This window comes from Colwellia sp. C2M11, assembly GCF_018860915.1.
GTDB lineage: Bacteria > Pseudomonadota > Gammaproteobacteria > Enterobacterales > Alteromonadaceae > Colwellia.
Genome location: NZ_JAHKQD010000043.1, coordinates 1 through 57,671 on the forward strand (window position 1 = coordinate 1; position 57,671 = coordinate 57,671).

At 36.5% G+C, this 57,671-nt stretch carries 44 protein-coding genes and 1 pseudogene; 25 read left to right on the forward strand and 20 right to left on the reverse strand.

All coding sequences use genetic code 11. The annotated features are described in order from the left end of the window. Window positions 1-240 precede the first annotated feature (240 nt). Both KO509_RS11460 and KO509_RS11465 read left to right on the forward strand, forming a co-directional pair. Window positions 241-582: a hypothetical protein gene (locus KO509_RS11460; protein WP_025256661.1), complete on the forward strand. Its 342-nt coding sequence runs from the start codon at window positions 241-243 to the stop codon at window positions 580-582. A gap of 111 nt (window positions 583-693) precedes the next feature. Then, a pseudogene (locus KO509_RS11465) lies at window positions 694-1,131 on the forward strand (GNAT family N-acetyltransferase). A gap of 182 nt (window positions 1,132-1,313) precedes the next feature. Here the strand turns inward: KO509_RS11465 and KO509_RS11470 are convergent. Together KO509_RS11470 and rpsT are read right to left on the reverse strand one after the other, a co-directional pair. Then, a complete protein-coding gene (locus KO509_RS11470; RefSeq protein ID WP_215973414.1) occupies window positions 1,314-3,011 on the reverse strand; it encodes a Zn-dependent hydrolase in 1,698 nt (565 codons plus the stop codon). A gap of 247 nt (window positions 3,012-3,258) precedes the next feature. After that, window positions 3,259-3,519, reverse strand: a complete 261-nt coding sequence (gene rpsT, locus KO509_RS11475; RefSeq protein WP_215973415.1) for a 30S ribosomal protein S20 — start codon at window positions 3,517-3,519, stop codon at window positions 3,259-3,261. Window positions 3,520-3,882: 363 nt separating this feature from the next. Between rpsT and murJ the strand changes: the two genes are divergently transcribed. From murJ to KO509_RS11535, 12 genes are all read left to right on the forward strand, one after another. Further along, on the forward strand, window positions 3,883-5,505 hold the full coding sequence (gene murJ, locus KO509_RS11480; protein ID WP_215973416.1) for a murein biosynthesis integral membrane protein MurJ: 1,623 nt from the start codon (window positions 3,883-3,885) through the stop codon (window positions 5,503-5,505). 260 nt (window positions 5,506-5,765) lie between these two features. Further along, window positions 5,766-6,689, forward strand: coding sequence for a bifunctional riboflavin kinase/FAD synthetase (ribF, locus tag KO509_RS11485; RefSeq protein ID WP_215973417.1), 924 nt, complete (start codon window positions 5,766-5,768; stop codon window positions 6,687-6,689). Window positions 6,690-6,752: 63 nt separating this feature from the next. Continuing rightward, window positions 6,753-9,611 carry an isoleucine--tRNA ligase gene (ileS, locus tag KO509_RS11490; protein WP_215973418.1) on the forward strand — a complete coding sequence of 953 codons (2,859 nt, stop codon included), beginning with the start codon at window positions 6,753-6,755 and terminating at the stop codon, window positions 9,609-9,611. Between the two features lies 1 nt (window position 9,612). After that, a complete protein-coding gene (gene lspA, locus KO509_RS11495) occupies window positions 9,613-10,107 on the forward strand; it encodes a signal peptidase II (protein ID WP_215973479.1) in 495 nt (164 codons plus the stop codon). A 41-nt stretch (window positions 10,108-10,148) separates the two neighbouring features. Continuing rightward, on the forward strand, window positions 10,149-10,586 hold the full coding sequence (fkpB, locus tag KO509_RS11500) for an FKBP-type peptidyl-prolyl cis-trans isomerase (RefSeq protein ID WP_215973419.1): 438 nt from the start codon (window positions 10,149-10,151) through the stop codon (window positions 10,584-10,586). A gap of 31 nt (window positions 10,587-10,617) precedes the next feature. Next, window positions 10,618-11,547: a 4-hydroxy-3-methylbut-2-enyl diphosphate reductase gene (gene ispH, locus KO509_RS11505; RefSeq protein WP_215973420.1), complete on the forward strand. Its 930-nt coding sequence runs from the start codon at window positions 10,618-10,620 to the stop codon at window positions 11,545-11,547. 458 nt (window positions 11,548-12,005) lie between these two features. Beyond that, window positions 12,006-12,578 (forward strand): type IV pilus modification protein PilV, encoded by a 573-nt coding sequence (pilV, locus tag KO509_RS11510; protein WP_215973421.1) that lies wholly within the window; start codon window positions 12,006-12,008, stop codon window positions 12,576-12,578. Between the two features lie 53 nt (window positions 12,579-12,631). Next, on the forward strand, window positions 12,632-13,663 hold the full coding sequence (locus KO509_RS11515) for a PilW family protein (protein ID WP_252727523.1): 1,032 nt from the start codon (window positions 12,632-12,634) through the stop codon (window positions 13,661-13,663). A gap of 59 nt (window positions 13,664-13,722) precedes the next feature. Next, window positions 13,723-14,259, forward strand: a complete 537-nt coding sequence (locus tag KO509_RS11520; protein ID WP_215973422.1) for a PilX N-terminal domain-containing pilus assembly protein — start codon at window positions 13,723-13,725, stop codon at window positions 14,257-14,259. 52 nt (window positions 14,260-14,311) lie between these two features. Continuing rightward, complete coding sequence (locus tag KO509_RS11525) at window positions 14,312-17,800, forward strand: PilC/PilY family type IV pilus protein (protein ID WP_215973423.1); 3,489 nt, start codon at window positions 14,312-14,314, stop codon at window positions 17,798-17,800. A 38-nt stretch (window positions 17,801-17,838) separates the two neighbouring features. Further along, the gene (locus tag KO509_RS11530; RefSeq protein ID WP_215973424.1) at window positions 17,839-18,237 is read left to right on the forward strand and encodes a type IV pilin protein; all 399 of its coding nucleotides are present in this window, start codon (window positions 17,839-17,841) and stop codon (window positions 18,235-18,237) included. 4 nt (window positions 18,238-18,241) lie between these two features. After that, entirely contained in the window at window positions 18,242-18,586 is a 345-nt protein-coding gene (locus tag KO509_RS11535; RefSeq protein WP_215973425.1) for a hypothetical protein, read from the forward strand. 106 nt (window positions 18,587-18,692) lie between these two features. Here KO509_RS11535 and KO509_RS11540 read toward each other — a convergent pair whose 3' ends face one another. From KO509_RS11540 to nadE, 3 genes are all read right to left on the reverse strand, one after another. Beyond that, complete coding sequence (locus tag KO509_RS11540) at window positions 18,693-19,289, reverse strand: GspH/FimT family pseudopilin (RefSeq protein WP_215973426.1); 597 nt, start codon at window positions 19,287-19,289, stop codon at window positions 18,693-18,695. A gap of 90 nt (window positions 19,290-19,379) precedes the next feature. Continuing rightward, window positions 19,380-19,964 (reverse strand): GspH/FimT family pseudopilin, encoded by a 585-nt coding sequence (locus KO509_RS11545; RefSeq protein ID WP_215973427.1) that lies wholly within the window; start codon window positions 19,962-19,964, stop codon window positions 19,380-19,382. Window positions 19,965-20,040: 76 nt separating this feature from the next. Continuing rightward, complete coding sequence (gene nadE / locus KO509_RS11550) at window positions 20,041-20,883, reverse strand: ammonia-dependent NAD(+) synthetase (protein ID WP_215973428.1); 843 nt, start codon at window positions 20,881-20,883, stop codon at window positions 20,041-20,043. Between the two features lie 193 nt (window positions 20,884-21,076). Here nadE and glnB point away from each other — a divergent pair, with 193 nt between their 5' ends. Further along, window positions 21,077-21,415 (forward strand): nitrogen regulatory protein P-II, encoded by a 339-nt coding sequence (gene glnB / locus KO509_RS11555; protein ID WP_215973429.1) that lies wholly within the window; start codon window positions 21,077-21,079, stop codon window positions 21,413-21,415. A gap of 126 nt (window positions 21,416-21,541) precedes the next feature. Here the strand turns inward: glnB and KO509_RS11560 are convergent, their stop codons facing one another. After that, window positions 21,542-22,306, reverse strand: coding sequence for an outer membrane protein assembly factor BamD (locus KO509_RS11560; RefSeq protein WP_215973430.1), 765 nt, complete (start codon window positions 22,304-22,306; stop codon window positions 21,542-21,544). A gap of 179 nt (window positions 22,307-22,485) precedes the next feature. Between KO509_RS11560 and rluD the strand changes: the two genes are divergently transcribed. The 3 genes from rluD (at window position 22,486) to clpB (ending at window position 27,048) form a co-directional block, all read left to right on the forward strand. Next, the gene (rluD, locus tag KO509_RS11565) at window positions 22,486-23,463 is read left to right on the forward strand and encodes a 23S rRNA pseudouridine(1911/1915/1917) synthase RluD (protein ID WP_215973431.1); all 978 of its coding nucleotides are present in this window, start codon (window positions 22,486-22,488) and stop codon (window positions 23,461-23,463) included. After that, window positions 23,441-24,271: a peptidoglycan editing factor PgeF gene (gene pgeF / locus KO509_RS11570; RefSeq protein WP_215973432.1), complete on the forward strand. Its 831-nt coding sequence runs from the start codon at window positions 23,441-23,443 to the stop codon at window positions 24,269-24,271. Before rluD ends, pgeF begins: the two co-directional genes overlap by 23 nt. A 206-nt stretch (window positions 24,272-24,477) precedes the next feature. Further along, the gene (gene clpB / locus KO509_RS11575; protein ID WP_215973433.1) at window positions 24,478-27,048 is read left to right on the forward strand and encodes an ATP-dependent chaperone ClpB; all 2,571 of its coding nucleotides are present in this window, start codon (window positions 24,478-24,480) and stop codon (window positions 27,046-27,048) included. Between the two features lie 183 nt (window positions 27,049-27,231). On the opposite strand, the gene KO509_RS11580 is transcribed toward clpB, so the two are convergent. Further along, window positions 27,232-27,702 carry a DUF4124 domain-containing protein gene (locus KO509_RS11580; protein ID WP_215973434.1) on the reverse strand — a complete coding sequence of 157 codons (471 nt, stop codon included), beginning with the start codon at window positions 27,700-27,702 and terminating at the stop codon, window positions 27,232-27,234. 154 nt (window positions 27,703-27,856) lie between these two features. On the opposite strand from KO509_RS11580, the gene KO509_RS11585 reads away from it, so the two are divergent. Further along, window positions 27,857-28,612: a transporter substrate-binding domain-containing protein gene (locus tag KO509_RS11585; protein WP_215973435.1), complete on the forward strand. Its 756-nt coding sequence runs from the start codon at window positions 27,857-27,859 to the stop codon at window positions 28,610-28,612. Window positions 28,613-28,620: 8 nt separating this feature from the next. Continuing rightward, the gene (locus tag KO509_RS11590) at window positions 28,621-29,097 is read left to right on the forward strand and encodes an ion channel (RefSeq protein WP_215973436.1); all 477 of its coding nucleotides are present in this window, start codon (window positions 28,621-28,623) and stop codon (window positions 29,095-29,097) included. 97 nt (window positions 29,098-29,194) lie between these two features. Here KO509_RS11590 and KO509_RS11595 read toward each other — a convergent pair whose 3' ends face one another. Next, window positions 29,195-30,223, reverse strand: coding sequence for a rhodanese-related sulfurtransferase (locus KO509_RS11595; RefSeq protein ID WP_252727525.1), 1,029 nt, complete (start codon window positions 30,221-30,223; stop codon window positions 29,195-29,197). 300 nt (window positions 30,224-30,523) lie between these two features. Beyond that, window positions 30,524-33,115 carry a bifunctional aconitate hydratase 2/2-methylisocitrate dehydratase gene (gene acnB, locus KO509_RS11600; protein ID WP_215973437.1) on the reverse strand — a complete coding sequence of 864 codons (2,592 nt, stop codon included), beginning with the start codon at window positions 33,113-33,115 and terminating at the stop codon, window positions 30,524-30,526. Window positions 33,116-33,727: 612 nt separating this feature from the next. On the opposite strand from acnB, the gene KO509_RS11605 reads away from it, so the two are divergent. Further along, window positions 33,728-36,541 (forward strand): bifunctional aconitate hydratase 2/2-methylisocitrate dehydratase, encoded by a 2,814-nt coding sequence (locus tag KO509_RS11605; protein ID WP_215973438.1) that lies wholly within the window; start codon window positions 33,728-33,730, stop codon window positions 36,539-36,541. Window positions 36,542-36,915: 374 nt separating this feature from the next. Here KO509_RS11605 and KO509_RS11610 read toward each other — a convergent pair whose 3' ends face one another. The 10 genes from KO509_RS11610 to ampD all read right to left on the reverse strand — a co-directional run bounded on the left by KO509_RS11610 (window position 36,916) and on the right by ampD (window position 51,240). Next, window positions 36,916-37,278 (reverse strand): hypothetical protein, encoded by a 363-nt coding sequence (locus tag KO509_RS11610; protein WP_215973439.1) that lies wholly within the window; start codon window positions 37,276-37,278, stop codon window positions 36,916-36,918. 127 nt (window positions 37,279-37,405) lie between these two features. Further along, the gene (gene pepN / locus KO509_RS11615) at window positions 37,406-40,120 is read right to left on the reverse strand and encodes an aminopeptidase N (RefSeq protein ID WP_252727527.1); all 2,715 of its coding nucleotides are present in this window, start codon (window positions 40,118-40,120) and stop codon (window positions 37,406-37,408) included. A gap of 295 nt (window positions 40,121-40,415) precedes the next feature. Beyond that, window positions 40,416-40,895, reverse strand: coding sequence for a YHS domain-containing (seleno)protein (locus tag KO509_RS11620; protein ID WP_354668416.1), 480 nt, complete (start codon window positions 40,893-40,895; stop codon window positions 40,416-40,418). A gap of 145 nt (window positions 40,896-41,040) precedes the next feature. Beyond that, the gene (locus KO509_RS11625) at window positions 41,041-41,544 is read right to left on the reverse strand and encodes a YHS domain-containing (seleno)protein (RefSeq protein WP_215973441.1); all 504 of its coding nucleotides are present in this window, start codon (window positions 41,542-41,544) and stop codon (window positions 41,041-41,043) included. Window positions 41,545-42,395: 851 nt separating this feature from the next. Then, the gene (gene lpdA / locus KO509_RS11630; RefSeq protein ID WP_215973442.1) at window positions 42,396-43,826 is read right to left on the reverse strand and encodes a dihydrolipoyl dehydrogenase; all 1,431 of its coding nucleotides are present in this window, start codon (window positions 43,824-43,826) and stop codon (window positions 42,396-42,398) included. Between the two features lie 131 nt (window positions 43,827-43,957). Beyond that, window positions 43,958-45,634: a dihydrolipoyllysine-residue acetyltransferase gene (gene aceF, locus KO509_RS11635; protein ID WP_252727529.1), complete on the reverse strand. Its 1,677-nt coding sequence runs from the start codon at window positions 45,632-45,634 to the stop codon at window positions 43,958-43,960. Window positions 45,635-45,658: 24 nt separating this feature from the next. Next, window positions 45,659-48,340, reverse strand: a complete 2,682-nt coding sequence (aceE, locus tag KO509_RS11640; protein ID WP_215973443.1) for a pyruvate dehydrogenase (acetyl-transferring), homodimeric type — start codon at window positions 48,338-48,340, stop codon at window positions 45,659-45,661. 99 nt (window positions 48,341-48,439) lie between these two features. Further along, window positions 48,440-49,186 carry a pyruvate dehydrogenase complex transcriptional repressor PdhR gene (gene pdhR / locus KO509_RS11645; RefSeq protein WP_215973444.1) on the reverse strand — a complete coding sequence of 249 codons (747 nt, stop codon included), beginning with the start codon at window positions 49,184-49,186 and terminating at the stop codon, window positions 48,440-48,442. A gap of 339 nt (window positions 49,187-49,525) precedes the next feature. After that, window positions 49,526-50,473 (reverse strand): beta-lactamase regulator AmpE, encoded by a 948-nt coding sequence (ampE, locus tag KO509_RS11650; protein WP_215973445.1) that lies wholly within the window; start codon window positions 50,471-50,473, stop codon window positions 49,526-49,528. A 152-nt stretch (window positions 50,474-50,625) separates the two neighbouring features. Further along, window positions 50,626-51,240 carry a 1,6-anhydro-N-acetylmuramyl-L-alanine amidase AmpD gene (gene ampD, locus KO509_RS11655; RefSeq protein ID WP_215973446.1) on the reverse strand — a complete coding sequence of 205 codons (615 nt, stop codon included), beginning with the start codon at window positions 51,238-51,240 and terminating at the stop codon, window positions 50,626-50,628. A gap of 43 nt (window positions 51,241-51,283) precedes the next feature. On the opposite strand from ampD, the gene KO509_RS11660 reads away from it, so the two are divergent. Then, the gene (locus KO509_RS11660) at window positions 51,284-51,805 is read left to right on the forward strand and encodes a TIGR02281 family clan AA aspartic protease (protein ID WP_215973447.1); all 522 of its coding nucleotides are present in this window, start codon (window positions 51,284-51,286) and stop codon (window positions 51,803-51,805) included. A gap of 12 nt (window positions 51,806-51,817) precedes the next feature. Next, complete coding sequence (gene nadC, locus KO509_RS11665; protein WP_215973448.1) at window positions 51,818-52,735, forward strand: carboxylating nicotinate-nucleotide diphosphorylase; 918 nt, start codon at window positions 51,818-51,820, stop codon at window positions 52,733-52,735. A 338-nt stretch (window positions 52,736-53,073) separates the two neighbouring features. On the opposite strand, the gene msrA is transcribed toward nadC, so the two are convergent. Continuing rightward, complete coding sequence (gene msrA / locus KO509_RS11670) at window positions 53,074-53,643, reverse strand: peptide-methionine (S)-S-oxide reductase MsrA (protein WP_215973484.1); 570 nt, start codon at window positions 53,641-53,643, stop codon at window positions 53,074-53,076. 277 nt (window positions 53,644-53,920) lie between these two features. On the opposite strand from msrA, the gene KO509_RS11675 reads away from it, so the two are divergent. Next, the gene (locus tag KO509_RS11675; RefSeq protein WP_215973449.1) at window positions 53,921-55,543 is read left to right on the forward strand and encodes a methyl-accepting chemotaxis protein; all 1,623 of its coding nucleotides are present in this window, start codon (window positions 53,921-53,923) and stop codon (window positions 55,541-55,543) included. A gap of 85 nt (window positions 55,544-55,628) precedes the next feature. Beyond that, entirely contained in the window at window positions 55,629-57,404 is a 1,776-nt protein-coding gene (locus KO509_RS11680) for a GGDEF domain-containing protein (RefSeq protein WP_215973450.1), read from the forward strand. Window positions 57,405-57,671 lie beyond the last annotated feature (267 nt).

Consider the following 57,671-nt stretch of genomic DNA (forward strand, 5'->3'; position numbering starts at 1 on the left):
AACAACCTGCATTAAGGGTTAAAAGCCCAACTCCACATCATACAAATCGTTATAACACTGAATTATCAGACGTTAATCCACTATTTCGTTAAGTTAACGATGTAAAAATAAAATCGTCAAAAACGTAAACGTTTTTGATTGTTAAAAGAAAACAATCCGGTTAGAGTATTTTGATTAATAAATAATATAAAAACGAGTTATTCTACAGGCTCGTTATACGATTCACGGAAGGACACATTTGTGCGCGCATTCTTACTCTTTATTGGTTGGTCTTCAGTTATTGGAAGCTTCGGAGATGGCGGGCTAGGTATATACGCTTTATGGCTGGCTATGTCCTCAGACCTCGTCTCTATTGGTATATCTTTAGATGAATTTCTAAAAAGCTATGTAGAGGTTATATATTGGGTAAAAAGCGTCGCATTCGTGGTTATGCCTAAAGACTTTGCATCTTGGTTGTTTTCTGTGCCTGCTTTAGCATACTTCCCTACGAGGATTGTAATGAGTGCAGTCATAGGTTGGTGGGCATTAAAAAAAGCTTCAGAAATAAAGGCACGCGACAGAAATCGTATAACAATCGCATAAACTCGCTCGCAGGCTCGCTGGGACAATAACACGTAGGCTCAGTCGCTTCGCTCCAATTTTAGCCTACGTGTTATTGCCCGTTATGCGGGTGTTATATTTTAAGGAAACACTGTGGAAGTATCACTTCGCCAAGTAACAAAAGAAAATTATGAAGAGGTTTGTGAACTCGATGTCACAAAAGAACAAGAAGACTTTATAGCTTGTAATATGTGGTAAATAGTTGAATCAAAGTACAATGAAGGGTATGAAACCAGAGTTATTTATATGAAAGAAGAGCCTGTAGGCTTTTTTATGTGGGTAAAAGAATCTGAGATTAAAGTTTCTATTTGGCGATTTATGGTTGATAAAAATCATCAACAAAAATCAATAGGACGTGCTGCGCTTAACCTAGCTTTAGCGGAAATAAAAAAAGTATCGGGTTTAAAAGAAATCGAAATTTGTTATAACCCTAAAAACCCTGTTGCTAAAGAGTTTTATTCTAGTTTTGGCTTTTCTGAAGTCGGTATGGATGAAGACAATGAAGATATGTTGGCTGTTATTAAACTTTAAAATATAAGCTGTTCAAGCGGGACAAAGAAGAGAGAATTGGACTCCCTCACTCCCTAAAGAGTGAGGTAATCCAATTTATGTATTCATATATTGGATATCTATAAATTATTGAATGGTGCTGGCCTAATATTTTTAGATGTTAATATTAGGCTAGCATTTATACAGTTAACTAAAGAAAAGTACTATAAACCCAATACTTTTTTACCTTGTTTAAAGACAATGTCAACTGGGATTTTAGCGCTTTCTAAGCGAGCTAAATCTGCCGCTAACGTTTCACTAATAACACCTTTAGTCGCAACTAACTGCTCAACACCTTGATAATCGCCAGTGCCTTGCAAAGTTAAAATAAGCTTAGATAAAGAGTTGATCGCATCGCTCATTTTATCTATGTTCACGCTATACAAACCTTGTTCATTACGGCTGAAAGCGCCTTGCTCTTGGAAGTAGTTAAAGCGAACCATATTTGCCTTGCCGTGTGCTGAACTTGCGCCAAAGCGCACTGAGCGAAATATGCCAGCCATAAAGGTTGTGTAGTACTCTTCAAGCTTACCTTCAGTAATAACGCCTTTATCTAACAGTTGGCGTATCATGTATAAGCCTAAAATATCTGCTTTACCTTCTTCTAATGCACTAGCATGTTCTTTTAATGATTGGCGTACAGTACCTTTGTCGTTTATGGTGTTTTTGATACCTAAACCATGAGCAACTTCATGAAACATGGTGTTAGCAAAGAAGCCTGTGAAAGTAACGTTTTTACGTTGTTCAGGTACAATTAAGGTGTCAGCGATAGGGAGCATGATAGTATCAAACTTAGCACGCATTGCATTTTTAAGCTGTAAGCGGCGTGTGCCTTTCTTTAATTGAACTTCCTCATCATTAGGTAAGTTAATTGCGATGGTTTTGCTGCCTGCGTTTGAATGGCCAGCATAATATATTACATCGTAAGCATTTAAATCAGCATCAGAGCCAGGTACTTCGGCTTTAAACTCATTTGATACGGGTAACTCTTTTTGTAGTTCAGGTAAATATTGTGCATATTTAGCGAGCTTTTCGCTCCATGTTAAATCTTTAATTAATACATATGATTCAAATGCCGCACGGTAACCGTATAATTGGTCTTCGTAAGTTTCGATTGGCCCAATAACAACATCTATCGGATTATTTTTCATATCCATCCAAGCAAAGTCTGAAGCCTGATATTCATCAGTTCTTAGTGCCTCAGCTCGCATCGTCAGATAATTTGCAAATTCTTTATCATCAGCTAAAGTCGCCGCTTTTTCTAAAATGGCTGCTGCGCGACTAATCTCATCGCTATACATTTCAGAGTAGGCTATGGTTGTCAGTTTCCCTTCATTATCGCGATCAATAATGGAATATAAACCATCTTTTTTAGCTAAGGTTGTTTTTTCAAATTCAGCTTTGGTCATACTTTTTGGGTAAAACTCTGCGCCTTCAGCTTTAGTATCGTTTTGTGTTAAAAAAACTTTATCTCCATCTAATCGGTCCCAAGGACCGTAATTTATTTCCGCGAAACGGCGAACTTTTTCATTCTTAATAGAAGCAAGGAAGGTACTTTTATCTTGTGAAAAAGCTTGTTGCCAGAATAGGTCATCCATAATTTTAGAGGCATCAATCAATAAAGCTAACATTTTTCTTTGGTTATCAGATAAGTGACTTAAATCAGCAGAAAGAGTGACTTCTTTGTAAATATCTAAACGATCTTCAAATTCAGGTAATAATTGAGGAGCTCTTTCATTTACAATCGTGTTTGATGTATTCGATTCACTATTACAAGCGCTTAGTGATGTAAGAGTCACTATCACTATCGCAGCAATTTTGGTGAATTTTGTTGTTAAGTGTGATTTTTTTAGCAAAGTCATTATCGTTCTCAATGGTGAGTTAGCATCTTAGTTGGCAAAGAGACTAAAAAAAATAAACTCAAAGTGCAAGAGAACAGCGAAATTAAATACATTTAGCGTGTAAAGTTAGGGAATACATGAATTTTAGGCATAAAAAAACCGACAAAAAGTCGGTTTTTTACGTTTACCTTATAAATGATCTATTAAATCAATTCTAAGGTAATAATTTTTTCATAAAATAATGCGCATTACTTATAAAATAAAAATATTATAAAGCTTTAACAGCAGCATTTAAACGGCTCTTACTACGAGCTGCTTTGTTTTTATGAATAAGACCTTTAGATGCATAACGATCTAAAATTGGTGTTGCAGCAGCTAGTTCTTTCGTTGCTACTTCTTTGTCACCAGATTCAATAGCTGTGTTTACTTTTTTAAGTAAAGTACGCATCATTGAACGACGACTTGCATTATTTTGACGGCGCTTTTCAGATTGTACTGCGCGCTTCTTAGCTTGCTTTGAGTTAGCCAAGGTGACTCCTAAAGTATGTAATATATAAGCTTAAATTTAAGGCGACGAAATATGCCTGTTTTTTAGCTGATTGTCAAATGTTTAATTGCCTACTTAATAAAATAATCAATTATTTTTTTAAAAAATAGTAAAAGTGCAATTACAAAGAATATTGTTGGTTTTGTTACCCGTTAAAAATTAAACAAGCAGTTAACCAAATATGTTGTGAACAATGCTAAGTATACATTGTTTAAATGGGTAAAATCATCACATAATAGCAATTATTTTTAGTTACTTATTTTGTTGTTTAGGTTGCACGTTATTTTTACTGCTTAACCGAACAATAAAAGTGGGCGTTTGTTATGTATTATAAGGGTTTTGTTTTTGAGTAAAAAGTTAATTAAATCAGGGGCTATTGTCAGTTTTATGACCTTGGTTTCACGTGTTCTAGGTCTAGTTCGAGATGTTGTTATTGCTAACTTAATGGGAGCAGGAGCGATGGCGGATGTTTTTTTATTCGCCAATAAAATACCTAACTTTTTTAGGCGCCTTTTTGCAGAAGGTGCTTTTGCACAAGCTTTTGTTCCTGTCTTAAGTGAATATCACTCTCAAGATGAAAAAAATTCACTGCGACAGAATAGCAATAACACGCTGATGAATGCTGAGGTTTCTCTTGATGAAACACGACGCTTAATAGCACAAGTTTCGGGTACTTTAGGCGTGATAATTACCTTAGTGACCTTGTTCGGTATGTTAGCTTCTCCTTTATTTGTTGTTTTATTTGGTGGCGGTTGGTTTATTGAATGGTTAAATAGTGGACCAGAGAGTGTCGGCGGTGAGAAATTTGAATTAGCAGCCAGTTTATTAAAAGTAACATTCCCTTATTTATGGTTTATTAGTTTTACTGCACTTGCTGGCGCTGTTTTAAATACTATGGGTAAGTTTGCTGTTGCAGCATTTACACCGGTTTTACTCAATATTGTTATTATTTTAATGGCAATATATGGTGCTGAATATACAGACAGTCCCGCTTATGCACTAGCTTGGGGAGTATTTATTGGAGGCTTAATTCAATTTTTATTTCAAATTCCTTTTTTGTATAAAGCAGGCGTTTTAGTAAAGCCTTGTTGGTCATGGCATAGCAAAGGTGTTACTAAAATTAGAAAGCTGATTGTTCCGGCATTATTTGGCGTTTCTGTTACGCAAATTAATTTATTACTTGATACGTTAATTGCTAGTTTTTTGATAACCGGCTCTATTAGTTGGTTATATTATGCTGATAGATTATTAGAATTTCCATTAGGTTTGTTTGGCATTGGTATTGCCACGGTTGTATTGCCAAGCTTATCAAAACTTCATAGCAATAATGACCCTAAGCAGTTTAGTGCTACGTTAGACTGGGGGATTAAGGTAATAAGCTTTTTTGGCTGGCCTGCTTTGGCTGGTTTAATGGTATTGGCACAACCGATAATTATGGTGCTTTTCATGCGAGGCGAATTTAGTCAAGCAGATGTTTTACAAGTTTCTATGGCTTTATTTGCCTACCTTTCTGGTTTATTGAGTTTTATGTTTATTAAAGTATTAGCGCCAGGATATTATGCTAGGCAAGATACTAAAACACCGGTAAAAATAGGAATAAAAGCGATGGTAGCCAATATGGCTTTTAACCTGATGCTAGCGCCATTTTTTGGTTTTGTTGGTTTGGCTATCGCAACAACCTTGTCTGCAACACTCAATGCTTGGATGTTGTACCGAGGTTTGAAGCAAGCTAAAATTTATCATTTAGCAAAAAGCACTAAAATATTTATGGGGAAATTAATTTTCGCAGCAAGTGTTATGACGTTAGTTGTTCATCAGTTATCAAATGATTTTGAGGTGTGGCTTAATATGACCTTTTTTGAACAAGTTACACAACTAGTGCTTTGTATCAGTGTTGGTTGTTTAAGCTACTTTATTATGATTTTTGTGTTAGGGGTTCGTTTTAAAGACTTTAAAGTAGAAAGTTAAGTTGAAGTTAAATTATACGTAACATAAAAGTGTAAAAATAAAGCAGGCTAGCTACTGATTATTATCACACTTTAATATATAATTCGGCGATTTATTTTTATAAACAGTCGATATAAAGGTTTTTATTTAAGACTTCAGGCCTGTTATTACATTCTATGTTTTATCATGCCTATAACGGAGCATTGCTTTGTGTTTTAATCTTTATATAGGTATTAATTGGTACTGTTTTTTTTTGTTCCTTAAAGGTGAAGTCAAGAATAATGCAGTTAGTTCGCGGTATACATAATATTCAACCAAGTGATCATGGTTGTGTATTAACTATAGGTAATTTTGATGGTGTTCATAAAGGTCACCAACGCGTTATTTCAGCATTAGTTGCTAGAGCTAAAGCCCTTAACTGTGTTGCGGCTGTTTTGGTATTTGAACCACAGCCTCAAGAAGTGTTTGCTCAAGATAAAGCGCCAGCAAGGTTGTGCCGATTAAGAGATAAATATTCATTATTATCAAAATTAGGTGTACAACGCCTTATTTGTGTTAACTTTACTATGAAATTTGCTAACCAAAGTGCAGAGCAGTTTATTGAGCATTTATTGGTTGAAAAATTAGGCATAAAGCATTTAATTGTCGGTGATGACTTCCACTTTGGTAAAGATCGTATTGGCGACTTTACTATGTTGACACAGGCGGGGGAAAAATTTGGTTTTGAAGTCACAGATACCGCTAGTTGTAAAATGGAAAACTGTCGAGTTAGCAGTACAGCGATTAGAGCTGCATTAGATAAAGATGATCTTGCTAACGTTGAAAATATGCTGGGGAGACCATATTCAATTATAGGTAAAGTCTTTCACGGGGATAAACGTGGCAGACAATTAGGTTTTCCTACCGCAAATGTTTTACTGAAAAGGCATAATTCGCCTTTAAGCGGTGTTTTTGCGGTAAAGATCAAAACTCTTGGTGGTCTTTTTAATGGCGTCGCTAATATTGGTGCTAGACCGACTGTTAATGGTATTCGAGAACAGTTAGAAGTACATATTTTTGATTTTAGTGATGACATTTATGGTCAGTGTATTGAAGTAATAATTATAAAAAAACTTCGTCAAGTGATGAAGTTTGAAAACTTAGCAGCGTTAACAGCGCAAATTAAGTTAGATAGTGAACAAGCGAAAGATGTGTTTGAAAAATAAATAATGTAGGTTAGACATATGTGTCTGACAATTTAAAAAATTAATAATCGGATAATGATTTAAATGAGTGATTACAAACAAACCTTGAATTTGCCTGCAACGACTTTTGCAATGAAAGGCAATATGGCAAACCGTGAACCTAATATGCTCAAAGAGTGGGCTGAGAAAGACTTGTACGGAAAAATTCGTGCAGCAAAAAAAGGTAAGAAATCATTCATTTTGCATGATGGCCCTCCGTATGCCAATGGTGATATTCATATTGGTCACTCCGTAAACAAAATTCTTAAAGATATTATTGTTAAATCAAAAACATTATCTGATTTCAATGCACCCTATGTGCCTGGTTGGGATTGTCATGGTTTACCAATTGAACTGATGGTTGAGAAAAAAGTAGGTAAACCTGGTCATAAAGTTTCTGCTAGTGTCTTTCGTGAAAAATGTCGTGAATATGCAGCCAAACAAGTGAGTGCTCAACGTGAAGACTTTAAACGCTTAGGTGTGTTTGCTGATTGGGATAACCCTTATCGTACAATGGACTTTGATACCGAAGCGAATATCATTCGTTCATTAGGAAAAATTGCCGAAAATGGCCATTTGCATCAAGGCTTTAAACCTGTACATTGGTGCACGGATTGTGGATCATCTCTGGCTGAAGCTGAAGTAGAATACAAAGATAAGCAATCTCCAGCAATTGATGTGAAATTTACCGCGGTAGATAAAAGTATCGCTGATAAATTCACTCCTGCGGATTCTTCGCAAGAAAAAAGCGCAAGTGAAGGACCTATTTCTGCTGTAATTTGGACAACAACGCCTTGGACACTTCCTGCTAACCGAGCGGTTGCCGTTCATGCCGAAGTTGAATACACGTTAGTACAATGTGAAACAGAGCAGGGGAAAGAGTGTTTCATTTTAGCTTCTGATTTAGTGACATCATGTATGAGCCGATATGGTATAGATAAATACCAAATATTAGGTTTTTGTAAAGGTGCTGAACTAGAGTTAGTGCAACTTAAACACCCGTTTTATGACTTTGCTGTACCTGTGGTTTTAGGTGAACATGTTACTACTGATTCTGGTACTGGTTGTGTACATACAGCGCCAGGCCATGGTGTAGAAGATTTTGTGGTTGGTAAGTTATATAATTTAGAAGTAGCAAATCCTGTAGGTGCAAATGGTGTTTATCTTGAAGATACGCCTTTATTTGCTGGTCAACATGTATTTAAAGCCAATGCGAATGTTGTTGAAACGTTAAAAGAACATGGCAGCTTAGTTCATCATCAACCATTAGAGCATTCTTACCCACATTGCTGGCGTCATAAAACACCATTGATTTTCCGTGCAACACCGCAATGGTTTATCAGTATGGATAAGAAAGGCTTGCGCCAAGATTCATTAAAAGAAATTGAAAAAACACAGTGGATCCCTGATTGGGGTCAACGTCGTATTGAATCAATGGTTGAAGGTCGTCCTGATTGGTGTATTTCACGTCAACGTACGTGGGGCGTGCCAATGGCATTATTTATTCATCAAGATACCGGCGCGTTACACCCTCGTAGCATCGAATTAATTGAGTCAGTAGCAAAACGTGTTGAAGAGAAAGGTATTCAAGCATGGTTTGACTTAGAAGCTGAAGAGCTGATTGGTGATGATGCTAAAGAATATATTAAAGTACCTGATACCTTAGATGTGTGGTTTGATTCAGGCACTACTCATTTCTCTGTCGTTAATGCTCGTGAAGAGTTTGACGGTATTGCTGATTTATACCTTGAAGGCTCTGACCAACATCGTGGTTGGTTTATGTCATCAATGATTTCTTCAGTAGCAATGAATGGAAAGGCTCCGTATAAACAAGTACTTACACACGGGTTTGTAGTTGATGCTAACGGTCATAAAATGTCTAAGTCGTTAGGAAATGTCATTACACCAAAAGAGATTACTAATACATTAGGTGCAGATATTTTACGTTTATGGACAGCATCAGTAAATTACACGCAAGAAATTACTGCGGGCGATGAAATATTCAAACGTCAAGCGGACGCATATCGTCGTATTCGTAATACATCACGTTTTCTATTGTCTAACTTAAATGGTTTTGAACCAGCACAGCATTCTGTGGCTTTTGAAGATATGGTTGCTTTAGATCGCTGGGTTGTAGATAAAGCTGCTCATTTACAGACAGAAATTATTAATGCATACAATGAATATGAATTTCATATAGTTGCGCACAAAATTATGAACTTTTGTACTAATGAGTTGGGCGGGTTCTACTTAGACATCATCAAAGATAGACAATATACAGCTAAAGCTGATTCAAATGCACGTCGCTCATGTCAAACAGCAATGTATTTAATTGCTGAAGCTATGACAGCTTGGATGGCACCTATTTTATCGTTTACCGCACAAGAAATTTGGCAAGCACTACCAACGCCAGTTAGTGGTAAACGTGATGAATTCGTTTTTACAGGTGTTTGGTTTGACGGTTTAGAAACTATGCCAACAGATATGGCGTTAGGAAACGATTTTTGGAGTGAATTATTACTTGTTCGTTCAGAAGTTAATCGCGCATTAGAGCTGGCCCGTAAAGAGAAAATTGTAGGTAAAGCATTAGAAGCACAAGTAACGTTATATGCGACGGCTGATTTAGCTGAAAAGCTTACTAAGCTTGGTGAAGAGTTACGTTTTGTGTTAATTACCTCAAAAGTTAATGTTGATGTCGTCACCGATGCTAGTCAGGTACCTGAAGGCGCTAATTCAACTGACGTTGAAGGTTTATGGTTATCGGTAGCAGCAGCTGAAGGCAGTAAATGTGATCGTTGTTGGCATGTTACTGAAGATGTTGGTGTAAATGATGCTCATCCTGAACTTTGTCAGCGTTGTGTGACTAATGTTGATGGCGCAGGTGAAGTTAGAAAATATGCATAATATTATTTCCGCTTTCAACAATTCAGGTTTGCGTTGGCTTTGGCTAACGCTACTTTGTTTAGTATTAGATCAAGTGTCTAAACAATTAGTAGTAGGCTCATTTAATCTTTATGAATCAGTAAATATATTACCATTTTTCAACCTGACCTATGTTCACAACCCTGGTGCAGCTTTTAGCTTTTTGGCAAATCAGGGCGGTTGGCAACGGTGGTTTTTTACGGTTATTGCCGCTATTGCTAGTTTAGTATTTATAATCTGGCTTGCTAAAACGCCTAAATCACACACTATTTTAAGTATTGCTTTCGCGTTAATGTTAAGTGGTGCTGTAGGAAACCTTATCGATAGAGCTCTGTTTGGTTATGTTATCGACTTTTTAGATTTTCATTGGTCAGGGTATCATTTTCCCGCTTTTAACTTTGCCGATTCTATGATATTTATTGGCGCAGCGTTAATGATTCTTGACTCATTTTTTACAAAAAATGAAGATTCAGCATAGCTTGAAATATTCTCCGACAAAGACTTAATAGAAGATAAATAATGACAATTGAAAAAATAATTCAAGCTGACTCTAGTATTTTAGTACATATCACTATGAAATTGAGTGATGGTTCAGCTGCTGATAGCACAAAAGTAAACAATAAGCCGGCTAAAATTATTATGGGAGACCAGAGTATTTCTGCGGCTTTTGAAGCACAATTATTAGGCATGTCAGTAGGCAGTAGTAAAGAATTTACGCTTGAAGCTGTTGATGCTTTTGGTGAAACGAATCCTGATAATATTCATTATATGGATATTGATAAGTTTTCTGCTGAAGTACCTGCGAAAGTTGGTAATATCATTACTTTTTCTCAGCCCGGTGGTGAATTACCAGGCATGATTAAAGAAGTTAATGGCAGCTCAGTTACTATTGATTTTAATCATCCATTAGCTGGTCAGCCAGTCACCTTTGTTATTGATTTGGTTGAAATACTATAATAAGTTGGTATTCCAACGGACAGAGAATTGTATGAAAATTATTTTAGCAAATCCCCGTGGCTTTTGTGCCGGCGTAGACCGTGCTATTAGCATTGTTGATCGAGCGTTAGATTTATTTGGTGCACCTATTTATGTTCGCCACGAGGTTGTACATAATAAATTTGTCGTTGATGGTCTTAAAAATCGAGGGGCTATTTTTATTGATGAAATTCATGAAGTCCCTGATGATAACACTGTTATTTTTAGTGCTCACGGTGTTTCAAAGGCTGTTCGTAAAGAGGCTAAATCACGTGACTTAAAAGTGTTTGATGCCACTTGTCCATTAGTCACTAAAGTGCATATGGAAGTATCACGTGTAAGTAGAAAAAATATTGAGTGTGTACTGATTGGTCATCAAGGTCACCCTGAAGTTGAGGGGACTATGGGACAATATGATAGCGAAACTGCAGGCATATACCTTGTTGAATCGACAGAAGATGTATTAAAACTCGAAGTAAAAAATCCTGAAAAGTTATACTACTGTAGCCAAACCACTTTATCAGTAGATGATACTTCAGCTGTAATTGATGCATTAAGAGAAAGATTTCCACTGATTGAAGGGCCGCGTAAGGATGATATTTGTTATGCAACACAAAACCGCCAAGATGCGGTGCGTGCTATTGCAGATCAAGTTGACTTATTATTAGTCGTGGGTGCTAAAAACAGCTCTAACTCCAATCGTTTAAGAGAAGTTTCTGAGAAAATGGGAACGACGTCTTATTTAATCGATACTGCGGATGATATTGCAACATCATGGCTCGATGGCGTTAATTCTATCGGTGTTACTGCCGGCGCTTCTGCACCAGCTATACTCGTTACACAAGTTATTGATGCACTAAAAAGCTTGGGTGGTCATGAAGTTAAAGAATTTCCTGGGCGTAAAGAGAATATTGTATTTGCAGTACCTGTAGAATTACGTTAATCTTGGTTTGATTATAATTTAACCATTGTAATGCGGTTGCTATATTTAAGTTAATTTGAATATAGCAACCACTATAATATACAAGATATATTATTTATGTATTGTTAATAAACTTATATAAATAATAAAAGTATAAGGGTTAGTGTTGTTCATAGTAAAAATTTTTTAACAAAATTGAATATCTAAATCCCCTTTAGCTATTAAAAACTAAGATTAACTGTTTTTATCTTAAAAAATTGTATAACCTTAGAGTTAAGTACTGTCTTTTAAAAGTAATTACTTTAATAATACTTCTATAAAATAGAAGGTTAACAAAGTTAAAAATATATTTTACTAAAAGAACTTTTTCACATCCCCCCAACTGAAAAGCACTTTTTTCAAATCTGTTTTATTACAGTTTTGCTGTCATATACTTTTTATACCCGACAATATGAAGCTAACATATAAAGAGAAAGTCGATGCCACAACGAATCAATGATAAATATCATTATAGTAAAAAAAGTAAGAATAAAGGTATGACTTTTATCGAAGTTTTAGTTGCCTTAGTTATTATGGTTACCGGTATTCTCGGGGCCGTTGCTATGCAAGCGACAGCTAAGAAATCAAGCTTTGATGCTATGCAGCGTTCATTAGCCTCTAGCTTAGCACAAGATATTATTGAAAGAATTAGAGGCAATAATAGTAGTGCTTTATCGTTATATGCCGCCAATAGCCCTTACGGCTCTGGTAAAATCACCTCTCCACCAACGTGTAATTCGCCTGCCTCGTTATGCAGTCCAGCGGAAATGGTTACTCATGATCTTTTTGGTTGGGAGCAAGCATTAATGGGGGCTAATGCGCTCAAGGCTACGAATAAGGTTGGTGGATTAGTTGGAGGAATTGGTTGCATCACTGTGGTAGGAAACTCCGTTAAAGTTGTGATCACATGGCAAGGTAAAATTGAAACTATAGATTCTGCCAATGCTGAAGCGTGTGGTAGTGCAAATGATAGTGCTCGTCGTCAAGTCGTGGTAGATGCTTTTATCATATAGCTAGCTATAATAATTGTTAATAACAAATAAGTTTAAAGTTGAGACACTAGTAAATGAAAATCAAAAAAAACAAACAAGGTCTTAGCGTAAATCAAATGGCTAAACTAGGAAGGAAATATCAGTCTGGTTTTAGTTTGGTTGAAGTGTTTGTTGCTTTAATTATTGGTTTAGTTATTTTTGCGGGCGTTTTAAGTGTATTTGTTGGAATGAGAACCACAACGAGTGAAACATCAAGTTATGGTGAGTTACAAGAAAATGGCCGCTTTGCAATTAGTGTGTTAACTGATGATTTATTGAGGCAAGATTTTTGGGGGGATTATATCGGCTCTGTTGATCTTTCTCGTATTAGCTCTACGTTAGCGGCTCCCGTAGGAGAGTGTGTAGGAGGAGGTATAAATAATGGTACATTTCCTTTAGCTGTCGGGCACTTTAGAACGCTTTGGGGAGAAACGGCAACGAGTGCAAAAATATTATCGGGATGCCGAGAGGATGCCAAAATAGGCTCTGATATATTACAGCTTAAACGTGTTGTATCGACACCATTAGCGTTAACTGCTGGGGATGTAGCACCTGCTGGTAATTATTATTTTGTAAGTAATATGAATACTGGTGTTATCTTTTCGGCTGGTATTGTTCCTAATATAGAAGGCTCTCAAGTTTGGGAATATCAACATCATATTTATTATGTTAGAGAAGAAACCCACGGTAGTAATACTGTACCTGTGTTAATGCAAGGGAGATTAGCAAATACTCTGTCTTTTGCTCCTATTATTGATGGTATTGAACTAGTTCGCTTTGAATATGGAGTCGATATGGAAACCGATCCGACAGATCCAGGATATGGTATTGTTAATGCTTACATTCCAGCAACGAGTATGACGGACGAACTATGGAATAATGCCACAAGTCGCATAATATCAGTTAAAGTATATGTTTTGGCACGTAGTATTCTAGAAGATAAAAAATATACTAATACAAATACTTATAAATTAGGTAACCTTACTTATACCGTTAATGATAATTATCGTCGCTTGCTTTTTAGCTCAACAGTAACTTTGTATAACGCTGGTATGGATATATGGTAATTTTCCACAACTGAATTAACCTATAGTGACAACAAAAATAATTTAAGTAGGTCATTTATATGCATAATATAGATAGAATAAATAAATATGGTAACGCGAGAAAGCAACAAGGTGTGGTGTTAATTGTCTCTTTAGTTTTTCTTGTTGCATTAACAGCAGTCGCTGCTGCCTTAATGCAAAATACGACAACTGATATGAAAATGTCAGGAGCTAGTGAAGAAAAAGTTGTTGCTGTTCAGGAAGCAATCAGCGCGATAGATGAAATTATTTTTAATCAAGTATCGCCGGGGTCAACAAATGAATTTGCCGCGTCTCTTGCTACCTTTAAAGATGAAGATGACAATGTACAAAAAGTAAAACAGATAGAAGCAGAAATGCCAACATTATGGGATTCAGAAAAGTTTGATCCTCCAGAGCTTGATATTACCAATAACAAATATATGCTTGAAGCTGATTGTCCTAACTCTAAATTAGCTTCTTCAACGCAAGTGTTTACTTGTAACATGCTAAAGGTTCAAGTAAATAGGAAATATGGCCGTAATAATACTAGTGTAGTTAACGTTAACTCAGGCATAGCGCAACAGCTTTTAAGATAGATGCAGTTACCGTTTTAAAGATGGTGTATTTCTTATTGCTTAAGGAAGAAAGATGAAAAAATTTATAGTGGCAGTACTCTTACTTTTAATTACTAATTTTTCTTTTAGTGAAGATATAGAGCTTTATATAAGTGATAGCGTCAAAGAAACGAAAAAACGACCTCAAGTTCTAATTATTTTTGATAATTCAGGCAGTATGAGCACGCGTGAATTGGTAAAAAACTCGTACGATCCGAATATAAATTACCCTGCTGTTAGTGGTTATACAAAAATAACAGGTAGTTACATTTACTATAGTAAAGGTCAAACTGATATTGACGATATGCCAATAGCAGATGATAGTAATGAAAAACGAAAATTTCCTCTGAGCATTAGTAATTGTAAAGTGGCGCAAGATATTATTGATGAATATGGTTATTATACTGGCCACGTTAGAGAGTATCAGTTTCAAGGGAACTCAGGTCGTTGGAGTGAGCTAAATGAGACTGATGGTACTGGCATTGTTATTACTGATTGTGAAGATGATGTAGAAGCGATAAATAATAACAATAAGAATTACTTAAGAGGTAGTGCGACAACAGCATTACCGTCAGGTTTTCCTATTGATGGTGAAGGTGATTCAACTAATCCTATTTTTTATACAGCAAATGTTGGTGATAGCAATATTGAATGGTCTGGCTCGCTAGTAACCTTGTATAGCGATAATTATTTACGCTGGTACCATAGTGATGAGATAGCAACAAGTAGAAAAGAGCGTATTGCAATAGCGCAAGAAAGTGTTACCAACTTGATTAACTCTTCTCCGAATGTTGATTTTGGCTTACAAGTTTTTAATCATAATGCAACAAGAGAAAACTCCCGAGATGGTGGACGTATAGTTTTCGGCATCCAAACTTCTACTGTTTCAAGTCGAACAACTTTACTCGATATCATCAACAATCAACTTGACCCAGAAAATAATACGCCTTTGTGTGAGACTTTATATGAAGCATCACGTTATTTTGGCGGTAAAAGTGTTTATTATGGTGATAACGATAGTAATCGTTCTTCTTATACTGCGAACACCCCCCCTCGGGATACTACTATAGAAACAAGCAGTAAAATTTATAAATCTCCTTTTACTTCTTGTAGTGATAAAGCCTACGTTATTCTTATTACCGATGGAGCACCAACACTTGATACTGCAGCAAATGATGAAGTGAAAGCACTAGGTACTGCTTATAGTTATCCCATGTCGGACTTTGATGGTAATTATCTAGCTGCTCTTGCAGGTTGGATGAATAATAATGATGTCAATGCAACTGTTGATGGTAAACAAACTGTAACCACATACACCATAGGTTTTAGCCAAGGCGCGGAAGCGGCTGAACCTCTTTTAAGAGAAACAGCCAATCTCGGTGGGGGAAAATATTTTCCGGCACAGGATACTGCGAGTTTAACTGCTGCATTAACTAATGTATTAGCTAATTTAGAGCCGAGCAATAACAGCTTAACATCAGCTTCAGTTGCCGCGAATAACTTTGATCGTACCGAAACACTAGACTCCGTTTATTATGCGATGTTTCAACCTGATAGAGGGCCAAGATGGCAAGGAAATCTGAAAAAATATAAGGTTGAAGGGGGAATACAAGTAGGTAAAAGTGGCAATGTAGCTATTGACGACTCGACAGGGCACTTTTCTTCTAACGTGACAAGTTATTGGTCAGACAGTAGAGATGGAGCTCAAGTAGATGAGGGGGGCGTAGCAGAGATGTTACGTAATAAAACTGATCGATTAGTCTATAGTGATATTGGTGTTTCCAATGCGCTAGTGGAACTAACCGCTACCAATAAGTTAAGCCATTTTGGCACAGAGCAGGATTATGCAGATTTTCTTGGTGTTGATGTTTTAGAGTCTGATGATTATTTCAATTGGAATTTAGGTATCGATGTTGATGATGAGGACAAAGATGGCGATAAAACCGATATGCGTAGTGATGTTTTTGGTGATCCGCTTCATTCGAATCCTTTAGTTATCAACTACGGTAACAAAATACATATACTTATTGGGACTAACTCAGGTGCTTTGCACATGTTTGAGGATACTGGCGATAACGTCGATGAAACATGGGCCTTTATGCCCAAAGAGTTTTTTCCTAATATTAAAACCTTGCGCAATAATTCAACTAGTGATGATAAAGTTTACGGTGTCGATGGGAAGATTACTTCCTATATTGACGATAAAGACGGTGATGGGATTATTGAATCGGGAGATAGAGTATGGATCTTCTTTGGCTTACGCCGAGGAGGTTCTTCTTATTACGCTATTGATATAAGTAATCCTAGTTCACCTCGGTTAATGTGGCGTATCGAAGGTGGCACAACCGGTTTTACAGAGTTAGGGCAAACATGGTCGCAAGCTAAGTTAGGCTACTCTAAGTTAAACCTTAGTGGTGATACCGCTAAACCAGTGCTGTTTTTTGGTGGTGGCTATGACCCATCAAAAGATAATAGCGGGGTGGGCAGCGAAGATAATGTTGGGCGTGCAGTTTATATGGTAGATGCTGAAACAGGTAACTTGAAATGGAGCATGGCTGAAGATAATGCAACCACAGAATTTACTGGTGAAGATAGCATTCCTTCCAGTATTGCTACGTTAGATAGTGATGGTGATGGTTTGGTTGATAGATTGTATGTAGGTGATACCGGAGGCAGTGTTTGGCGAGTTGATATGCCAAGTAATAGCGTAACTGATATTTCGGTGTTTGAATTAGCCACCTTAGGTGGTGATACTAACTCAACGGATAGGCGATTTTTTAATGAACCAGCCATAGTTCGTACTTTCATTACTGAAACAATAGAATCAGAGGTTAAAGCTGAAGATCAAAGTACTTCTACCGTTACTGTTCATCAAGAAATACCTTACGATGCTATTTTACTTGGTAGCGGTGACAAATCTAATCCATTAGGAACTGATACCAGTGATGTTTTCTTTATGATTAAAGATAAAAACATTATCACTCAGAACTTTGGTGATAGTGGGACATCAATACCTGATGTAATAGCCATAGATGACCTTTATGACTTTACTGATAACCCTTTTGAGACTGTTAGTGATACTGGTAGACAAGCATTATCGGTAGCCGTAAGTAATAAGTCAGGTTGGTACTTTGATTTAGAACTCTCTGGTGAAAAAAGTACAGCAAGTGCAATTGTAATCAATAATACCGTTTATTTTACAACGTTCTCTCCACCTAATTTAGCCGATGAACAAATAGATTGTGAGCTTCCTAGTGGTCAAGGTTGGTTGTATGGGGTAGATCTTGCTTTGGGGATTTCAAAGTTCAAGTGGGCTGAGAAAGATTCTAAAAATAGAGAAGATAGAATAAGTTTTATTAGTGAACAGTTTTTGGGGGCTCCGACATTAATTGTAATTCCTAATGACCCTGATGATGCAACCGCGGGAACAACAGGAAATTTAATTGTTGGAAGACGAATTGTTGATATAGGTTTCAATTTACAAACAATGCGAACTTATCTTTATATTACAGAGGATCAATAAACATGGTACAGCCAAGCCTAAAGAATATGCAGAAAAAAATGAGTACTAAGACATTAGGCTTTACCTTAATTGAGCTACTGATTACCGTGGCTATTATTGGAATCCTAGCGAGTGTTGCTTACCCTTCTTATACTGATTTTGTGCTTCGCTCTAATCGGTCTGAAGGGCAACGTGAGCTAATGCGCTTAGCCAATTTACAAGAACAAGTCTTTGTTGATACTAGATCTTATGCCAGCAATATGAAAGGTTTAGGAATGAGTACTGATGAATATACAACGGAGTCGGGCAACTATTTAATTAGTGTTGTTGCTGGCGCAACAGCGACTACTTTCACCTTACAGGCTGTTGCAAAAAAGAGCCAAGTAAAAGATACCGATTGTACAACATTGAAAGTTGACTATTTAGGTGCCAAAACGCCTAAAGAGTGTTGGGAGTAACAAGATGAAAGCTTCAAAGTTAATCGTCTTCGTTTTGGTCAGTGGCATTGTTAGTTTAGTTAATGTGATGAGTGCACAAGCTGAAGAGCAAGAAGCCACTGCTATGCGGGTAGAAGTGAAATGTTATGTAGAGCTTGCTGGGGGCTCTGAAACGATTAGCCTTTGGAAAATAGAACCATCATCATTAGCTGCTCTACCGGACGTTATTATTGGTCATAAAGCTAATATTATCGGTGGTCAGTCGAGTAAGAAAAAAGGAACTATTTACAGAGTTAAACAGTGTATTTTAGCGAAAGATGAGTTTAGTAGTCCAATTGCTAGAGCAATGGATAACAATATGCTTAGATGAATGTGAATAGTATAAATATATTCTTTCAATACTGACATTGATTGACTAGGATTCAGTGTTAGCTATAGGCATTAGCTTTGAGACATTAGTGCTGCGTCCTTAGAGGCTAAGTACAAACAATATCATTACCTGAGCTGTCTTCATCTTTGCCGTCGTTGTCAGTATCTGAACTTTTATAGCTTCGACCTGACAATGAGACACTAATCCCTCTAGATAGATCTGCTTTATCTTTTGGGCAATATTTAAAATTAGTTGAGCTTGTTAATAATCGGCCATCAGGTGTATAAATAATACTATTTTCAGTATATTGAAGTTTATCACCAGCCTTAATTTCGCTTTTAACTTTTATTAGTTCATCAGGCGCAGCAAAGTTATTATTTGTTGCTAAACTGTTATCATCATTTGTGAAAATACTGATTTCACTCCCCCAGTTATTAGTACAAGCACCAGAGGTTAGGGGGCATATTGTGGTATTTTTTCCTGTATTTATTGCCATATTTCTAGCAGTGAGTAATAGTCGTTGTACTTCACTTATTTCATTGTCAACACGCATTTTTACCAAAAAGTCACCCATACTAGGTAAAGCTACCGTTGATAATATTGCAACAATCGCAATCGAAATCATTAGTTCAATTAAGGTGAACCCTTTTTTATGGCGGCGGGTAGAAGTGGGAATTGATAAGGTGCTTTTAATGTTATGCATGGTATTTCACTAACGACTATTTGAGCTTGATAACATTTATACCATTTTATTACTTAACTCGCTAGTAAACGCCTTTTAGGGAATAAAGAGTTATTCACAGCTAATTTCTGTGTTGCCTCTATTCTCATCAACACCATCATTATCAAGATCGCTTGATTGATAAACTCTACCTGAACGAGCTACAATAATACCTCTTGAATGTTCTTTATAATCCTTAGGACAATATCGAAACGTACCATTTGCAAGACCACTAAGTTGCCCCGTTGATTTAAATGTGATCATTGTTCTACCTATGCCATAAACAAGCTGATCTCCTACTGTAATCCCTTCTTTTATTTGTAGTATTTTTTCATCAGGATCAAATGTTTTATTATTATTGCTGTCAATAAAAATGCTGAGCTCATTACCCCAGAGTTCGCTACATTGAGAAGTTGTATTTAATGGGCAAAGTATTGTATTTTGTCCACTGTTAATCGCTGTATTTCTTGCCATAATCAGCATGCGATGGAGTTTAGAAATTTCATTGTCAACACGCATTTTAACAATGAAATCATTGAAGTTTGGAATAACTATGATCGCCAGAATTGCCGTAATAGACACGGAGATGATTAATTCTAGTAGCGTAACTCCTTTCATATATAAATTGAGGTTAATAAAAGGCTTATGATTGAGCATAAAAAAAATCCATTTTTAATAACTTCCCTATAATATAGGTATAGTTATAAAAAATGGATTTTTCCAGTGACAAGTACTAGCTATAAATGGTTGGGATAGGTTGGCGCTTATGTTGTGTTTTTTTATAAATATTAATAATGTGTTCTTGTATATCTGATGATACATTCTTGCCCTCAAGAAAGTCATCAAGTTCATCATAGCTGATACCTAAAGCATCTTCATCGGTTTTTCCTGGATCTAAATCTTCTAAATCTGCTGTCGGAGCCTTTTCAACTAAAATATCAGGTGCACCTAAATGCTTGGCTATTATTCTTACTTGGCGTTTTGAAAGGCCAAATAAAGGAGCTAAATCGCAAGCACCATCGCCCCACTTAGTAAAAAATCCCGTAATATTTTCGGCACTATGGTCGGTGCCTAATACTAATGCACCTAAAATTCCAGCGATATGGTATTGAGATACCATGCGGATTCGTGCCTTTACATTACCTTTTGAGAAGTCTACCTGATTTTCTGACGCAGTTAATAGCTGTGCATTATTCAGAGCAGAAACAACTTCTTGATGTATTCCATTAACACCATCAAATACATTGGTGGTTAAGCAATGACTAGGTTGGATAAAGTTCAATGCTGTTTGTGCATCATCTTCATCTGCTTGTACATTATAAGGGAGTCTTACAGCAATAAATTGAAACTGATCAGCGATATCTTTATTCTGTTCTGCGTTTAATTCAGAAACGGCAAGTTGCGCCAAACGACCACAGGTAGAAGAGTCTACTCCGCCACTAATACCCAGTACTAATGTTTTTAAACCTGAATTTTTTAAGGTAGATTTTATAAAATCAATACGTCGACGAACTTCAAAGTGAGCGTCTATTTTAGGTAAAACTTTCATTTCATCTATTATGGTTTGCTGATCCATGGACTATCCTGCTTTAAGTAAGAGTATTAGCTTGATTATACTAATTCTATTTAATTTATTATCCTTGATTGATGAATAACTTAGTAGAGTTAGTGTTAAATAACAGTTTAGCAAAATAAAAGCGTGATTTGCTAATAAACGCGTTGTAATATTACAGAAAGTCATATGGAAATCCATTATACAGAGAGAAATAATGAAAAAAATTGAAGCAATCATTAAGCCATTCAAGTTAGACGATGTAAGAGAAGCGCTAGGTGAGATAGGTATTACCGGTATGACAGTCTCTGAAGTGAAAGGTTTTGGTAGGCAAAAAGGGCATACGGAGCTTTATCGCGGTGCAGAGTATATGGTTGATTTTTTACCTAAAGTAAAATTAGAAATAGTGATTGCAAAAGAAGATCTTGAACGCTGCGTAAATGTTATTTTAGAAACAGCGCAAACAGGAAAAATTGGTGATGGTAAAATATTCATTACCGATGTAACGCGTGTTATCCGTATTAGAACGGGTGAAGAAAACCAAGAAGCTATTTAGTTATTAGCCTTGTAATCGTTAATTCTAATAGTTTTATTTAATTGTTTACTAGTTACGAGTATCGAACTCATCAGCTTTAGTGCCGATAGTGTTTGATACTCGTATTTTTTTGATAATTAGTAGCGTTTATCTAATCATTGAGTTATTAGGATAATTAGCGGCTAATACTTGTAATGCATTAGTTTTCAAATCATCTAGACCTAACTTATCGTAACATTCAATCATTATCTCTAATGCAGGCTCTAACTCAGGACTTGGTGAAAAGTACTCAACAATATAGCGACCTCTGTTTGCTGCTGAAGCATAAGCTTCTCGTTCTAAGTAAAATCTAGCAATCGCAAGTTCATATTTAGCTAACCTTGATTTAATTTCAATCATTCTTTTTTGAGAATCAGCGGCATATTTACTATCAGGATAATGAGTAATTATACGTTTGAAGTCGTCAAAAGCTTCACGAGCTGCTGTCGGATCTCTATCTGAACGATCTATGCCTGCCAAATCTTGAAACAAATTATCTTCTGTTGATAAGTTTATTAATGCACGCATGTAATAAACATAATCTGTATTCGGGTTGTCTGGATTTAGGCGTAAAAATCGATCAGTAAGTGCAATACCTTGAGCAGCGTCGCCTACTTTATAGTAAGCATAAATTAAATCTAATTGAACTTGATGTGATATTGGTCCAAAAGGAAAGCGAGAGTCAATTGCACTAAGGATTTGGATTGATTTTTGATACAAACCATTATCCAGTGCTGTTCGAGCATCGACAAATAAAGCTTGCGCTGATTTGTCTGGCACTTTATCAATGTCATTTTCGATACCAGAAGATGAGCAACCTGCTAAAGCGAGTGCTAGCGTGATAAATACTATTTTTTTGGTCAATTTTTCCATGGAATTTGCAATTACGCCTTTGTTTAAAATTAAATAAGTATGAAACCTTTGACAGCCATGTAGCATGGTTATCATAAAAAGGGTAAAATGAAACTATTATACCTAGTGCATACTTGCGTATTAACATTCTAACCTAGCAATCATAAGTTGCACAACGTTAAAAATTTAAAGAGAGTTTAATGTCTGAAATAATTCAACATCAAGATACCGTTCCTGATTCGTGTTTAGGTAAACGATTAGACCAAACTTTGGCCATAATGTTTCCTGATTATTCACGTTCAAGGCTAAAAGATTGGATTTTAGCCGGTAAAGTGATGGTTAATGGTGAAGTATTACCCCGAGCGCGAGAAAAAATGTATGGTGGCGAGAGTATTGCTATCAATGCAGAAGTAGAAGCTGAGCAACGTTTCGCTGCACAAAAAATTGATCTTGATATTGTTTATGAAGATGACGACATTTTAGTGATTAATAAACCTGCAGGTTTAGTGGTTCATCCAGGTGCTGGTAATCCTGATGGCACTGTCTTAAATGCTTTGTTACATCATTTTCCAGCTATTGAAGTTGTACCACGTGCTGGTATTGTTCATCGTTTGGATAAAGATACCACTGGTTTGATGGTGGTTGCGAAAACAATAGCGGCACAAACGAACCTAGTTGAAGCATTACAATTACGAGAAATTACACGTGAATATGAAGCTGTTGCTAATGGTTTAATGACTGCTGGCGGCCTTGTTGATGAGCCAATAGGCCGTCATGCAACTAAACGCACGCATATGGCCGTTACATTTTCTGGCCGTCCGTCAGTTACGCATTATCGTGTAATGGAAAAATATCGTTTGCATACACGCTTACGTTTACGTCTTGAAACAGGGCGAACGCATCAAATTCGTGTTCATATGTCACATATAACGCATCCATTGGTTGGTGATCCAACCTACGGAGGTCGACCGCGTCCACCTAAAAATGCAACACCTGAATTATTAGCAAAGTTACGTACTTTTAAACGTCAAGCATTACATGCAGCTATGCTTTCATTATATCATCCTATAACGGGTGAATTAATGACTTGGCATGCTGATTTACCTGACGATTTTGTTGAGTTAGTTGAATTACTACAAGAAGACACTAAACTTAATGCCGTCGACGATTACTTATAAAGCAAATAATATTAGAACAAGTTCAGCTATTGAGCTTGTTCAATGGCCAATACCCTCATCGAACGATGAAAGTATTGGCCAAGCAGCTTTAATTGATAACGTTTTTTCAGTACAGACAACACGGCTTTTACCTAGTAATACGCTTAAAGGTTCATCACTGCCTTATCAAGCTTTTAATCTTGGTTTACATGTTGGAGATTGTCCTGAACGGGTAAAAGATAATCGTCGTTACCTACAATCTTTGTTACCTGTAAACACTCAAATTCAATGGCTTAATCAAGTTCATGGTAATGAGGTTGTCGAAATATCGACAATATCTGCAGAGTCACTTACCGCTGATGCTGCTATTACTCAAGAAAAGAATGTTTGTTTAGCAATTATGACTGCAGATTGCCTTCCTATTTTATTAGCATCTAAGTCAGGCAATGAAATTGCCGCCATTCATGGTGGTTGGCGTCCTTTGTCTGCGAATATCATTCAAAACACAATTACCAAAATGAACACACCAACCGAAGATATTTATGCATGGCTTGGGCCTTGTATTTCGAAAAATGCTTTTGAAGTGGGTAGTGAAGTAAAAGCTCAATTTGTTGAGCAATGTGATTCTTTTAACTGTGCCTTTATTGCAACCTCAACAGGTAAATATTTAGCAGATTTACATAAAATTGCCGAAATACAATTAAATGCCCTAGGTATTAACGCCATAAGTACACTACCAGAATGTACTTATACAAATACGGATAAATATTACTCTTATCGTAAAGATAGCGTAACTGGAAGAATGGCAACATTGATTTGCCTATTATAAATACCTCGCTTCACTACTCATGGTGTTTATACTATTAGTCGTTAATGCCAAGCCGTTTTATTTAGATTATGTCTGAGCAATTATTTGTTCTAGATCAAACTAATGCTTATCCTCTATTGAAAAAGACCACACTAGACCTAATGTTATAAGTAATTACATCAGGTTTAATTAATTCATAAGTCCAGTAATATGGCAGGAGAATATTTATGCGTTTAGATCGTTTTACACAATCATTCCAAGAATCTATTGCGGATGCACAGTCGCTTGCATTAGGTCGAGATCATCAATTCATTGAACCCATTCATTTAATGATGGCGTTGTTAAATCAAAATGGTAACTCTGTTATTCCGCTATTAAAAAGTGCGGGAATAGATGTTCATACGCTAAGAAATAAAATAGAACAAGCACTGCAATCTTTAGCACAAATAGAAGGCTCTGATGGCGATGTTCAGCTTTCTTCTGCATCAGGTAAGGTGTTAAATTTATGCGATAAATATGCGCAGAAAATGTCAGATAAATATATATCTTCTGAAATGTTTTTACTTGCAGCACTTGAAGATAAAAGCACATTAGGTTCTATTTTAAAAGAGCTAGGCGCTAATGAACAACGTATTAAAGCGGCGATTGAACACGTACGAGGCGGTCAAAAAGTTGATGATCAAAATGCTGAAGATGTTCGTCAAGCATTACAAAAATATACGGTTGATTTAACTGAACGTGCTGAGCAAGGAAAATTAGATCCTGTTATTGGCCGTGATGATGAAATCCGTCGTACTTTGCAAGTATTACAGCGTAGAACTAAAAATAACCCTGTTTTAATTGGCCAACCAGGTGTGGGTAAAACTGCTATTGTTGAAGGTTTAGCACAACGTATTGTTGATCATGAAGTACCTGAAGGATTAAAAAATAAACGTGTTCTTTCTTTAGATATGGGCGCTTTGATTGCTGGCGCTAAATATCGTGGTGAATTTGAAGAACGTTTAAAAGCTGTATTAAATGAGTTGTCTCAAGAAGAAGGTAAGATCATCTTATTTATTGATGAATTACATACCATGGTCGGCGCTGGGAAAACAGATGGGGCGATGGATGCCGGCAATATGTTAAAACCTGCGCTTGCTCGAGGTGATTTACATTGTGTTGGGGCAACAACGTTAGATGAATACCGTAAATATATTGAAAAAGATGCGGCATTAGAACGTCGTTTTCAAAAAGTGTTGGTAGAAGAGCCTACTGTTGAAGATACTATTGCTATTCTACGCGGCTTAAAAGAGCGATATGAACTTCATCATAGCGTTAATATTACCGATCCTGCTATTGTTGCGGCGGCTACATTATCTCATCGTTATATTAGTGATAGACAGTTACCCGATAAAGCGATTGATTTAATTGATGAAGCAGCTTCAAGTATTCGTTTGCAAATGGATTCTAAGCCTGAAGATTTAGATCGACTTGAGCGCAAGTTAATTCAACTTAAGTTAGAGCAAAAAGCATTAGAAAAAGATTCTGATGATGCAACCGTGAAGCGTTTAGCGGATATCTCGGAACAAATAAATGAAAAACAGACAGAATACGATGAACTAGACGAGGTTTGGACGACAGAAAAAGCAGCGTTGTATGGTACACAAACGATCAAAGAAGATTTAGAGCAAGCTCGTATTGAGCTAGAAGCGGCAAGGCGGGCAGGTGATCTTAATCGTATGTCTGAATTACAATATGGCAAGTTACCTGAGCTCGAGAAGCAACTTGATTTAGCTAGCCAAGCTGAAATGCAAGAAATGAGCTTATTAGCTAATAAGGTGACTGAAGTTGAAATTGCTGAAGTACTTAGCCGTGCTACGGGCATTCCTATTGCTAAAATGTTAGAGCAAGAGCGTGATAAATTACTCAACATGGAAGAAGAATTACACCAACGCGTTATTGGACAAGGTGAAGCGGTAGCTTCAGTATCGAATGCGATCAGACGTTCGCGTGCTGGCTTAGCCGATCCAAATCAACCAATAGGATCCTTTTTATTCTTGGGGCCTACAGGTGTAGGTAAAACAGAGTTAACAAAAGCACTCGCTTACTTTTTATTTGATACTGAAGAGTCACTTATTCGTATTGATATGTCAGAGTTTATGGAGAAACATTCAGTTGCGCGATTAGTTGGCGCACCTCCAGGATATGTTGGTTATGAAGAGGGGGGTTATTTAACAGAAGCTGTTCGCCGTAAACCTTATTCGGTTATTCTATTAGATGAAGTTGAGAAAGCGCATCCTGATGTTTTTAATATATTATTACAAGTGCTTGATGATGGTCGCTTAACTGATGGTCAAGGTCGAACTGTTGATTTTAAAAATACCGTTATCATTATGACCTCAAATATCGGCTCAGACATAATTCAAACATTTGATAATGACAATCAATATCAGCAAATGAAAGCGCAAGTAATGAATGAAGTTAGCCACCATTTTAAACCTGAATTTATTAATCGAATTGATGAATCGGTTGTGTTCCACACCTTAGGAGCAAGCCAAATAGAGAAAATTGCTGGTATTCAAATTCAATCATTATCAGATCGACTAGCAGAACAAGAATTAAGCTTATCTGTTAGTAGTGAAGCATTAGCTTTAATTGCTGAAGTTGGCTTTGATCCCATTTTTGGTGCTAGACCATTAAAGCGTGCTATTCAGCAGGGGATTGAAAACCCGTTAGCGCAGCGCTTATTAGCAGGAGACTTTGCGCACGGTTCAACAATAAATGTTACGGTGGAAGAAGGAGAGTTAGCTTTTTCTTAAAGCCTAGTCTTTATCTTAAGAGCTAGTATAGAGCACTCTTAGTTAAATATTGTTTATTAGAAATAATTAGGAGCGCTTAATTTCACTAAAGTATTGAGCCTGTAATCTCTTTGGTTACAGGCTCAATGTGTTTTTAACCAGGGAAGATTTAACGCTTACGCATTTTACCCTAGTTAAGGCTACCTATTCTTGTATGCTATCGGGCTTACAGTACAAGCTTATATTTTCTTTACTTAGTGCAAGTTGTGCTTTCTTGTCTTTATCAGACAACGTTTTATTTTTGCCATTAGTGTCGACTATCATTACTGTGCCTAGTGAAGTGAGCATCTTTTCATTGAGCCGTGCTGATTGGCAATTTTGCTCGGCTATTTTCTTGTTGTTAGCCAAGACTTCTTCTTTCTTTTTTTCAAATTGGCTTAATTGCTCATTCATTGTGGCGTTTTGCTGATTATGCTTTGGTGCTATTTCTTTTGCTTGATAAGAGGAGTTTGTCGTTAGTTCAGTGTAATTATCATCTTTAGGTTGGCTTTGGCTAAAATGAACAACATTGTTTTCATCAACCCAACGATAGATAGGAATATCTTTTGCTAGCACATTGGTACTAAAAAACGTAATAAAACTCAATATGATAAAAATTAGATTAATAAAAGGCATAGTATTCCTTTGATATAAATAAGTCATAGAATAGCTATAAGAGTATTACAGCGCTATATTCAAAGCAATCGAGGCTATAAACTATTTAAGGTGTCTTATTTAATGTATAGGTTATAATCATAAATACGAGTCTCTTTATTGCTTTAGAATAATTATGAAATGCCTTCCTCGATTACTTGTATTTTTATTGTTTTATAGCGCCTGGGCGTTAGCAGATAAAAAAGAAATCAAAATAGCAACTGTGCAAGGGCTTCCTTTTTCAGAAGTTGTTGATAATGAATTTGTTGGTACAAGTATAGAAATATCGACTCTATTGGCCGAGTCGATTAACTTGAAACCGACTTTTATTCATTGTCCTTTTGCTCGTTGTTTGAGTATGGTTCAGCAAGGAGAAGCTGATATGATTTTATCTGTTAAGAAGCTACCCGAGCGAGAGGTCGACTTAATTTTCCTTCATCCAGCTTATATGACGCAACGTGAACCGCTGCGTTTTTTCACCTTAGCTTCTAGAGAGATTAGCATAACAAGTTTTGATGATCTCAATAAATTAATTGTCGGTACCCTTAGAGGCGCTCGTTATTTTGATGCTTTCGATAAAAGTAACTCGATAACCAAAGTTGAATTAACCTCTCATAAGCAGTTAATTCAAATGCTCTTACATGGAAGGATTGATGCGTTTATTGACCGCGAGAATTCTATTTTAGCATTTTCATTTTTAGCAGATATTCAAGAAAAGTTTGCGCTAGCAGATTATCAATATGATGTCGCGCTAAACGCTTATATTGCTATCTCCAAACATTCAAAGATTAAAGACTATGAAGAGCCTTTATCAAAAGAATTACAAAAATTAATTGCCAATGGCACAATAAATAATATTCTAATGAAAACAGCAAGCCAACGAAAAAAATAGAGTGAATTATGATTGTATTGCAAAGTGCTATGGAAAAAAGCCAACTGTATAAAGTGGACGAGTTTGGTATTAAAAATTATAACTATGGAGTAATAGGCTCTCTTTCCTTTATTGTTTTCTGTCTGTTAAATATTAGCTTGGGATATGTTGCATTTTTAGCTGAAACAAGTGTTGTTGGCTCGCCAGTAAAAACCTATGCTGATGCATTTTGGTTGATGTTAATGTCTTCTACCACGATTGGCTTTGGGGATGTGTATCCAATAACTTTTATTGGACGAGCCGCAGTTTTCATTATGTTTGTTTTAGGTGTGGGTATATTGGGGGGAGTAGGTGCTATCTTTGCTAACAAACTACTTGGCTTTGCCGATACGAGTATTAAAAACAGAGAATTAAGAAAACAAAATGCAGATATATATGTACAAAATCTTGCTATTTACAAAAAACTAGAAGAACTTGAAAAGAAGTTAGAGTCATTATCCAAGTAAGGTTTTTTTGAATATTTAGAAGAGGAGAGCTATTCAAACTAAAAGCCTCAAAGGATGAGGCTAGATTCTTCTATTACTGATGAGCGTATGTCTTATTTTATTTCTTAGATTGTGCTTGTTTTTTATTTGCTTTTGCTTGACGACGCTCTTCAATTATAGCTTGTATATCACCACCGATATGGCTTTCACCACGGGCTTCGGCTAATGATATTTGACGTTGACGTTCCGCATAACGATTGCGTTGTTCGTCCGTTACTTTATCATAACAACGGTGACAGCTTACACCCTTTACATAATGCTTACTTTGTTTTTCATCTTCTGTTAACGGAAAACGACAGGCAAAACATTGATCATATTGGCCTTGCTCTAAATCATGATTAACAGCAACACGACCGTCAAATACAAAACACTCACCTTCCCACATTGTTTCAGTGCTAGGTACTTCTTCAAGGTACTTTAAAATACCGCCTTCAAGATGATAAACCTCTTCAAAGCCTTGTTCTTTTAAATAAGCTGTCGACTTTTCACAACGAATACCACCAGTACAGTACATGGCTACTTTCTTATGCTTATTTTTATCAAGGTTTTTTTCGACGTATTCAGGAAATTCCCGGAAGGTTTCAGTGTTTGGGTTAACTGCGCCTTTAAACGTGCCAATTTCTACTTCGTAATCATTACGGGTATCTACCAATAAAACTTCTGGATCAGAAATTAATGCATTCCAATCTTTTGGTTTAACGTAAGTACCTACTACTTGGTTTGGGTCTATTCCTTCAACCCCCATAGTGACAATTTCTTTTTTCAACTTTACTTTTGTACGATGAAAAGGGTTTTCCTCACTGTAAGATTCTTTATGAGAGATATTATCTAAACCTGGCTGTTCACCAAGGAAAGCTAATACTGTATCAATACCAGCTTGTGGTCCTGCAATTGTGCCATTAATGCCTTCTGCGGCTAATAACAAGGTGCCTTTAACATCAACACTGGTCATTTTTTGTGATAATGGTTCGCGTAACGCTTCAAATGCGTCTAAACGAACGAATTTGTATAATGCACAAATAGTAATTGTGGATGAGGTTTTTTTTACGGTAACAGGGCTCGAAAACGCTTTATCTGATGAACTCATATGTACTCCATTGAACTAGCTGGAACGTAAATCCAGTGCTATAGATTGAAAGATTGACCCAAAATATTATGTCGCTGATATTTGGGTGGCATATTCTAACAGGAGGTGAATAGACAAGTCTATTTTCTCTTGTGTTTGGTGTTAGTTTAACTGTAAGTTTGGTTTATTGCAGTTGCACGCTGCTTAAAGTGAAATGATAGCAAAGGGAATTAGTAGGATTAAGGTGATATAACTTAAAACGCCCATTGAGGTGAGTGACCAATGGGCGCTTACTTTTAATAGTACAATTGCAATTGCTAATTAAGCGTCAACTTTTAATATAACGGTATCGGCTTTCTTGGTATATTGCTCCATTTTATGGAAGTTTAAATAACGATAAGTGTCTGCAGCCGTTGCGTCAATTTGTAAGGCATACTCCATATACTCAGCTGGCGTAGGTAATTTACCTAAAATAGCACCAACTCCGGCTAATTCAGCAGAGGTTAAATACACCTTTGCACCATTACCTAGACGATTAGGGAAATTACGCGTAGAGGTAGACAATACTGTTGATTTCTCTTTAACACGGGCTTGGTTACCCATACACAATGAACAACCTGGCGTTTCTATTCGTGCCCCCGATCTACCATAAATATTATAGTAACCTTCTGCTGTTAATTGATCTCTATCCATCTTCGTTGGAGGAGCAACCCATAAGCGTGTTGGTAGTGTACCGTTAAATTTATCAATTAGCTTGCCGGCAGCTCGAAAGTGACCAATGTTAGTCATACACGAACCGATAAATACTTCATCGATATGTGTTCCTTGAACGTCTGACAATAATTTTGCATCATCAGGATCGTTAGGGCAACAAACAATAGGCTCTTTAATCTCAGTTAGATCGATTTCAAGAATATGAGCATACTCAGCGTCTGCATCCGCTTCCATCAGTGAAGGGGTTGCTAACCATTCTTCCATCGCTGTTATTCGACGAGTGATGGTACGAACATCACCATAGCCTTCACTGATCATCCATTTAAGCATAACAATATTGGATTTCAAATATTCAGCAACAGCATCTTCTTCAACTTTGATGGCACAGCCTGCAGCTGATCGCTCCGCAGAAGCGTCAGATAATTCAAACATTTGCTCAATAGTTAAACCTTTCAATCCTTCAATTTCTAATATGCGTCCAGAAAATTCATTAACTTTGCCTGCTTTTTCAACCGTTAATAAACCATTTTTAATGCCGTAGTAAGGGATCGCATGTACCAAATCACGTAAGGTAATTCCAGGCTGCATTTCACCAGTAAAGCGTACTAAGACTGATTCTGGCATATCAAGTGGCATAACGCCGGTTGCGGCGGCAAAAGCAACCAATCCAGAGCCAGCAGGGAAGGAAATTCCTAACGGGAATCGTGTATGTGAATCACCGCCAGTACCAACGGTGTCAGGTAATAACATTCTATTTAACCATGAATGAATAATTCCATCGCCTGGGCGAAGTGATACGCCGCCACGGTTCATCATAAAGTCGGGTAATGTATGATGAGTCATCACATCTACAGGTTTAGGATAAGCTGAGGTGTGACAAAAAGATTGCATTGTTAAATCAGCCGAAAAGCCTAAACAAGCTAAGTCTTTTAGTTCATCACGTGTCATGGGCCCAGTGGTATCTTGCGAGCCAACAGTGGTCATTTTCGGCTCACAGTATTGGCCTGCGCGAACACCTGCTACATTACAAGCTTTACCAACCATTTTTTGGGCTAGGGTAAAACCCTTAGCTGACGCTTCTGGTGCAATAGGCGTAGCAAATAAGTTTGTTGCTTCAAGGCCCAATGCTTCTCGAGCACGGCCCGTTAAGCCACGACCTATTATTAATGGAATACGACCACCAGCACGAACTTCGTCAAATAATACTGGACTCAGTTCGAATTCTGAAATAACTTCCCCAGCAGCATTTTTTACAACCCCTTCATATGGATAAATATCAATAATATCTCCCATATTCATTCTTTGAACATCTAATTCAATAGGTAAAGCGCCTGAGTCTTCCATGGTATTATAAAAAATAGGGGCTATTTTACCGCCTAGGCATACACCACCACTACGTTTATTGGGAATATAGGGGATATCATCTCCCATAAACCATAATACAGAGTTTGTTGCTGATTTACGTGAAGAGCCTGTACCAACAACATCACCAACATAGGCTAATGGAATACCGTCTTGTTGTAGTGCTTCCAGTTGAGTAATTGGGCCAATAACACCCTCTTCATCAGGTGTTATTCCTTCACGCGCAATTTTAAGCATGGCTTTTGCGTGTAGTGGGATATCAGGGCGAGACCAAGCATCCGGTGCCGGCGACAAGTCGTCGGTATTTGTTTCACCGGTAACCTTGAATACTTTCACTGTAATTTTTTTAGCCACAGCTTTTTTGGAAGTAAACCACTCTGCATTTGCCCAAGATTCCATCACTTGCTTAGCAGCAGTATTACCTGCAGCGGCTTTTTCTTGTACATCATGAAAAGCATCAAACATTAATAAAGTATGTGATAAGCCGTTTGCTGCCAAAGCTGATAAGGTTTCTGATTCTAATAAATCAATCATTGGTTGAATATTATAACCGCCTAACATGGTGCCTAATAATTCTGTAGCTTTTTCAGGTGTTAAAATAGGTGAATTTACTTCTCCTTTAGTTATTGCGGCTAAAAATCCTGCTTTAATATAAGCTGCATCATCTACTCCCGCTGGGACACGATTCGTTAATAAATTAATTAACAAGTCTTCTTCACCCGCTGGTGGGCTTTTAATTAACTCAATTAATGCCGCTGTTTGTTTAGCGTTTAAGGCTTTAGGCACTAAACCTTCAGCAGCACGTTCTGCTACATGATTACGATATTCTTGAAGCATGATATCCACCTTCTTATTGGAGACACTACTCACTTTAGGGATGACTTAGTTGCTTTAAAGCCAATTTAGGACAAGTTGTTAAGTATCTAAGATTAAAATTCGTGTTAATAATACAATATTGTCGACACTTTTTCTTTTTTATGAATAGTCAGTGACGTTATTATAGAAATTCATTTTGCTTATAGTCCTTAAGTATCAATGATTTATGTTGTATTTCTTTTTTTGTTATACGACTATAATACTAGTGTATTGTTTTTTATTTTTAATATTGTCGGAAATCTTCTGTTCAGTAGAAGAAAGTATTACGCATAATATTGATACCTAGTTTGATAAGTTTTCTAGGGTTATATTGAAATAACTAGCTTAAGTAGATGATTTACATAGACGATGGGGTACTTTAGTATTTATGATATCCTTATAAAGGTGTATTGCCGTGTAGTAGGTAATACAATAGAACTACTATAACTAATACTTCTAACTCCTATAACTTACATGAATAATCCTTATTTAACCAAGTGATTAGTAGTGAGTCAGAAACATGCTAAAATAGTCAAAATATTTATCTTGCTGATAACAATGTTATTAGCGTCCCATAGCTAGAGAGTGTATCAAATGAGCCTGTACTTAGAATATATAGCAGAAATTGAAAGTCGTAAAAAGGAACTAGGATTAGCGCCTAAACCAATTGATGGTGCTGAGTTATTAGCTGAAATTATTGAACAAATTAAAGATGAAGGAAATGAGTACCGCGCTGACTCTCTTAACTTCTTCATCTATAACACGTTACCTGGCACAACAAGTGCTGCAGGTGAAAAAGCTGCATTTTTGAAAAAAATTATCTTAGGTGAAGAAATCGTACCAGAAATTACACCTGAATTTGCTTACGAATTATTATCACACATGAAAGGTGGCGCATCTATTGGTGTACTACTTGACCTAGCATTAAGTGATGATGTTGCATTATCAACGCCAGCTACAGAAGTATTAAAAACACAAGTATTCTTATACGATGCTGATACAGCTCGTCTTGAAGCTGCATATAAAGCAGGCAACACAGTTGCTAAAGATATTCTAGAAAGTTACGCTAACGCTGAATTCTTTACAAAATTACCTGATATCGCAGAAAAAATTGAAGTAGTAACATATATTGCTGGTGAAGGTGATATCTCAACTGACTTACTTTCTCCTGGTAACCAAGCACATTCACGTGCAGACCGTGAGTTACACGGTAAATGTATGATCACGCCAGAAGCTCAAGAAGAAATTCAAGCTTTACAAGCTAAGCATCCTAATGCCAAAGTAATGCTTATTGCTGAGAAAGGTACTATGGGTGTTGGTTCTTCACGTATGTCTGGTGTGAATAACGTTGCACTTTGGGCTGGTGAACAAGCAAGTCCATATGTGCCATTTATTAACATTGCCCCTGTAGTTGCTGGAACAAATGGTATTTCTCCAATTTTCTTAACTACCGTTGATGTTACTGGTGGTATTGGTCTTGATCTTAAAAACTGGGTTAAGAAAGTAGATGCAAATGGTAATACGGTTGTTGACGAAAATGGCGATGCTGTTTTAGAAGAAGCATACTCGGTTGCTACAGGTACTGTATTAACAATTGATACTAAAGCCAAGAAATTATTAAACGGTGATAAAGAGTTAGTAGATATCTCTTCAGCTTTCACACCACAAAAAGTGGAATTCATGAAAGCAGGTGGTTCTTACGCTGTTGTATTTGGTAAGAAATTACAAACTTTTGCATCTGAAGCTTTAGGCATACCAACTAAACTTGTTTATGCTGCTTCTAAAGAAATTTCACATGAAGGCCAAGGCCTTACTGCCGTAGAAAAAATATTCAACAGAAATGCTGTTGGTGTTCTTTCTAAAACAGATCTTCACGCCGGTTCAGATGTTCGCGTTAGAGTAAACATTGTCGGTTCGCAAGATACTACTGGTCCTATGACATGCCAAGAGCTAGAAGCGATGGCTGCTTCTACTATTTCTCCGTTAGTTGACGGTGCTTATCAGTCTGGTTGTCATACTGCCTCAGTATGGGACAGCAAAGCTAAAGCAAACATTCCTAAACTAATGAGCTTTATGAACAAGTTTGGTCTAATTACCGCGCGTGACCCTAAAGGTGTTTACCACGCAATGACTGACGTAATTCATAAAGTATTGAATGATATTACCGTTGATGATCGCGCTATCATCATTGGTGGTGACTCTCATACGCGTATGTCTAAAGGCGTAGCATTTGGTGCCGACTCAGGTACTGTTGCTGTTGCTCTTGCTACCGGTGAATCGGCGATGCCAATTCCAGAGTCAGTAAAAGTAACATTTAAAGGCGCTATGCAAGGTCACATGGACTTCCGTGATGTTGTACATGCAACGCAAGCACAAATGCTTAAACAATTTGGTGGTGAGAACGTATTCCAAGGTCGCATAATCGAAGTACATATTGGTACTTTATTAGCTGACCAAGCATTCACATTTACCGATTGGTCTGCAGAAATGAAAGCGAAGGCTTCAATCTGTATTTCAAACGATGAAACGTTAATCCAGTCAATTGAGCTTGCTAAGAGCCGTATCCAAATCATGATTGATAAAGGTATGGAAAACGAAGCTGGTACATTGAAAGGCTTAATCGCATTAGCTGACAAACGTATTGAAGAAGTTAAATCAGGTACCAGCCCAGCATTAGCACCTGATGACAATGCTAAATACTACGCAGAAGTTGTTATTGATTTAGATGTTATCGATCAACCAATGGTTGCTGACCCTGATGTAAACAACGAAGATGCGTCTAAGCGTTATACTCATGATGTTATTCGTCCGGTTTCATACTACAACGGTAAGCCTGTTGACTTAGCATTTGTTGGTTCTTGTATGGTTCACAAAGGCGATATGCAAATCATCGCACAAATGTTGCGTAACATTGAGAAGCAAAATGGCAAAGTAGAGTTTAAAGCACCATTAGTTGTAGCTCCACCAACTTACAATATTGTTGATGAACTTAAAGCCGAAGGCGATTGGGATATTTTACGTAAGTACTCTGGTTTCGAATTTGATGATGCAAACCCTAAAGGTGCTGCACGTACTAAGTACGAAAACATCATGTATCTTGAACGTCCAGGTTGTAACTTATGTATGGGTAACCAAGAGAAAGCTGAACCAGGTGATACAGTTTTAGCAACATCAACTCGCTTATTCCAAGGTCGTGTTGTAGCTGATACTGCAGAGAAGAAAGGTGAATCATTACTTGGTTCAACACCTTTAGTTGTTCTTTCATCTGTATTGGGTCGCTTCCCTACAATCGAAGAATATAAAGCAGCTGTTGAAGGTATCGATTTAACTCGCTTTGCTCCTCCTACGCAAGAAATGAGCACTAAATACGTACCAGCGGTACCAGTTCAAGTGGTTGACCCTAGCTAGGCTAGTTTTATATTTCATAAAAAAGTGAAATGAATTATGAAGGCTATTTAACTTATATAGGTTAAATAGCCTTTTTTTGTTTTCAATTTATATAGCTTTAAATAATTTTATAGCGTTTATTATCAAGGTAGATTAAGTATCAAACTTGTATCGTCTACAGCGCTTATATCGCTCCACTGAGTTAGATAATATTTACTAAATAACTGTAGAATTGCTTAATAGATGTTTCTCTAGTTGCCACTTTCCGGGCTTCATTCTTAAATTTACTTGTAATAGGATCGCGATTGACACGAGTTTTCCTTGCCTTTTGATGAGCTAAAATAGAATAATTATCAAGCTAGCGTACAGTAAAAATAATATTCAGATAGGTAAGGCTAATGAGTTGAGAGTGGACACTCAAGTGTTGCAATTAAATTTGATCTAATTAAATTAGGTGAAGCTCGTTTATGGTCAAAGCTTTCAATCCCTTTAATAATGGTCAACGTATAGTCATATCGACCACAGATTAAATAACTTTTCCGTAATAAAAGTGCAGATAGTTGTTGAAACTTTACTTTATTATTTTGAATTATCTCAAGTTGGTAACGATTTACGGCTAATTCAGTTTGTATAAATTGAACTTGATGATCAAAGTCCCATTGAGGAGCATTTTGATATGCCTCGCTTGTTAAACTGGTGCAGGCAATAATACTATTAAAAATAAGCATGTAGAGTATTATCGACGTCGTTTTTTTCATGAATATATACTCCGGACAACTTATAAAATAGGGACTAATAGAGTAAACAAGCTAAATGTTCACTCTATTAGTATAGCGCGTTAACGTAATCTTGGGTTAACGCGCAATGCATTAATACACAATTGGCTTAAAGCTTTATGGCATCTTTTATCATTAAACAACGTTTATCTTCTTGCTGTTTAATCAATAAACTTCTTTTAGTGCCTGAAGACAGGTTGGTTAATTCAGTTACCGCTTTATTTAAACGAGCAACGCTAGCTTCGCTACACGTTGTGGGAATTAACTGATTATAACTACGCATGAAAACAGGGCCATTCTTTTCATCTATATTACGTAATGATCCAATACGTTGTTCTGCAGTTTGTTCGTTAAAGCTATTTTGTTCACTAGGATAAAGTGCTGACATAGCAGTGCGTAATTTAGAAAAAGCAATTTTACTATCTTCTTGTTGAATCTTAGTTAGCCAGTCAGTTTTAACTTGACTATTTGGCGCAATAACACGTGCATACAAAGCAGATTTTTCACCAGTATCTGAGCTATCTAATGTTAACTCATTAGCAATCAACTGATCAGCTTTACTATATTGATAACGGCTTAATTGCGCAATAATGTTCCAACGGATATCTTGATTGATGGTTAAGTTTTCTAGTGAGTATTGCCCCGTTAATAATTTATATAAATTATCTAATGCATTTTTCGAGTGAGCAAAATTTATATAGCTGCTAAACCAACGACGTTGCATGTTTTTATCGTCGCTGTTAGCTAATGTACTTTGCCAAGTGATATCTTCTAGTTCTAACGCGATATTTTTTACATAATCGTGTTGACTGCCTAAGCCTTTATTTAGGTAAGCTTTCGCTGCGGATATTTGCCCTAATACTTGCCCTAGCGTGGTGTAATCTTGTTCAAATGGTGCATTGGTCAGTGCAACTGTTAGATAGTCATTCAATGGTAATTTACCATCACGAACACTATCCCATAAACTTTGCCATAGCATTGAACGCAACAGAGGATCTATAATTTGAGCTAAATAAAGCTTAGTTGTTTCAAATGAGCGTTTATCTAAATTAACTTTTACAAATGCCCAGTCTTGATAATTAGGATAAATTAGATCGGGGCATGAAACACCAATTAATTCATTTACATGAGTTGTTTTACCTTGATAAATCACCGATATTTTTTTCGTTAAACTAAAACCCGGGTTCGTTGTTTTAAAGAGCGCTAACTGAACCTTTTGTTCGCGTAATGTTGGCTGACTTTTATCTGCTGTTTGTATTAATTCAAAAGAAGATATTTTACCTTGTTCACACTGGTATTTTGCTTCAATGGTATTTACGCCAGCTTGGTATAGCCAGTCCTGCTGCCATTGAGTTAAGTTTTTACCACTTGCTTTGGCTAAACTATCGAGAAAATCCTCTAATACAGCATTTTGATAAGCGTTATCTTTTAAATAATTATGAATACCTTGTTGAAATGTTTTTTCTCCTAGCAAATAACGTAATTGATTTAATACCGAAGCACCTTTTGAGTAGGTAATAGCATCAATATTGTCAAAAGCATTGGCAGTCGACGGTACTGGCACTTCAATAGGGTGAGTAGTTACTTGTTGATCAGCGCGATAAGCACTTTGTTTACCTCCAGCGTAGAAAGTACGCCAAGCATTGTCAAACTCGGTTGCTTCGCTTGTCGCAAGTGTTGCCATAAACGCAGCAAAACTTTCATTTAACCATAAGCCATTCCACCACTTCATCGTGGCTAAATTACCAAACCATTGATGTGCCATTTCATGCATTATCACGTTAGCTAGTCGCTCTCGGCGGCTTTGGCTCATTTCACCATTGGTTAAAAACGATTTTTCAGCAAAGGTTACTGCTGCTGAATTTTCCATTGCACCGTATAAAAAATCAGGCACTAGTACTTGATCGTACTTTTTGAAGGGATAGTTGATCCCAAAATAGTTATCGAAGAAGTCGAAACCTTGTTTGGTGTAGGTAAACCAATGCTTTGGTGTTATTTGTTTAGCAACAGACTGGCGAGCAAATAAACGTAGTGGGTATTTACCACTATTATCTTGCCACATGGTATACGGACCAGCGTGCATTGAAAAATTATAAGGACTTAACGTTAGGCTCTTCGGGAAATGCCAAAGGGTAATGTCGCCTTGTTGTGTTGTTGTCGCTTCTCTTGTCGCTGAAAAAACAGTCCAATCGTTTGGAGCAGAAACGGTTAATTCAAAAGTCGCCTTCAAATCAGGCTGATCAAATAAGGCAAACATTTGTTGAGCGGCCGCAGGCTCAAAATGAGAATAAAGGTAAACCTTACCGTCTACTGGATCTTTAAAGCGGTGTAAGCCTTCACCATTGGTACTGTGTTTACGTGTAAATTCGACCGTAACTGTATTTTGTCCTTTCTTTAGGGTTTTAGCTGGCAAGGTAATAAACCAATTGTTATAGCTCTCGAGTAATTTTTCACTCGACATTGCTTTACCGTTAATGACTAAATTGCTAATTTTTGCTTCATTTAAATCGACAGTTAGTGGGGTGCTATTGTTCGATAAATCAAAATTAATGGTCGAACTAGCAGAGAAGCTTTCTTCACCCGTTAGGTTAAAGTTAAGTTTGTAGTTAACATTAGAAACACGTTCTGAACGTTTGAATGCTTGTGCTTGGCTTAGGTATTGATCTTCTGCTCTAGGAGCAAAACTTACCGTTTTACTTGCGCTTTCATTTAAAGTAGATGTAGTGTTCTTTGCTGGTTCAGTAAGAGCACAAGCATTTAGTAATAATGTTGCTGTCAATGCTGAGGTAGTTAAAATTGATTTGTTCAAGGTAATAAATTTCAAGAGGATTCTCATTGTGTTTGGGAGTCATTACATTATAAAACAGAACGATAATAGTAAAAAGAGTCTCGCTAGTTTAGTGAATATATAGCAAGGAAATTTGTAAAGCAGGGCAAACAGCGGCTTTTAAAAAAACTATGACCTTAGGATAATTAACACTGAGAGTGAGCTCCTAGATGTTTAACGAGAGAAAATTATGCTTGAATTATAGTTGAGAAAACTGCCTGTGAAGCAATTAGCAATAAAGCCATTATATCCATGTGAATTAATGGCTACTTGTTTATTGTTTGTGAACTTATTACTTTTTAATAAAACTATTTACATCTGTTTCTAAAGGGTAATAATAATCAGCATCTTTAATCATAGTTAACTTATCTTTCAGCCACTTTTTATTAATGCTTTTACTGTAGTTTAAATAAAGTTTATTTTCATAAATATGAAAAGCCTCAGGATCAATTCTAGCTGTACTTCCTTCATCAGCCATAGCGTAAGCACACCAGCCACCGTATTGTGGAGCATATTTCTCTGGTTCAGATTCAAATAATGCTTTGTTTTCTTTACTGTTAAAATACCAGTAAGCATTACGCCATTTTACTTTAAAGGCTTTATCACCTTCTACAGCTTTATTTTGTGTAAAATAAGCAACGGTATCGTAACCATCAATAGCAATACTATTAAAGCGTCCAGTATTAACCGCATCATCAACGGCGAAAGCTGAAAAACTGAAAAAAATGATCATCATCATAACCGCTTGAATAGATCGTTTAACTAAATACATCTTTATCTTCCTTACAAATGAATAACTACTTATAAGATAGGTGATTAACGGTATTAATTTCGTACTATTTTTACTTGAATTTTAGAAATCAGCGTTGTGGTTCACCTAACTTAACGATAATATTTTTCAATAACTTTTGATAAGACTAAAGTTTATTGTTTTTTTCAATTCTTTGTTTTATTAGGTTGTTAACATTAGTTTTTATTGGATAAAAATGATCAGCTTTGTTAATAAAGTTGATTTTATCTTCAAGCCAAAAACCTTGGACGGTTTTATCATAGTTTAAATACAACTTACCTTCATAAATGTCAAACGCTTCTGGATCTATCGGTGACGTATTGCCTTCATCTGACATAGCTACAGCACACCAGCCGCCATATTGTGGGGCGTATTTATCTGGATCTGCTTCAAACAGTTCCTTATTCTCTTGACTTGAAAAATGCCAATACGCATCATGCCATTTTACTCGAAAACTTTTATCACCTTTAACTGCCTTGTTTTGAGTAAAATAGGCAACAGTGTCATACCCTTTAATAGCAATACTATTAAAATGCCCTGTATTTACAGCATCACCTGATGCAAAAACCGAAATACTAAAAAATAACAAAATAAAAGTAATTAGTGGAACAGACTTTTTAACTAGAAACATTTTAACCTTCCTTAAAAATAAATAACTAATCATAAGATAGGTTTTGGAGGAGTTTTCTTTCACCAGATGATAAATTTATTAGATATTTAATGAAATATTGTTCTTGATATTAAATAAAAACAGCTTTAGAGGCGCTTTAAAATAAAGAGCTTTATTTTAAAGTTATTTTTTGTAAGCGCTTTAAGTTTATATAAATTGTGCCTCCTTTTAACTGTAAAGACATCATAGCTCACTACTGTATCTTTAAATACTTTTGTATCAACTGCTATACCAAGGGAAGCGCCGAAAAATCAAAGATTATAATAGCAGTGACCATTTTAGTATTGTGGTAAGCGATGGTAAATTATCAGACGAGATTGTTGTGAATGTTGTTGGTGTACCTTTAGCGCCTCTATTTCTGATGGAAATGATTCTGGAGATGGTAGTGTTTGGTGGGGGGGGTGGATGTTATTACTTAGCTTCGTCATTAGAATTTATATACCTACAAGTTATAAAATATGATTGCGACCTTGGGTGAATAGGCGCTGTTATCAGTAACAGAGCGTAGACTTTATATGAACTCACTATTACCTTTTGGTAATAGTGATTTTTTTAGCGTATTATCCTCAACGTACTCTTTGTATCTTGAAGGTACTCCTATCATCTTGGGCTTGATTCAGAATCTCCGTTTATTTGTTATTAATTCGTTGGAATTTCGTATTTAGTGAGTTACAGGGTTACGGCTATGCTGACGTATCAAAAGTTATGTCAGAAAACAGGGAAATAAAGTATATGTTTTTTCTGAGTTATAAAGTAAAAAACCAGCATAATTGCTGGTTTTTAAATTGAAAAGTCTACTTTTTATAGATTAATTACTTTTTCTTTTTAACAGCTTTAGCATTTGGTAAATCAGTGATTGAACCTTCAAAGATTTCAGCAGCTAAGCCAATAGATTCATTTAACGTTGGGTGAGCATGAATTGTTAAACCAACATCTTCTGCATCAGCGCCCATTTCTACGGCTAAACAAATTTCACCAAGCATTTCGCCTGCATTGATACCAACTATAGCACCACCTAAAACACGACCAGTTTCTTTTTCGAAAATCATCTTAGTTTTACCTTCAGTACGTGCTGAAGCGATAGCACGACCAGAAGCGGCCCATGGGAAGTTGGCAACTTCAATATTTAAACCTTGCTCTTTTGCTTCACGTTCAGTAACACCAACCCATGCCATTTCAGGATCAGTATAAGCAATTGAAGGAATACAACGAGGATCAAACTCATGTTTTTTACCTGATATTACTTCAGCAGCACAATGCGCTTCATGTACGGCTTTATGAGCAAGCATAGGTTGTCCTACAACATCACCAATAGCAAAGATATGTGGAACATTTGTACGAAGTTCTTTAGAAACATTGATAAAACCACGCTCATCAACATTTACACCTGCTTTATCTGCGCCAACTAGTTGACCATTTGGTTTACGACCTACAGCAACTAAGATCTTATCGTAACGAACTTGGCCTTCAGGAGCATTCTTACCTTCAAAAGTTACGTATAAGCCATCGTCTTTAGCTTCAACTGCAACAACTTTAGTAGACAACATGATGTTGAACTTGTTTTTGTTGTAGTTAGTGTAAATTTTAACAATGTCTTTATCAGCGGCAGGTACTAATTGATCAGCAAACTCAACCACACTTACATTAGAGCCAAGCGCTGAATACACAGTGCCCATTTCTAAGCCAATAATACCACCACCTAGTACTAACATCTCACCAGGAACATCTTCAAGTTCAAGAGCACCAGTAGAGTCAATAACACGTGGGTCATCATTAGGAATAAACGGTAAATCGATAACTGAAGAGCCACAAGCGATAATAGCATTATCGAAAGTAATGGTCGTTTTACCGTCAGCACCTTCAACTTCAATTGTTTTATCTGATGTGAATTTACCAAAACCTGTAACAGTATTAACTTTACGTGCTTTTGACATTCCGCCTAAACCACCCGTAAGTTGGCCGATAACATCTTCTTTCCAGCTACGAATTTTGTCTAAGTTAATTTCTGGCTTACCAAATGTTACACCATGAGAAGCCATTGCAGCAGCATCATCAATAACTTTAGCAACATGTAATAATGCTTTAGAAGGAATACAGCCTACATTCAAACATACGCCACCTAACGTTGAGCGGCTCTCAACTAATACAACATCTAAACCTAAATCTGCAGCGCGAAAAGCAGCAGAATAACCACCGGGGCCACCACCTAAAATAACAACCTGAGTTTTTATCTCGTTACTCATACAATCCTCAATAAACTATGAAAGTTTTAATTTGTGTAAATATATTATACCAAGTTAATAATATTGGCATTAATAGCGAAATTCTACGCTTATCTGGTGAATTTCGCCAATATTAATTAAGAAAATTCTGACTAAAGTATTAATTTACGAATGTCAGACATCACACTAGCTAAATGTACGGTAAATCGAGCGGCAAGTGCACCATCAATTACACGATGATCATAAGACATCGATAATGGTAACATCAGCTTAGGTTCAAACTCTTTACCATTCCATTTCGGTTTCATTTCTGATTTTGATACACCTAAAATAGCAACTTCAGGCGCATTAACGATTGGTGTAAATGCAGTACCACCAATACCACCGAGACTAGAAATAGTAAAACAACCACCTTGCATATCAGCCGCTTTGAGTTTGCCTTCGCGTGCTTTAACACTAATTTCTAAAAGCTCACGAGACAATTCGTAAATACCTTTCTTATCAACATCTCGTACAACGGGAACTACTAGTCCGTTTGGTGTATCTACAGCGACACCAATGTGGATGTACTTCTTAAGGATTAAGCTTTCACCATCTTCACTTAAGCTTGAGTTAAATGTTGGATAGGCACGTAAAGCGTCTGCTGCCGCTTTTAAAATAAACACAAGAGGTGTAATTTTAAAGCCAAGCTTTTGTTTTTCACAAACAACGTTTTGCTCCTTACGGAAAGCTTCAACATTGGTAATATCAGCTTCATCAAACTGAGTAACATGAGGAATAGTAACCCAGTTACGATGTAAGAATGGTCCAGATATTTTTTGAATACGTGTTAATGCTTTCGTTTCAATCTCACCAAATTTTGAGAAATCAATAGCCTTAGCACTAACAACTTGTAGTCCACCTTCACCCGCTGCTACAGAACTACCTGCATTTGCTTTTGGACGAGAAAGTTCATATTTTACATAAGACTGAACATCTTCTTTTAATATACGGCCTTTATTACCTGTGCCTTTAACCAAGGTTAAATCGACACCAAATTCACGGGCAATACGTCGAATAGAAGGTGAGGTATAAATCGTTCCTTTATTTACTACGCCTGACTGTGGGTGATGCGGTACAGGTGAGCTAGCTGGAGCCGTTGTTGGCGAAACTTTCGCTGGTGCTTCTTTAGGAGCACTAACTTCAGCAACAGGTGCTTCAGCTACAGGTGCTTCAACTGATGAGCCACCAGCAGTTTCAAGTTTAATAACAAGTGAACCTTGTTTAACTTTATCACCATTTGAAATGTAAACTTCTTTAACTGTACCTGCATGAGTAGAAGGTACATCCATCGTTGCTTTGTCAGTTTCAACAGTGATTAAGCCGTCTTCCGCTTCAACAACATCACCTACACTAACTAGTACATCGATGACATCAACTTCGCCATCTTCACCTATATCAGGTACAGCGATATCAATAATCTCTGATGCAGCTGATGAAGTGGCAGCTGCTACAGGGGCTTCTTCAGCAGCTGGATCTTGAGCCGGCGCTTCAGGAGCTGATGCTTCTTCAGCAGCAGGAGCAGGTTCACTTTCAGCTTCAGTGCCTTCTGATTCAGCACTTTCCATTTCGGCAATGATATCGCCTTCTTTAATTTTGTCACCAACGTTTACAGTTAAGCTAACAAGCTTACCTGCAAATGGAGCTGGGATATCCATAGAAGCTTTATCAGTTTCAACGGTAATAATACCTTCATCAGCTTCAATTTTGTCGCCAACAGCAAAACAAATTTCGATAATTTCAACTTCATCGCCACCTACATCAGGGACTAGAATTTTTTCAATAGACATTATATTTTCCTCTCTAGTCACTAATTATGCGTAAAGTGGGTTAAGTTTTTCAGTGTTTATATCAAAGCGTTTAATCGCCTCTGAAACAACTGAGCTTTCAATATCACCACGGTTTGCTAATTCAAATAATGAAGCAACAACAACATATGCAGCACTTACTTCAAAATGCGTACGTAAATTTGCACGACTATCACTACGACCAAAACCATCAGTACCTAAACAACGGTATTCTGTATCAATGTATGCACGTACTTGGTCTGAATAGTTTTTAATATAATCAGTTGCAGAAATTGCTGGACCAGCTTCTTTGGTAATTACTTGGGTAATGTATGGCACACGTGGCTTGCTTTCAGGGTGAAGCATATTCCAGCGTGTTACGTCTTGACCATCTCGGCCTAATTCATTAAATGAAGTTACTGAGTAAACATCGCTTGATATGTTGTAATCATTAGCAAGAATTTGCGCAGCTTCACGTACTTTTTCTAAAATAGTACCTGAACCTAATAATTGAACATTAGCAATGGCTTTACCTTTAGCAGGAGCAACTTGTTCTAGTTGATAAATACCTTTAATGATTTCTTCTTCAACAGTTTTACTTTCAGGCATTGCTGGGTGTTGATAGTTTTCATTCATTAATGTTAAGTAGAAGAAGATATTTTCATTTTCTTCATACATACGACGTAAACCTTCACGCACGATAACTGCAATTTCATAACCGTATGTTGGATCGTAAGTTACACAGTTAGGAATTAAACCTGCTTGCACGTGTGAATGACCATCTTGATGTTGAAGACCTTCACCGTTAAGTGTTGTTCTACCAGCCGTTGCACCTAATAAGAAACCACGTGCTTGGCTATCACCAGCGGCCCATGCTAAATCACCAACACGTTGGAAACCAAACATCGAATAGTAAATGTAGAATGGAATAGTGGTCGCATTACATGTTGAGTAAGATGTACCTGAAGCAACCCAAGAAGCCATAGCACCTAATTCGTTAATACCTTCTTGTAGTACTTGACCTTTTTTATCTTCACGGTAGTAAGCTACTTGATCAGCATCTTGAGGGACATATTTTTGACCTTCACTTGCATAAATACCTACTTGACGGAATAAACCTTCCATACCGAAAGTACGTGCTTCATCAGGAATAATTGGTACAACACGTTTACCTATCTTCTTATCTTTTAATAAGCTGTTAAGTACACGTACAAATGTCATTGTTGATGACACTTGACGATCGCCTGAGCCTTTTAATATTGGTTCAAATATTTTAAGTGCCGGGATTTCAAGTTGCTCTTCCGCTTGTTCACGACGTGCTGGTAATGAACCACCTAGTGCTTCACGGCGCGCTTTCATGTACTTATATTCTTCGCTGTCTTCAGGGAATCGGTAGAAAGGTAAATCAGCGATTTCGTCATCACTTACCGGAATGTTAAAACGATCACGGTAATGCTTAATTGATTCAACATCCATTTTCTTAACGTTATGGGCAATGTTTAACGCTTCGCCTGAAGCACCTAAACCAAAACCTTTAACTGTTTTCGCTAAGATAACGGTTGGACGGCCTTTAGTGTTCATTGCTTTTTCATAAGCGGCATAAACTTTAACTGGATCATGACCACCACGGTTTAAACGCCAAATGTCTTTATCAGACATGTTAGCAACCATCGCTTCTGTTTCTGGGTATTTGTTAAAGAATTTTTCGCGCGTATATTTACCGCCTTTCGCTTTACAGTTCTGATATTCACCATCAACAGTTTCATTCATTAATTGTAATAACTTACCTGATGTATCACGTGCAAGTAACGGATCCCAGTAGCTACCCCAAATAACTTTAACTACTTCCCAGCCAGCGCCACGGAATGTACCTTCAAGTTCTTGAATGATTTTTCCATTACCACGTACAGGACCATCTAAGCGCTGTAAGTTACAGTTAATAACAAATGTTAAGTTATCTAAACCTTCACGAGAAGCTAAACCAATAGCACCTAATGATTCTGGCTCATCTGTTTCACCATCACCTAAGAAACAGTATACACGTTGACCAGAACAATCTTTAATACCACGATCGGTTAGATATTTTAAGAAGCGTGCAGTGTAAATCGCTTGTAATGGACCTAAACCCATAGAAACTGTTGGGAACTGCCAAAAATCTTTCATTAAATGAGGATGAGGGTATGAAGATAAACCTTCGCCATCACATTCTTGACGGAAGTTGTTCATTTGCTCTTCAGTTAAACGGCCTTCCATAAAAGCACGAGAGTAGATACCTGGAGAAATATGACCCTGAGCAAAAATAAAGTCGCCACCATCTTTTTCTGAAGCAGCTTTGAAGAAGTGGTTAAAACCAACATCATAAAGTGTAGAAGAAGAAGCAAAACTACCAATATGGCCACCAAGCTCTAAATCTTTTTTAGAGGCACGTAATACTAATACTAACGCATTCCAACGAATGGCAGCACGAATACGCGACTCTATCGTTTGATCCGCAGGCATATGAGGCTCTTGTCCTGGCGGGATAGTATTTACATAAGCAGTTGTTGCTTCAAAAGGTAAATGTGTACCACCGCGACGGGCGCGCTCAATTAAGGCTTCAAGTAAAAAGTGTGCGCGCTCTGGCCCTTCATTTTCTAATACTGATTCCATCGATTCTAACCACTCTTGGGTTTCTAATGAATCGATATCAATGTTTGGTAGATCTGACATATTGTATTGTCTCCAATATTATTGGTTTATTTAATAATTTTTTACATGTTTGGCATAGGTTATCTACGCATTTATATACATTAGCTTTTAAATCAGTTTTTACATTCGTCTCATGGAACGTTCCATACGACTGTGTTCGTGCGTTAGCTTTAACAGTACTTCTTCAATAAAAGCAAGGTGACGATGACTTGCACCCCAAGCTTTTTTGGGCTGTCCACTCGTAATAGCGTCAAGCAAATTTCTTCTATAATCTGTTATCTTGCTAAAGATATCAGGACGTTTTGCTAACATTGTTAAATTTCGTTCTATGTTATCTATCAATAGTGCTGACATACTTCTAGCAGTATGTAATATCACAGCATTATGTGACGCAGTACATATAGCAACATAAAATTCATAAACGGCATTAGCTTCTATACTATAGTCGTTCTCTAATTGACAATTGCCTATATTGTCATGTTTGGCTTGTATATTCTCAAAATCGGCACTTGTTCCACGCATTGCAGCATAATAAGAAGCCATGCCTTCGATACCATGGCGAAATTCTAATAAATCAAATTGTGATTCATTGTTTTCTGCCATCAAATCAAATAATGGGTCAGAAAAAGACTTCATAATCGCTTTCGATACGAAAGTGCCGCCGCCTTGTTTACGTGTAACTAATCCTTTAGCTTCTAACTTTTGTACTGCCTCACGAAGTGAGGGGCGAGAAACATCAAATTTTTTAGCTAGCTCACGTTCAGGTAATAGTTTCTCGCCTGGCAGTAAACCACCTTCTAAAATCATGTTCTCTAATTGCACTAAAATAATGTCAGATAGCTTTTTTTGTTTTAATGGCTGTTGCATTAAGTGTTAAATCCTAATAAATATCCCTTGGTAAATTGGTATTACCATTTGTTTTTATGTTAGTAAAATAACAAAGATGCTCGTAGTTAGCAATGTAATTTAGTTGAGTTTTGCTTGTAAAGCAAGAAAGATCACGATGAAATGAAGAATAAAAAATAGAGTAAAAACTTAAAACAATTGTTTTATTTTAGCTCTGAAATTATTGGTAATACCAATTTAAAGGCGTAAAAAAGTAGCGATTAACAAGAGGTGTAGTAAAGTAATTTCAGAGAATAATATTTTAAAAAAATATTTTCTCTGAAACTGAGTTTGCTTAAATTATTGTTATTACAGTAGTAACTAATTAACAATTCCTATTAATGTGAGTACGGCAATAAGTGCTAACATTAACAAAAGGTTTCTTTTTGCTAGGCGAACTAGTAAGCAAGGCTCTGCTGTGCAGTCTCCATCTTCAAGCATAATATCTTCCGATTTTTGTGCTACATCAATAAGAACTTCATGAGTAAGTTTTTTTGTATCAAATAAACTTTCTAACCACATTGGAAACGCTTTAGAAAAATGTCCAACGAACATATAACCGAATGAGGTAATGCGTACCGGTAACCAATCAATGTAGAACAAAATTTTGTGATAATTATTACAGCTTAATGTCGTTTTATCGTTAATGCTCTCATCGTGAGAACTTTCAAGTGATGAATCTATAGTTTCTTCAACAAGTGTTTGTTCGCTATCCTTAACTTCAGCTGTTTCATTTTCACTGGTTTTATTTAAGGTACAACCATTTTCTTGCTCTATTACTGTCGTTAATAAACGATAAAACACCGCTCCTGCCGCCCCAAAAACAATGAAAAAAAGCATAATGGCAATATAGTAACGGTAATTTAACCAAATAAGTGCTTGTCCAAAGCCAACGGCAGGTAGGTTTTTATCTTCCAGTAACTGCTGATGGTGTAAACTCGAAGTGGTATCGTCACCTTTAAAGGCAGCAAGTAAATATTGTTTGTAACTGTTTCTTGTCTTAGAGCAACCTAAGGTGACAATAAGCACTAGGGTTGAAATAATTAAATGTAATAACCCATTATCTACTATGGCTAAAATGCCATAAATTATAGCGACAGGCACTAGCAAAAATAGAGTGTAACGAATATTTGTTGCTTTGATGTTTGATAAAACACCGTTAGTTTGGAAAAAACTGATATATTTTTGATAGTAAAAATCGAAGCGCCATATGGATGAAGAAAGGGTTTTTTCAGCCATTAAGGCGATTAGTAAACTTAGTAAACTCATGTGTAACCTTATTTATTAATAAATAGAATCCATTTGTCATAAGGATCAATTAATTGTATGTATTGATTAATGCCAATACGGTACTTTTCCTTTTAATAAAACTCTATAATTTAAAGCATAGTTGTATTTTTTGTCGCGATAAATTAAAAGAATTATTCGTTAACTTTGTTGCTTTGTAAACACTGATGAAAATAGGGCCAATTAAATGCTGGCCCAGGATCTGTTTTTCTACCTTTAGCAATATCACAATGTCCAGTAATATTTTCATTACTAACAAGCGGATAATTTTTTTGTATCATTGCTGTTAGTGCCGCTAATGCTTGGTATTGTGCTTCTTCATAAGGAATATCATCTGTACCTTCAAGTTCAATACCGATAGAAAAGTCATTACACTTTTCTATGCCATTAAAATTAGATACGCCCGCATGCCATGCTTTATCATTAAAAGATACATACTGAATAATACTGCCATCACGCTTAATTAAGCAATGGGCAGATACTTGTAATTCAGCTATGTCAGCAAAGCTCGGATGGGCATTGGCATCTATTCTTCCAAGAAAGAGATCTGTTATATAATTATTACCAAATTCACCCGCAGGTAATGAGATATTGTGAACAACTAATAAAGAAACAGGCACACTTTGGCATCTAGGCGTGAAAAAAGGCGATCTTTGTTGAGACTGCTCTGATAACCAACCATTTTCTATGGTGTAGTTCGGTTGCAAATTATTACGCTTTATCACTTTTTTCTGCTTGCTTAACGACATACAATAACTTTTATTTTAACGCTTATGTGAGAATTTCTTTATTATGACTGAAGATGACTCAACAAACAAAATCGCTAAGTTATTTGTTTGGCTTGCATGGATTATTGCGATTGCATTATTAATGTATTTTTTTCAAGGTGTGCTTGATAAACAATATAATCCAAATAGTCAGCCACAAGTTAGCTTAAATAGTTCAGGGCAGGCAGAAGTTGTTTTACAGCAAAATAAGCAAGGACACTATGTTACATTGGGGAGTATTAATGAATCCCCGGTAACTTTTTTACTTGATACTGGGGCAACGCAAGTGTCAATTCCTGCCCATATTGCTGATGAATTACAGCTAGAAAGCTTTGGTAGTTACCCTGTTAGAACCGCAAATGGTACGGTAACTGTTTATAAAACCCAAATAGATCAACTTAGCATTGGTAATATTTTCCTATATAATGTTGCCGCGCATATCAACCCTGCAATGAAAAGTGATGCCATTTTGCTGGGCATGAGTGCTTTAAAAGAAGTAGAGTTTAGCCAAAAAGGCAAACAACTCACTTTACGTGAATACCGCTAACAGGAATAAAAAATGCATACTTCTGAACAACTTACTACAGCCCTTTCTGCTGAGATAAGCAAATTAAAACAAGATATCACCGCAACTGTTAGTTGGGCACTGAAAGAAGATTTAGGTGTTGTTGATGGACAACACCCTAAAGTAGAACAAGATATTACCGCGATGTTAATTCCTGCAAATGAACAAGCAGTAGCAACTGTTATTACTCGTGAAGACTGTATTGTTTGTGGTATTTCTTGGGTTAATGAAGTATTTTCACAATTAGATAAGTCACAGCCCGAGTTAGCAAAAACTAAAATTACTTGGTTTGTTAGTGACGGAGAAAAAGTTAAAGCAAACACAACCTTATTTCAACTTGAAGGTAATGCTCGTACTTTGTTAACGGGAGAGCGTACAGCACTTAACTTTCTGCAAACCTTATCAGGTACAGCAACCTTAACAAGCCAATATGTGCAAGAATTAGCAGGCTCAAATACTAAACTTTTAGATACTCGTAAAACATTACCTGGTTTACGCAGCGCACAAAAATACGCTGTACTATCTGGTGGCGGTGTAAATCACCGAATAGGCTTGTTCGATGCTTTTCTAATTAAAGAAAATCACATTGCTGCTTGCGGTGGTATTGCACAAGCTGTTGCTACAGCAAAACAAAATCACAGTGATAAAACCGTTGAAGTGGAAGTAGAGTCAATGGATGAACTTCAACAAGCACTAAGGGCAGGGGCTGATATTATTATGTTAGATAATTTTACCCCTACCATGATTGAAGAAGCGGTTAGTGCGACACGTGGTAAAGCTAAATTAGAAGTATCGGGTAATATGACGATAGAAATTTTACAAGAATACACTAAAGCTGGTGTTGATTTTATTTCTAGTGGCGCACTAACTAAGCACGTACAAGCTGTCGATTTATCAATGCGCTTTCAGTAATTATTCAGTCGCACTTTGCAGTAACTATTTTAGTTTTTGGGCTTAAGGACAGTATTTAAATAAAGCTAACTAGCATAACAGCGCAAGTGTTTTTCGCTTTAAGAGATTAAGAGAGCGGGTTGGTAAAATAATGGAACGAGTGATATTCAAAGGTGTTTGAATAGTTCATTATTTGATATGGCAACTAGAAGCTTACTTGTCAAAAGCAGCTAAATAGGTGCGGCTACCTACTGGGCTTTATCAGCAGAGCCAAAAGAAGTATTTTATGCTCGTTATGGGGATTTAGAGCGGCTAAATACTTCTTTAAGCCAAAGTGTTTATAAACTTTATATTTTTAGCTATTTTAATTTACTAACAAATGTTTGCCTAAATTTTGCTAATTTAGGTGATACTACTGCTTGGCAATATTGATTCTCAGGATTATTGTTAACGTAATCTTGATGATACTCTTCACCAGAATAAAATACTTCTGTAGCACACACTTGTGTGACAATGTCTTGCTCAAACATTGTTGCTTCTGTCATTTCTTTAATGATTGTTTCAGCTATTTTTTTCTGAGAGTCATCATGATAAAAAATCGCCGAACGGTATTGAGTCCCTATATCGTTACCTTGTCGATTTAATTGTGTCGGATCATGTAAGGTAAAAAATATTTCCAGTATTTCTTGGTAAGTAATTACAGCAGGATCAAAACTAAGTTGTACTACTTCAGCATGCCCAGTTTCACCTGTACATATTTCTTCATAGGTTGGTGAAACTGTTTGCCCACCCATGTACCCTGATGTGGCTGAAAATATACCTTTAACTTGCGTGAAAGCCCCTTCAATACACCAAAAGCATCCTCCTGCTAGGGTAGCAAGTTGGTTGGTGTTATCACTTTGAGTGTTATTAACATCAGTTGTTGTCATTTTTGTCATAGGGTTTCTATTCACTATTATTTGCGAATTAATCTTTCAATTAATTTACCGTTTAAATTAGAGGTTAATTGAAATATTAATATATTCATTTAGTCGCACATATTACAACAATAAATTGTGTAGTTAAACTGTCATTAGCGTAAGACCTTTTAAGGTATAACAACATCCCCGATGAAATATATCTGTAATACTTAAGTAACATTACCGTCATACTGTCTTGTTATTCTGCAATTAATTATAGTCTACTCTTTTAATGTCAAACTCTTAAATGAAAAAACTAAGTCGCGTTAGCAGTAAACTTATTATTTTATCTTTGGTGCCTTTACTTATATTTAGCATTATTATATTTGCTTGTATTAAGGTATCAACAGATCGTCATCTACAAGCTCAACAAATACTTGAAGAACGATTAAGCCAAACTCAACGACTTAATTTAATTATTAGAACCTTTACTTCTAATATTATTGATACTACTCATAAGTCTCGAAGCGGGATGGAGTTATGGCAAGATGCCAAAACAAAAGTCGCCGCAGGGAAAGCTATTATTGTTCAGCAGTGGCAAGCGTATAAAAATGGTAATTTATCGAGTAAAGAAAGTGAACTAATTCCAGAGATTCAGCCACTTTATGATAAAAGCCTGAATGCAATAGCCATTATAGCTGAGTTAATTGAGGAGGGCTCTTCGTATGGCATGGGGAATTATGTCGATTTAAAACTCTATAGTTCCTTAGAGCCCTTCTTAACAAAATTAGATCAATTAGTTTTATTACAAAAACAATTAGCTCATGAAGACAGTTTAGTGAGTAGTAAGTTAACCACACAAACGAACCAGATAATTTTGCTCACCGTAAGTATCGTTTCTGTTTTAATTTTATTAATGGGCTGGTCAATTTTCCACTCGATTAGAACTCCTCTCAAACACTTACACCGCACGATAATTAATGTTGAAAAAGAGTCTAATTTATCCTTAAGAGTCGATTTAAATAACCAAGATGAGTTAGGTGAAATAGGGCAGAGCTTTAACCTTATGATGGATAGAATTGTTGGTTTTGTCGGTACTTTAGCGAATATAGGTACAACATTAGATGCAGCAACTGAAAAAACTATTATTGCTTGTCAGGCAGCACAGGGGCAAGTGACAAGTACACAGAATGAGTTATCTAATGCTAACGCTGCTATTACCCAAATGACCAAAGCTGTTGAAATTACTCAGGGGCATACCGAGAATACAATTACTGTTAGTAAAGATGCCGATAAACATGCTGCAGATAATTTTAAAGTTGTTGTGCAATCGTCACAGCAAATCAAACAACTTGCAGAAGCTATTGGCCACTCTACTCAACAGATGAATGATTTAAGGGAGCATGGGCAGCAAATAAACTCTGTATTAACGGTGATAAAAGCTGTTGCTGATCAAACTAACTTATTAGCGCTAAATGCGGCTATTGAAGCTGCTCGTGCTGGAGAGCAAGGGCGAGGTTTTGCCGTTGTTGCTGATGAAGTTCGCTCGCTTGCATTACGTACTCAAGAATCAACAGGGGAAATAGAAAGCGTTATTGCGAATATCAGAAAAGCCACTGATGATGCAGCTGAGCAAATGAGAAAAAATGAAGACTTTGCTAATCAAGGTGCGCAAACGATCAAAAACACAGAATCTAATCTACAAATTATTACACATTCATTTAGTGAAATAATTAGTAAAAATGAAATTATTGCTCAAAACCAAAGTGAACAATTACAAGTGGTTGCAGAGGTGAAAAATAGAATGGATCGCGTTTTTTCTTTATCAGATAAGAGCCGTTCAAATACTAATAATGTCTTAGATAATGCCAAGTTAGCTGAAAATTTAAGTTTAGAATTAAAACAAGCATTAACCCAATTTCATTATTAATCAATAACCTTAACCTTAACCTTTTTAATATTATTAATACTGATGTCTAAGGATAGGCTTTTGTCACCAATTATGAGATAAATCCATGCAAGCAACCATTCAATCCATTGTATCTAATAAGCTTATTACGACTGTTTTTCAGCCAATATTTGATGTTGAAAATGAAATAATTGTTGGTTATGAGGCGTTATCGCGTGGACCTAAAAATACTGATTTTTATTCACCTGAGGCATTATTCTTACAGGCACAAGAAGATAACTTATTGTCTGAACTTGAACTGCTATGTCGAGCAAGTGCAATTACACGTTTTGTTGAGCTGAAGTTAGCAGGTAAGTTGTTTATTAATATTTGTTTGAATGTCATGCTTAATAAAGATCACCCTCACGGTGAAACGATCAAATTGGTTGAGCAGGCTGGATTATCACCACAGCAAGTGGTTATCGAAATCAGTGAAAAGTCACCGTTTCCCAATAATGATATTTTGCTTAAGGCACTGAATAAATATAGAAAATTCGGTTTTGATATTGCTATAGATGATGTCGGTGTCGGGTATTCAGGTTTAAAGCAGTGGAGTTACTTACGCCCTGACATTGTTAAAATAGATCGATACTTTATTGATCGTTGTGATCAAGACGTGATGAAGCGAGAGTTTTTAAAAACGTTATTTGAATTAGGGCGAATATCTAACGCTCATATAATTGCTGAAGGTATTGAAACTAAAGAAGAGTTTGAGTTACTGCGTGAGCTTGGTATGGTTTATAGTCAAGGCTTTTTCTTAGCTAAACCGAGCGAAAATCCAATAAGGTGTTTTCCAGTCCTTGATATTAGCTCTTCTGTCGAGTTGCAATCGAATGTTGAGACTATTGCCTCGCTTGTTACAGCAACCACAACGGTTGATTATAACCAAAATGTTAATTATGTTTATGAGCTGTTCACTCAAAACCTTAATGTTCATGCTATCCCTGTTTTACATGATGATAAACCGTTAGGAATGATTTTTCGTAATCAATTGATGGAATCATACTCTGATATTTATGGCAGAGCGCTGTTTTCTAAAAAGTCTGCTCGTGACATTATGTCTAATACGCCAATGATTATTGAGCATTCTATGCCTTTAGAACAAGTTAGTGCGTTATTAACCGCCAGAGCAAACTCAGAATTTACCCAACCCTCTATTATTACTGAACATGGAAAGTATATTGGTGTTGTTTCACCGCGAGATTTATTAAGAAGTATCACTGAATCAAAGTTAGAACAAGCGAGATACGCGAATCCATTAACCGGTTTACCTGGTAATGTGGTAATAGAAAAAGAAATAGATTACATGCTAAATAAGAAAAAACCGTTTAATTTAGCCTATTTGGATTTAAATCATTTTAAGCCGTTTAATGATATTTATGGCTATGCTAAAGGGGATTTATTACTGAAAACATTGGCGAATTGCATAATGATTAACACAAACAATAAACATTGTTTTGTTGGTCATATCGGTGGCGATGATTTTATTATTATGTTTAAAAGTAATGATGTTGAATGGGTGTGTCAAAAAATATTAGCTGACTTTGCTAAACAAAGTTTGTCATTTATTACCAAAGAACATCAAGATCAACAGGGGTATAATGCTTTAGATCGTAGAGGGAATAATATCTTTCATCCTTTAGTGAGCTTAGCTATTGGCGTAATCCAACCTGATCCTACTTGTTACAACTCTTACCACCAAATAGCTGATTTAGCCTCTAAAGCTAAATCAGAAGCTAAAAAGCAAACCGGTAATAGTTTATTTATTTGCAGAAGACAAAAACTAGACGAGTTTAAGGGAACTGACAATAATCTCCCTCAAGAGCGAGTTAATATCAGTTAGGCTGATTAATCAGGTTATTTGGTGTTGTCTATCACTGTCCTCACTCTCTGTTAACTGCCACTTAAATTAGATTTAAATTTAAGTGGCAGTGGGCTCATCTGCTATTTTAAATGATTTTAAAACAGATAACTTATTACCAAATTATTGTACTGTTTTTTGATTTTACTCATTACATAACTCAAAAATAAAGATAATATGATATACATATTTATTTACAGAGTGAGCTTAGCGAAGGCTTATTAAGCTAAGTGCCGCTTTGCTAACCTA

Bases quoted from the DNA above. Each gene is read 5' to 3' on its own strand.
- KO509_RS11470 (WP_215973414.1), bottom strand. From the start codon at position 3,011: ATGACTTTGCTAAAAAAATCACACTTAACAACAAAATTCACCAAAATT.
- ribF (WP_215973417.1), top strand. From the start codon at position 5,766: ATGCAGTTAGTTCGCGGTATACATAATATTCAACCAAGTGATCATGGT.
- ileS (WP_215973418.1), top strand. From the start codon at position 6,753: ATGAGTGATTACAAACAAACCTTGAATTTGCCTGCAACGACTTTTGCA.
- fkpB (WP_215973419.1), top strand. From the start codon at position 10,149: ATGACAATTGAAAAAATAATTCAAGCTGACTCTAGTATTTTAGTACAT.
- ispH (WP_215973420.1), top strand. From the start codon at position 10,618: ATGAAAATTATTTTAGCAAATCCCCGTGGCTTTTGTGCCGGCGTAGAC.
- pilV (WP_215973421.1), top strand. From the start codon at position 12,006: ATGCCACAACGAATCAATGATAAATATCATTATAGTAAAAAAAGTAAG.
- KO509_RS11515 (WP_252727523.1), top strand. From the start codon at position 12,632: ATGAAAATCAAAAAAAACAAACAAGGTCTTAGCGTAAATCAAATGGCT.
- KO509_RS11520 (WP_215973422.1), top strand. From the start codon at position 13,723: ATGCATAATATAGATAGAATAAATAAATATGGTAACGCGAGAAAGCAA.
- KO509_RS11525 (WP_215973423.1), top strand. From the start codon at position 14,312: ATGAAAAAATTTATAGTGGCAGTACTCTTACTTTTAATTACTAATTTT.
- KO509_RS11530 (WP_215973424.1), top strand. From the start codon at position 17,839: ATGAGTACTAAGACATTAGGCTTTACCTTAATTGAGCTACTGATTACC.
- KO509_RS11535 (WP_215973425.1), top strand. From the start codon at position 18,242: ATGAAAGCTTCAAAGTTAATCGTCTTCGTTTTGGTCAGTGGCATTGTT.
- KO509_RS11540 (WP_215973426.1), bottom strand. From the start codon at position 19,289: ATGCATAACATTAAAAGCACCTTATCAATTCCCACTTCTACCCGCCGC.
- KO509_RS11545 (WP_215973427.1), bottom strand. From the start codon at position 19,964: ATGCTCAATCATAAGCCTTTTATTAACCTCAATTTATATATGAAAGGA.
- nadE (WP_215973428.1), bottom strand. From the start codon at position 20,883: ATGGATCAGCAAACCATAATAGATGAAATGAAAGTTTTACCTAAAATA.
- glnB (WP_215973429.1), top strand. From the start codon at position 21,077: ATGAAAAAAATTGAAGCAATCATTAAGCCATTCAAGTTAGACGATGTA.
- KO509_RS11560 (WP_215973430.1), bottom strand. From the start codon at position 22,306: ATGGAAAAATTGACCAAAAAAATAGTATTTATCACGCTAGCACTCGCT.
- rluD (WP_215973431.1), top strand. From the start codon at position 22,486: ATGTCTGAAATAATTCAACATCAAGATACCGTTCCTGATTCGTGTTTA.
- pgeF (WP_215973432.1), top strand. From the start codon at position 23,441: ATGCCGTCGACGATTACTTATAAAGCAAATAATATTAGAACAAGTTCA.
- clpB (WP_215973433.1), top strand. From the start codon at position 24,478: ATGCGTTTAGATCGTTTTACACAATCATTCCAAGAATCTATTGCGGAT.
- KO509_RS11580 (WP_215973434.1), bottom strand. From the start codon at position 27,702: ATGCCTTTTATTAATCTAATTTTTATCATATTGAGTTTTATTACGTTT.
- KO509_RS11585 (WP_215973435.1), top strand. From the start codon at position 27,857: ATGAAATGCCTTCCTCGATTACTTGTATTTTTATTGTTTTATAGCGCC.
- KO509_RS11590 (WP_215973436.1), top strand. From the start codon at position 28,621: ATGATTGTATTGCAAAGTGCTATGGAAAAAAGCCAACTGTATAAAGTG.
- KO509_RS11595 (WP_252727525.1), bottom strand. From the start codon at position 30,223: ATGAGTTCATCAGATAAAGCGTTTTCGAGCCCTGTTACCGTAAAAAAA.
- acnB (WP_215973437.1), bottom strand. From the start codon at position 33,115: ATGCTTCAAGAATATCGTAATCATGTAGCAGAACGTGCTGCTGAAGGT.
- KO509_RS11605 (WP_215973438.1), top strand. From the start codon at position 33,728: ATGAGCCTGTACTTAGAATATATAGCAGAAATTGAAAGTCGTAAAAAG.
- KO509_RS11610 (WP_215973439.1), bottom strand. From the start codon at position 37,278: ATGAAAAAAACGACGTCGATAATACTCTACATGCTTATTTTTAATAGT.
- KO509_RS11620 (WP_354668416.1), bottom strand. From the start codon at position 40,895: ATGTATTTAGTTAAACGATCTATTCAAGCGGTTATGATGATGATCATT.
- KO509_RS11625 (WP_215973441.1), bottom strand. From the start codon at position 41,544: ATGTTTCTAGTTAAAAAGTCTGTTCCACTAATTACTTTTATTTTGTTA.
- lpdA (WP_215973442.1), bottom strand. From the start codon at position 43,826: ATGAGTAACGAGATAAAAACTCAGGTTGTTATTTTAGGTGGTGGCCCC.
- aceF (WP_252727529.1), bottom strand. From the start codon at position 45,634: ATGTCTATTGAAAAAATTCTAGTCCCTGATGTAGGTGGCGATGAAGTT.
- aceE (WP_215973443.1), bottom strand. From the start codon at position 48,340: ATGTCAGATCTACCAAACATTGATATCGATTCATTAGAAACCCAAGAG.
- pdhR (WP_215973444.1), bottom strand. From the start codon at position 49,186: ATGCAACAGCCATTAAAACAAAAAAAGCTATCTGACATTATTTTAGTG.
- ampE (WP_215973445.1), bottom strand. From the start codon at position 50,473: ATGAGTTTACTAAGTTTACTAATCGCCTTAATGGCTGAAAAAACCCTT.
- ampD (WP_215973446.1), bottom strand. From the start codon at position 51,240: ATGTCGTTAAGCAAGCAGAAAAAAGTGATAAAGCGTAATAATTTGCAA.
- KO509_RS11660 (WP_215973447.1), top strand. From the start codon at position 51,284: ATGACTGAAGATGACTCAACAAACAAAATCGCTAAGTTATTTGTTTGG.
- nadC (WP_215973448.1), top strand. From the start codon at position 51,818: ATGCATACTTCTGAACAACTTACTACAGCCCTTTCTGCTGAGATAAGC.
- msrA (WP_215973484.1), bottom strand. From the start codon at position 53,643: ATGACAACAACTGATGTTAATAACACTCAAAGTGATAACACCAACCAA.
- KO509_RS11675 (WP_215973449.1), top strand. From the start codon at position 53,921: ATGAAAAAACTAAGTCGCGTTAGCAGTAAACTTATTATTTTATCTTTG.
- KO509_RS11680 (WP_215973450.1), top strand. From the start codon at position 55,629: ATGCAAGCAACCATTCAATCCATTGTATCTAATAAGCTTATTACGACT.